Consider the following 54,165-nt stretch of genomic DNA (forward strand, 5'->3'; position numbering starts at 1 on the left):
AGTGCGGGGCAACGGGCCCCTGCTGGTCCTGCTGGACCTGAACCTGCCGGATATGCAGGGCACGGACATCTTGGCCAGGATCAAGGCCGACGAGCGCCTGCGCCGCGCGCCGGTGGTGGTGCTGACCACCACGGACGACAAGGTCGAGATCCAGCGCTGCTACGACCTGGGCTGCAACGTCTACATCACCAAGCCGGTCGACTATGAGGCCTTCGCCAGCGCCATTCGCCAGCTGGGCCTGTTCCTGTCGGTCATGCAGGCGCCGGAGATCTGATGCATCGGCCGATCCGGCTGCTCTATGTCGATGACGATCCGGGCCTCTCTCGCCTCGTCCAGAAAGACCTGCAGCGGCACAACTTCGTCGTCGAGATCGCCGCCGACGGCGAGGCGGGCCTGGAGCGCCTGAAGGCCGAGCCGCCGCGCGCCTTCGACGCCGTGGCCCTGGACCACTACATGCCGGGCCGCGAGGGCCTGGACGTGCTGCCCGAAATCCTGGCCCTGCCGGACGCCCCGCCGGTGGTCTATGTCACCGGCTCTCAGGAAAGCCGCATCGCCGTGGCGGCCCTGCGCGCCGGGGCGGCGGACTATGTGGTCAAGGACGCCGGGTCGGACTTTCCCGCCCTGCTGCGTTCGGCGCTTGAGGACGCGGTCATGCGCGACCGCCTGCGCCGCGCCAACGAACAGGCCCAGGAGGAAATCCGCCTGGCCAAGGACCGCGCCGAGGCCATGCTGCGCGAGGTCAATCACCGCGTCGGCAACTCGCTGCAGCTGGTGTCCAGCTTTATCGCCCTGCAGTCGCGCCACCTGTCCGACCCGGCGGCGCGCGAGGCGCTGAAGGACGCCCAGTCGCGCATCGAGGCCGTGGCCCATGTGCACCGGCGGCTCTACACCTCGGCCGATGTGGCCCGCGTGGCGCTGGACGGTTATCTGATGGGCCTTCTGGAGGAGCTGGAGCAGTCCGTGGCCGCCGGGGCCATCGACATCCGGCTTGAGGCCGAACCGTTGATGGTCTCGACCGACCAGGCCGTGTCGCTGGGCGTCATCGTCACCGAGCTGGTCACCAATGCCATCAAGTACGCCTATCCCGAGGCGGGCGGCGAAATCCGGGTGAGGCTGGAGGCGCGGGATGGCCGCGCCCTGCTGACCGTCGAGGACGACGGCCCCGGCATGGGCGACGCCACGCCCAAGGGCACGGGCCTGGGTCAAAAGATCATCACCGCCATGGCGGGCAGCCTGCGCTCGAAGCTGGACTTCGATCCTGAGCACCGGGGCGTGCGCGCCCAGCTGGCCTTCGACCTGTAGCGATCATGGATGCGCCCGCCGTCATTCTGGACCGGCCGCAACTGGCCGAGAACATCGGCTCGGCGGCGCGCATCATGGCCAACTTCGGCCTGACCGACCTGCGCCTGGTCAGCCCGCGCGACGGCTGGCCCCAGGAGCGGGCCTGGGCCACCGCTTCGGGAGCGAACTGGCCGCTGGATGGGGCGCGCGTGTTTGACACGGTGGCCGACGCCATAGCCGACCTGAAGGTGGTGCTGGCGACGACCGCCCGCCCGCGCGAGACCAACCTGCCTGTCGAGACGCCGCGCCAGGCCTCGGCCCGGCTGCGCGCCGCGATCGCCGACGGCCTGGCGTGCGGCCTGCTGTTCGGCGCGGAGCGCGCGGGCCTGGAGACCCAGGACATCGCCCTGTGCCAGGGCATCGTCACCATACCCATCGATCCGAAGTTCCACTCGCTGAACCTGGCCCAGGCCGTGGCCATCAACGGCTATGAGTGGTGGACGGGCCGCGCCGACGCGCCGCCGGACAAGTTCCGCGAGGGGCCGCCGCCGGCCGATCAGGCGTCCATGATGGGCCTATATGGGCATCTGGAGGATGAGCTGGAGGCCGCCGGCTTCTTCTTCCCGCCCGAGAACAAGCCGTCCATGGTCCGGAACCTGCGCGTGGCCTTGGGCCGGGCGGGCTTCACCGACCAGGAGGTGCGCACCCTGCGGGGGGTCGTCACAGCCCTGTCGAAGGGACGCGGCAAGGTGCTGGAGCGGCTGGCGCGCAAGAAGGCCGACCCCTCGGGCTGACCTCGATCTTGACGCCCAAGGCCCTAGCCGCCATAAGCGCGCCTTCGCGCCCGGGGCCCTGCCCGTCGGGGTGCGAAGCCATGACGGATGATGCGTGTACCGCCGTTGAGATCGCCGCTCCAATCGGGGAGCAGCCGGGCCGCATCGAGAAGAGAGTGACAGATGTCCAAGCGCCATAGCGCCAAGTACAAGCTCGACCGGGCCATGGGTGAAAACCTGTGGGGTCGCGCCAAGTCCCCCGTCAACAAGCGGTCCTACGGCCCCGGCCAGCACGGCCAGCGCCGCAAGTCCAAGGTCTCTGACTTCGGCCTGCAGCTGAAGGCCAAGCAGAAGCTGAAGGGCTACTACGGCAACATCACCGAGAAGCAGTTCGTCCGCGTCTATGCCGAGGCCTCGCGCCGCAAGGGCAACACCTCGGAGAACCTGATCGGCCTGCTGGAAAGCCGCCTGGACGCCGTCGTCTACCGCGCCAAGTTCGTGCCCACCCCCTGGGCCGCGCGCCAGTTCGTCAACCACGGCCACGTCACCGTGAACGGCAAGAAGGTCAACATCGCCTCCTACCGCGTAAAGCCCGGCGATGTGGTCGAGGTGAAGGAAAAGTCCCGCAACATGGCTCTGGTGCTGGAAGCCATGCAGTCGGGTGAGCGCGACGTGCCCGACTATCTGGAGCAGGGCGACCGCGGCTTCTCCGTGCGTTACGTGCGCATCCCGGAACTGGCCGAAGTGCCGTATCCGGTGAAGATGGAGCCGAACCTGGTCGTGGAATACTACGCCTCGTAAGCTGCGTTACCGCTCGCAACGCGGTTGCTCGCTGTTTGAGCGCCGAACTATCGAAGGCCCCGGAGCGATCCGGGGCCTTTTTTCTGCGTGCCGAAGCCCCCTCACCCCCACGCGGGGAGGACGAGGGATCACGCCTTCTTCTCCTCCCCTGCGAAGCGGGGGAGGGGCGCCACGCGTAGCGTGGTGGAGGGGGCGAGCGGCTGATCCACCTTTCCGAAGATTCACTTGAGCCTGTGTCAAGGACGCTTTCCATTGGCTGCTCCACTTCGGGGGCATCACATGGATCGACGGCAGGTTCTCATCGGCGGGCTCAGCGGCCTAGCCGTGGCGGCGACGGGCGGGGCAGGGGCCCGCGCCCAGGCGGAGGCCGGCTGGGTCAAGCTGCCGACCGAGCCCTATCGCGGCAAGCAGGACGACATCTTCTTCACCGATCGGCTGAACGGCTGGTACGGCAACGGGCTGGGCAAGCTGTTCCGCACCCGGGACGGGGGCGACAGCTGGACTCTGGCGGCCGAGCGGCCCGGGACCTTCATCCGCGCTCTGGGCTTTGTGGACGAGCACCTCGGCCTGATCGGCAACATCGGCACCGGCTATTTTCCCAATGTCCAGGATGAGACGCCGCTCTACCGCACCACGGACGGCGGCGTGACCTGGAGCCCGGTTCAGATCGAGGGCGAGCTGAAGGGGATCTGCGCTATCTGCGTCCAGCGCGTGCCCTTCATCAACGCGGGCAGCCTGGACCATCGCGTGGTGCTTTGGGCCGGCGGGCGCGTTGGCGGTCCGGCGCATCTGGCCGTGTCGCGCGACCTGGGGCTCACCTGGACGGCCCAGGACCTGTCGCCGCTGACGGCCATGATCCTCGATGTCCAGTTCGTCAGCGAGCGCGTGGGCTTCATCGCCGGCGCCACGGACGCCTCCGTCCAGGAGTCCCGCGCGACGATCCTGCGCACGGACGACGGGGGGCAGACCTGGAGCCGGGTCTATGAGGGCGGCCGTCCGTGGGAGCTGACCTGGAAAATGAGCTTCCCTTCGCCCCAGGTCGGCTACGTCACCGTGCAAAGCTATAATCAGGACCCCGCGAGCAGCGCCCGCTACGTGGCCAAGACGGCGGACGGCGGCCTGACCTGGACCGAGCTGCCGCTGATCGATGACCTGCGCGTGCGTCAGTTCGGCGTCGGCTTCATCGACGAGCAGCGCGGCTGGATCGGGGCTGCGCCCGGCGGCTTCGAGACCCGCGACGGCGGCCAGACGTGGGCGCCGGCCGACATGGGTCCGGCGGTGAACAAGGTCCGCGTCGTGCGAGATCAGGCCGGCGCCTCGGTCTTCGCCATTGGGGCGGAGGTGCGGCGGCTGCTCATCCCAGCTTAGCCGTTCATCGGCGGTTCAGCCGCCACGGCCCAGCTTAAGGCCACGCTTGTTCAACGAGGGGGACATACCCATGCGTAAACTGATCATCACCCTGCTTGCCGTTGCGGCCCTGCCGGTTCTGTCCGGCTGCATCGTCATCGCCACCGACGGCGACGAGCCCGAGCGTCACGCGACCCAGCATCACTGAGTGGGCTGAAACGCCGTCAGCATCTCGGCCGGGATCCGGTGCGGGCGCATGCTGGCGGCGTCCACCAGGCACCAGGTGCTGACCCCCTGGGCGCACAGGCGGCCCTGGTCGTCCTCGATGCGCACCATACGGTCGAAGCGCGGCCCCTGGGGCGTGCCAACCCAGGTGCGGGCCCGCGCCCTGGCGCCGGGTAAAAGCGGCCGGAAATAGTCCACCTCGTGCCGCAGCGCGACCCAGGACCAGTTCGCCCGCGTCGCCTCGTCAAAGCGCGCCAGCCAGTGCGCCGTGCCCGCGTCCTGCAGCCAGCGCACATAGACCACGTTGTTGACGTGGCCGTTCTCGTCGAAATCCGCCTCGAAAAGCGGCAGGTCCAGCTGGAAGACCTCGCGGTCCCCCGGCGGCTGAAGCTCGCGCCTCACGCCCCGGTCACGCCCTTTTCGGCCAGCAGCGTCTGCAGCTCGCCGGCCTGGAACATCTCGCGCACGATGTCGCAGCCGCCCACGAAATCGCCTTTCACATACAGCTGCGGGATGGTCGGCCAGTCCGAATAGGCCTTGATCCCCTCGCGCAGGGGCTCGCTTTGCAGCACGTCGACGCCGACGAACTCGGCGCCCAGGTGGTCAAGCACCTGAACCACGGTGGCCGAGAAGCCGCAGCGTGGCGCGTCCGGCGTGCCCTTCATGAACAGCACCACGTCGTGCTCCTTCACCGCCTTGTCGATGAAGTCGCGGATGGGGTCAGCGGCAGGTTGGTCGGTCACGGGCGGGCCTCGGACGGGGAGGGGGGATCAGCCCGTCAGCTAGGCGCGCCGGACCCGTAAATCAAGCCGAGGCGGCCTTGGGCTGGCCGGCCATGACGCGCGCCATCTCTATCTGGGCGGGCACGGCGGGCGGTATTTCGCGCTCCGGCACCGCGGCCATGGCCTCGATGCGGGCAGCGTCGTCGGCCGTCGCCAGGGCGCTGGACACGGCCGGCTCGGTCAGGGCGTAGGCCAGGCACAGATCCTCGGCGCTCCAGCCGTTGGTGCGGTGCAGGAAGGCGAAGGGCCCGAAGTCCTGCTCCGGCTCCACAGGCTGGGCCTTGGCGCCCAAGCCGAACAGCCCTCGCTTTGTCGGCGCGGCGGGCGCGCCCTTCTTCACCGGCCGCAGCTCCTCAGGGTACCAGCCATAGGCCAGAACGGCCATGTCGCGCTCCAGCGCCATTCGCATGCGGTGCTTGATGCGCCAGGACGAGTTCACGTGCAGCGGGGTGAACAGCACGTCGAAGGCGCCGGTCGAGACATAGGCGTCCATGGCCGGGCTCTCGCCCATGACACCAAGCATGGCCACGCGGCCCGCGGCGCGCTGGGCCTTCAGAGCCTCCAGCGTGGTCTGGGCCAGCTCCACCTCCGACGGATCGTTCAGCACGGCCATGTCTAGCTGGCCCAGGCCGGACACCGCCAGCACCCGGTCGATGCAGCCGGTCAGAGCCGGCGCCGAGAAGTCGCGCATGGCCTTGCCGCGCTCGCGCACCTCGCCCAGCGCGCAGGACACCACCACCAGCCGCCGATCCACGGACGACAGGGCCTGGCCCAGCAGCTCGGCCACCACCGGGTCCGGGCTGGCCATGTGAAAAGCGTTCACCCCCTGCTCCAGGGCGGCGTAGACCAGGTCCCGCCCAGCCTCGGGCCCGCGCAGGGTCAGGCGCTCGTCCAGGGTCAGGGTGACGGCCGAAATGGCCGAGCCGGAGCGGCCCAGCGGACGATAACGCATCAGTTCGCCTCCTTCGGCGGCGCGGCGGTCTCCAGCGCCAGGGCGTGCAGCTCGCCGCCCATGCGGCCCTCCAGCGCCCGATAGACCAGCTGGTGCTGGCGCACGCGCGGCAGGCCGGCGAAGGCCTCGTCGACGATGCGCGCGCGGTAGTGGTCGCCGTCGCCCGCCAGGTCCTCGACCACGATCTCGGCGCGCGGAAAGGCCTCGCGCAGCACGGCTTCAAGGTGGGCTTGGGCCATGGGCACGGGCAGCGGGCTCCTCAACACGGGGTACGGAAAAACCGTCCGGATCATGCGGCGTAAAGCTTAACGAGGGGCTTCCGCGAGGCCGGCTAGCCGCCTGTGCTTGGCCTTGGGTAGGCCGCTACACCCACGATCGCCCCGTTCAGGCTCTCGCGGTTGTTCCCCGGCGCCGCCAGTCGGCGCGGCGCCCGTCCCGGCTCCGTCAGCTCCACATAGACCGGGGTCCAGTCGTGGGGATGGGGCGGGGCGGGCTGGCGGCGCCGCGGCCGCAGCGGGGGATCCCACGGCCAGATGTCCGGCTCCCACGCACGGCAGGGATTGGCCAGCACCCGATCGAGGGTCGCCGCCATCTCGGCGTTCAGGCGGCCATGCTCGGGCGGCCAGCGCTCCTCGTCCGGCACGCGCCAGTTGCGCACGCTTTCAACATAGGCCTCCCAGGCCGGCGTACCCTCGGTCGCGCCCGGCGGCGGCGGAGGCGGCGGCGGGGGCGGCGTGTTGGTGCGGTTCTGCCGCCACATCCACCAGGTTCCGTCGGCCTCCTTCCAGACCCAGGCCCACATGGTGTTGGGGTGCATGCCGGCGGGCGGATGGATGGAGCGGATCATCACCACCGGCTCGGCCGGCGGACTGCGCCAGGCCCCTTCGGGCAGGCGCATCTCGTCGAACATGCCCGAGATGAAGGCCCGGCTTCGCAGTTGCTGCTCGGTCGGCGGCGCCGACTGCTCCTCCGCGATGGCGGCCAGGTCGATCCCGGCCACGTGAGGGCACTGGGCGATGGGCGGCGGGGTTGGGCCGTTCGCCGCCAGCCAGGCCTGAACCTGGGGCAGGCTTTGCGGGTCGGGCCCGGTGGCGCAGGCGCCCAGAAGGGCCGCCGCACCGATGACGGCCATAGGGGTTCGCATCTTCACTCTCGGTCCCGCGTTGCTCTGCGACCAAGCTAACCGCCTCGCCCGTGTCGTCCAGCCCTAGCCCTTCGCCCTCCGCTTCATTACCTTGACGTTCATGTCCCGTTCTCACGAGCCCGCCGGCGTTTCCGACGTCTCCGCCCGCTTCCTGCCGGCCGAGCCGGCCGCCATGCCCATGATGTGGACCCCGCATCGTCCCGCGCGTCCGGAGAAGTCCGAAGGCGGCAAGCGCTTCAAGCTGGCCAGCGCCTATGAGCCGGCCGGGGACCAGCCCACGGCCATCGCCGAGCTCGTCGAGGGCATCAAGGGCCGCGAGCGCGAGCAGGTGCTGCTGGGCGTCACGGGCTCTGGCAAGACCTTCACCATGGCCAAGATCATCGAGCAGACCCAGCGTCCGGCCCTGATCCTGGCCCACAACAAGACCCTGGCGGCCCAGCTGTTCAGCGAGTTCAAGGCGTTCTTCCCGGAGAACGCCGTCGAGTATTTCGTCTCGTACTACGACTACTACCAGCCTGAGGCATATGTACCTAGGACTGATACATATGTCGAGAAGGACAGCTCGATAAACGAGCAGATCGACCGCATGCGGCACTCGGCGACGCGGGCGATCCTGGAGCGCGACGACGTCATCGTGGTGGCCAGCGTCAGCTGCATCTACGGCATAGGCTCGGTCGAGACCTATACGGCCATGACCTTCCCGCTGAAGGTGGGCCAGCAGATCGACGAGGCCAAGCTGCGCGCCGACCTGGTGGCCCTGCAGTACAAGCGCAACGACCAGGCGTTCGAGCGCGGCACCTTCCGGAAGCGCGGCGACACCATCGAGATCTACCCCGTCCACCTGGAGGACCGGGCCTGGCGCATCAGCCTGTTCGGCGACGAGCTCGAGGCCATCCACGAGTTCGACCCGCTGACCGGCGCCAAGATGGCCGAGCTGGACCAGGTCACGGTCTACGCCGCCAGCCACTACGTGACGCCCCGCCCGACGCTGAACCAGGCCATCGAGGGCATCAAACGGGAACTGAAGGAACAGCTGGACTGGCTGGTGGAGAACGGCAAGCTGCTGGAGGCCCAGCGCCTGGAACAGCGCACCCGCTTCGACCTGGAAATGATGGAGGCCACCGGCTCCTGCGCCGGCATCGAGAACTACAGCCGCTACCTGACCGGCCGCGCGCCGGGCGAGCCGCCGCCCACCTTCTTCGAGTACATCCCGGACAACGCCCTGCTGTTCGTGGACGAGAGCCACGTCACCGTCGGCCAGATCGGCGCCATGTTCCGCGGCGACTACCGGAGGAAGTCGACCCTGGCCGAATACGGCTTCCGCCTGCCCAGCTGCATCGACAACCGCCCCCTGCGCTTCGAGGAATGGGACGCCATGCGCCCCCAGACCGTCTTCGTCAGCGCCACCCCCGGCCCGTGGGAGATGGAGCGCACCGGCGGCGTGTTCACCGAACAGGTCATCCGCCCCACCGGCCTGATCGACCCGCCGGTGGAGGTGCGCCCGGTCTCGAAGGGCGGGTTCTCACAGGTGGACGACGTCATCGCCGAGGTGAAGGACGTGGCCCGCCTCGGCTACCGCAGCCTCGTCACGGTCCTCACCAAGAAGATGGCCGAGGACCTGACCGAGTACATGCACGAACAGGGCGTGCGCGTGCGCTACATGCACTCCGACGTGGATACGCTGGAGCGCATCGAGATCATCCGCGACCTGCGCCTGGGCGCCTTCGACGTGCTGGTGGGCATCAACCTGCTGCGGGAAGGCCTCGACATCCCCGAATGCGGCCTGGTGGCCATTCTGGACGCGGACAAGGAGGGCTTCCTGCGCTCGGAGACCAGCCTCATCCAGACCATCGGCCGGGCCGCCCGCAACGTGGACGGCCGCGTCATCCTCTACGCCGACAGCGTCACCGGCTCGATGGAGCGGGCCATGGCCGAGACTCAGCGCCGGCGCGAAAAGCAGATGGCCTATAACCTGGAGCACGGCATCACGCCCGAGAGCGTGAAGTCCTCCATCAAGGAGATCCTCGACACCCCCTACGAGAAGGACCGCGTGCTGGTCAGCGCCGGCGTGGCCGAGGACGCCCGGCCCTTCGTGGGCAACAACTTCCAGGCCACGCTGCGCGATCTGGAGACCCGCATGCGCGAGGCGGCCTCCAACCTGGAGTTCGAGGAGGCGGCCCGCCTGCGCGACGAGGTCAAGCGCCTGAAGATGCTGGACCTGGAGTTCGCCGCAGATGCGCTGGCCAGCGACGGCCAGACCGGCGACCGCGAGGAGGTGAAGCGGATCCGGCGTCAGGCCGCGGCCGAGTCAGCCGAGCGCTTCAGGAAGGGGCGGAGGTAAGGGCGAGCCTCAAGGCTGCCGCACGACCCACTCGTCGCCCTGCCGCCGGGCGGTCCAGCGCACGCCGCGCCAGTCCTCATAGTTCAGGATGGTGTCAGGATGGCCCGCCCCGCCGGCGACCGGCGTGTGGAAGAAGGTCCGGGTCCGCGCGTCCCATGTGGCGTTCCAGCAGCCGCCGCCCCAGGTCAGGTAGCGGATGTTGCGCGACTGGTGGCGCTCGGCCTGGGTCTCGGGATCGCTCGGGAAATGCCAGAACCATTCGCCGTCCAGGGCCGCGCTCCATCGGGAGCCGTCGCAGGTGACATAGCGGATCTCGTCGACCGACCGCTCCTGGGCCGCCGCGCCCGTCGCCGCCAACACCAGGGCCAGCGCCGCCGCGCCCCCCGCCAACACGCCCGAACCCGTCATGCCGTCGCCTCCGTCGTCTTCCCCCGTCAGGCCAAGAGTTACCAGAACCCGCAAGCTTGGCCATAGGCGCCGCCGCCGCCGAGTCAGTCGAGCGCTTCAGGAAGGGGCGAGGTAAGGGCAGTTCGGCCGGATGGACCTAGGCAGCAAGACGCACCGGATGGACTGATGGCACCCTAGGCGCTTAGATAACCATTGGGGCATGCCAGGACCGGCCGTGGACAGAATTTCGCCAGTGTCCTGCGGTCGCAGCCGGTAGTGCGACCTTAGATTAGGGGAGCAAAGGATGCTCGAAACCATACGTGTCGACGGCTTTCGCTCGCTTGTTGGGTTCGCCCACGAGTTTCGCTCCGGATTAAACGTGATCGTAGGCCCCAATGGCGCTGGCAAGTCCAACCTGATTTCCTTTTTGGATTTTCTGGGAGAGTTTGTTGAAGATGGTTTAGACGGGGCAATATCCATAGCCAAAGGCGCAGGTTCTCTATTTAGCGTTGAAAAGAATAGTGCAAAGAACGCACGCCTTGAATTTTCTGTCCGTGGTCACTATACCGCCCAAGCCGGGGCTCGCATACGAGATCGCGAAGTTCCGATTAATCCGGGAGAGATGGTCGAATATCAATATCAGTGTCACATAAGATATAATAAGAGTATCTCGCAAATATTTATTGAGTCTGATTCCCTCCATTTACGCGTTGGAGATGGTCCAGTGCTATCTGTATGGCGTAGTACGCAGATGAACGAAATTGGCCACAGGACCAGTATCAGGGTCTCCCCTAAACGACACCCGCTAATGGCGTTTTTCTACTCACATTGGACCTCATACGGATACTCTTCATCCCCGGGGGAGCCCCTGGACGAAGTCATGGCCGGCGTTTCCGACATGCTGGCACAAAGCACGTCGCTGCTCAGAATACTGCCTATCCGGAATGAGTCGCTAGGTCAGATCTTTCGGGACCTCACGTCGTATCGATCAATTAATATTGAACCTTCGTTAGCCAGAAAGCCATCTCCAGTATCTCGAACAGGAGCGATCGAATACAACGGCGACAATTTGCCAGGCACGTTGTATCGGTTGCGCCGGGGAGAATATTTCCCAACAAATCGGTTCGGCTTTCTACGGGATCCTCTATTTGCTTCTCGAGGGGAACAACACAGCAGATTCTTAAGCATAGTCAGCTGGACGCGGGAGGTGAATCCTGCCATCGAGGAAATTGACGTTCGCCTTGACCTAGCTGAGGCCCTATTACGGGGATTCGTGAAGACATCCGAGGAGTGCGGTGGAAATGAATTTTCGTTTGCGCGATTAAGCGACGGCACAATCAAATGGATCACGCTTGTGACCATATTGTTTTCTCAGAATCATTTTAGAACCATAGAAGAGCCAGAGAATTTTTTGCATCCACGTATGCAGGAGGCTTTTGTTTCCTTATGCCGTGATATCTTAGAAACGTCTGAAGCGGACCGTCAAATACTAATATCTACGCACAGCCAAACATTGCTGAACTGCTGCTCGATAGACGAACTTACGATTTTCGACGGGCGCTTGGGTACCACTAGAGCTCGGCGGGCGGCGGACAGTGAAGGCGTTCGCGCCCTCATTGAAGAAAGTGGTTTTGGTGTGGGTGACCTCTACAGGATGGGTGCGCTTGATGCCTAAGATCGTTGCTATCGTTGAAGGTCAGACAGAAGAGCATTTCATAAGGAAGACCTACCCGTCCGCTCTGATTTTGCGGCCCTTCACGAACGGGCGAGACGTGGACCTTGCGCTAATCGCGAGGAAGATAGCCGCTCCGCTTGCGCGTATCGGTATGGGGTTCGATGATTTCATTATCCTCATCGATCGTGAGAGAAGAACAATGTCTGCAGCAGAGCTGGAAGAGCGGCTACGTTCGGAACTTGAAAAGCTCGAGCCGATGCGCCAATTTTCGATCGGTGTCCCGGACATACACATTGAGAACTGGATTCTCGCCGATGAAACGGAGATGCGTCGGCGCTACGGCGAGACCTTCACCTATGAGGGCGACGGAACGCCTGCTAAGGGCGCATTGCGGGCGCTCTCGGGAATAAGTCATTCTCCATTGGAGAAGGCGGAGCTCTTGAAGGCGTGTTCCGCGGACGAAATTGCGAACAAGTCGCCCAGTTTTGAGTGCTTTCGTACGCGGGTCCGCTGTGACTGGGTCTGGCTTAAAGGGAAGGCGGCCTAGCTGCGCTTTCGCCCTGGTGGGTTATGTCACAGGTGTTCGCTCCCAAGTAACGTGGCGCCAGACACCACTTTCCGCTCCCTACACCTCATGCCGAGGTTTCCTTTCGGCCCGCCGACGCGGGTCAAAGGACCACCCCCGTCAGGGCCGCCCGAGGCGCGAGCCGCTGGCGCGGCACGCGTCCTTTAACGCGCTCCCGGTCCGGCCCGGTTGAGGATCAGCTGAGGGGTTGGGGAGGGATCCCTTCTCCCCTGGTGGGAGAAGGTGGCCCTGCGAAGCAGGGTCGGATGAGGGGGCCTGCACCCGGGGCACCCTGCCCCTACTAGATCCGGTGTCACCCTCACCCCCGCCCCGTCGTCGCCGCGCAGTGCGCGTCTCCTCCACCCATCAAGGGAGAGGGGAGATTGCGGCCCACTTATCCCCGCTGTCGGCGGCGGGGGGATGATGGCCTCTTCGAGCAAGGAGGAGACCATGAGAACCTCATACGCGGAGTGGAAATATCGCACCGAGGACACCTGGCTGGCGGTGCGGCGGGCCTGGGAGGACGGGGAGACCGCCGCCAGCTGCGCCCGGCGTTTCGACGTGGGGCTGGCCAATCTGTGGCGGCGCCGGGCCGCCGAAAACTGGCGCCGGCGCCGGGAGCCGGACCCCGTTCCCGAACCAGTCGAGGGCTGGGACCGATGGGCGCGCGAGCGGCTGGAGGAATGGGAGGTCCACCGCGACGACGTGCGGCGCCTGGCGGTGGACCTGCTGACGGCGCTGGAGGCCGAGACGGTGGAGGACTGTTCCGCCTGGCACCTGGGCTGGATCTACCGCCAGCGGGCGCGGCGGCTGGGTCCCGAGGCGGCGGCGCGTGACCGCGAGGCGGCCAAGGGCAGGCCGTGGGCCGACGCCTTCTGGGACGAGGACGGGCGGCTGCACCATCTGAGCTGGCTGGACAACCAGACCCTCATGCTGTGGCGCGACGAATGCCGCAAGGCGCTGGGCCTGCCCGAGGGCGCCGCGCCGAGCGTGCCCATTCCCCCGGATCCCACCGAGGCCGAGTGGGAGCGGGCGCTGGAGCTGCGCGAGCGCTCGATGCTGCTGGAGGTGAGCAAGCGGGAAGGCTAGGCCGGGCGGTGGTGGGGCGTGGCGTCGTCCCGGTCGTCGGGGGCGCCGCCGTTCGGCCCGTCCGTCTCGGACTCGGGCGGGGCCTCGGACAGCACCTCGGCGGCGGCGTCGTTGGGGGCGGGCGTCGAGGGCTTTTCGGCGGGCTTTGAGGGGCCGGGCGTGTGCTGGGATTCGGCGCCCTTCTTCGGGCGGCCGGGCACGAGCAAGTCGAGCGCGTCGTCGCCCTCGCGGCCGAACAGGCTGCGCAGGCGCAGGTCGGTCTGGGGGAAGGGGATCTCGATCCCGGCCTGGTCCAGGGCCTCGGCGATCGCCCAGGTATAGGCCGCGTGCATGGCGGCCGGGCGCTTGACCGCCTCGGCCGTGGGCCAGACCAGAAGCTCGAAGTCCAGGCCGCTCTCGCCGAAGCCCACCAGCCAGACCTGGCTCTTGCGGGTCTCGGTCTCGGGCAGGGTGAAGGGGCTGGCCCGGGCGGCCGCCAGCACCGCCTCGCGCACCCGGGCGCGGTCGGCGCCGTAGGCCACGGCGAAGGGGATGTGGATGCGGCGGGTGTCGCCCTTGAGCGTCCAGTTGGTGACGACGCCCTCGATCAGCTGGCTGTTGGGGATGAGGATGTTGACGTTGTCGTTGGTGCGGATGCGCGTGGCGCGGGGGCCGATCTCCTGGATCATGCCGCGCTGGCCCGCGGCCAGCTCGACATAGTCGCCGACCGAGACCATGCGGTCGAAGATGAGGAAGACGCCCGAGACAAACTCCTTGACCACCCCTTGCAGGCCCAGGCCCACACCGATGCCCAGGGCGCCGGCGAAGACCGCCAGGGACGACAGGTTCAGCCCGGCGGCGGACAGGCCCAGCATCAGGCCCGCCACGATCAGGCCGTAGCCGACCAGCTTCTCCAGCAGATAAAGGGCGCCGGCCGTGCGCTGGGCCTTTCGGCGCGCCCGCCGGATGCCTCGCACCGCCAGGGCCGAAATGATCCAGAAGACCGTGATGATCAGCAGGGCCGACACCAGCCCGCCCACGGTCAGGGTGGCGCCGCCCAGCCGAAGGATGGCGGCGTCGTCCAGGCCTTCGAGGCCCCCCTGAATCTCATCCAGCTGCAATCCCACGGGGGGATAAGGCGAAGCTGGGGGAGAGGTTCCCGGTTTGAGGGCGCGATCAGGATGGCGCCGGGCGCTGCGGCGGCTAAGCTGTGCGGCATGCGCCTGAGCGTTTCCCGCATGACGAGTCCCATCGGCCTGCTGACCCTGGCCTGCGACGAGGCGGGGGCCTTGCGGGCCCTGTCCTTCGGCCAGGGGGCCCAGGCCGTGGCGCGCAGGCGCTATCCGCACGCCGAACAGTGGCAGGGCGAGACGCCCGGGCCGGTGCGCGAGGCGCTGGAGGCCTATTTCGGCGGCGACAGGGGGGCGCTGGCCCGCGCGCCCTGGGCGGTGGAGGGCGACGGCTTCTCGGAGCGGGTGTGGCGGCTGTTGACCCAGATCCCCGCCGGCCAGGTCTGGTCCTATGGCGAGATGGCGGCCCGGGCGGCCTCGTCCGAGGCCCGGCCGGACGGGCGGTTCGTGTCGGCGGCGCGGGCGGCGGGCGCGGCCCTGAACGCCAATCCCCTGCCGCTGGTGCTGCCCTGTCACCGGGTGGTGGGGGCGGATGGGGCCCTGACGGGCTTCGGCGGCGGCCTGGAGATCAAGCGCTGGCTGCTGATCCACGAAGGGGCGCTGCTGATCTGAGGCGGAGGCCTTGAACAGGGCGGGGCGGCGGCCATGCGCGGGTAAAGACCTGTTCTGGCTGACAGACTGAGGCGTCGCGCAGCATTTCCCGACTGAAATATTGCGGACATTCGCGGGCGACCTGACGCGGTCAGGGTGTGGCTGACCTGAACGGGAGACACCCATGCGCCTACTCTACGCCGCAGCCCTCGCCGCCATGCTCTCGGCGTCCGCCGACGCCGCGCCGATCCGCCTTGAAGGCGGGCACTACGTGACCCAGTTGCAGGTCAACGGGGGAGACGCCTTCGACTTCGTCATCGACACGGCCGCCAGCGCCTCGGCGTTTTCACCCGGGTTCGTCGAGCGGCTCGGTCTCCAGCCCGTGCCTGGCATGACCGCCCACGTGCACGGCGCGGCCGGGATCGAGACCGTGCCGTTGTACAGGCTGGACCGTCTCAGCGGTCCTGATCTGGAGCTGACCAGCGTCATCGCCGCGGTCATGCCAGGCGTCGCCAGCGACCGGCCCACGGCGGGCGTGCTGGGCGTCAACACGTTCCAGCAGAGCCGGATCGTCTTTGACTTCGAGGCTATGACCTTCGAAACGGGCGCCAGTGGCGCGGGCGCGCAGGGTTTCCAGGCGCTTGCGGCCACACGCCTGCGCGCCGGCCTCGTGGCCGTGGACGTTCAGGTCAACGGGGTACCTGTCAAGGCGGTGGTGGACACCGGCGCGCGCCGCACCATCGGCAACCCGGCCCTCATGGCGGCGCTGGGCGTAAGCGCTGACGATTCTCGCCTGGCGCCGGCGCCTGATGTGGGCGGCGCAACCAGCCACCGCATCCCCAGTCAGGTGATGGAGGGGGCGACGGTGGCCCTGGGCGGTCGCGACTTCGGCGACTTGCGCCTACATTTCTCGGATCTGCCGGTGTTCCGCGCCCTTGGGGCCGGCGACCAGCCCATGCTGATCCTGGGTACGGACGTGTGGTCCCAGCTGTCGGCCCTGGCCATCGACTATCCGCGCAACGAGGTTCAGGTCCGCTTCCGGTGAGCGCGCGGCTCCCGGCCCAGCCCGCCCCCTTTTAGGGTTAAGCTTCGCGTGCGGGTTGTTCGTTGGCGAACATAACGGCCGTCCGTGCGTTACTGAACCCATGTTGCGAATTGCGTTCAGTCTGCTGGCGGGCTTCGGCCTGGCCGCGTGCCAGGATCAATCCAGCCGCACCGACACGCCGGCTCACATGCCCCAGAGCCCCCCTGAAGACAGCCGGCCGGCGACCCCCGCAGTCCCCGCGGACGAGGCGGAGGGCCCAGCCTATGTCGGCGTCTGGGCCGCCTATGCGCGCTGGTGCGAACAGGCCTCGACCCGCACTGACCAGACGCCGATCCGCATCACGGCCGAACGCTTCGAAGGTTATGAGAACACCTGCGCGATCACGTCGTCGGAGCAGACCGCGGCGGACAGCTGGCGGCTGAACCTGTCGTGCGTCGCCGAAGGTCAGAGCTATGAGGAACGCCTCGAGGCGGTGGTGCAGGACAATGCGCTGACCCTGGCCTACCCCGATCGGCCGGGCGCCGGCGCCACTCAGCTGGTGCGCTGCGGCCCGGCGTCCTAGCCTGAAAGCGCCCGCACCGTCGGGCTGTGATCCAGCGCGTTCGGCTCCACCGGATCGGCGCGCAGCTTCAGATGGGCGAACAGACGCCGCCCGCCGATGATGTCCGCCTCGATCAGAGGGCGCAACGGCCCCGAACCCTCGCGCGTCGCGGGCAGTAGGGTCAGGGTCACCCCGTTCACCACATTGCCGCCGATGATGGCGATGCGCCCTGCCTCGGCGTCCACGCGCACGACGATGTCGCAGTGGGTGGGCGCGAACTCGCCCATGTCGGGCCGCCTGTCGGCGATGGTGCGATAAGCCTCGGACCCGCGCGCATTGCACAGCAGATCGCCGGGCTCGACCTCGGTCTCGCCGATGTCGTGGGCCGCATAGGCCGCCTCGGGCGCCTGGCCGTCGCGGGCGCGGATGGCCTGGTCGATATAGGTGCGGTGGGCGATGTCGCGCTGGAATTGGCCCATATCGCCCAGCCCCGCCTCGCACATGACCCAGCTGACGAAGGCGGCGGACCAGGGTTCGATCCAGTTGACCTCGCCCTCGCCGTCCTCCCAGGCGCGGTTCTGGCGGCGCAGGATGTCCGGCCCGTCCGGCGTGGCGCTCCAGTAACCGGCGATGGTCGCATCGGCGCCGCGTTCGCTCTCCCAGCGGCCCAGGCGCAGAAAGGTTCGGCCCTGGCGCGGCTGGGCCAGGTCTGGGTTCAACGCTTCGGGCACGATGCCGTCAGGCAGGGCGCGGGTCTCAACCACCGTCGCGTCCGCCGTCTGGAAGCCGAAGAAGGCCCACTCCTGGGCCGCCACGTCGACGATGCGCCGCCGGGCCCAGCTGGTGGGACCCGTGCGGCAGGCGCTCTGCACAACGCGCATGTCTCCGCGCGGACCGGTCACCCGCTCGGACGGCGGGATCACGTCAAAGGCCTCTCTCGGCAGGCGGGGCGCAGCCTGGGCCGCCCCCGCGATCGCAAGGAGGATCAGAGCGGCGCGCACGCCTTTTTCAGCCAGTCGCTGGTCTCGGCGGGCACGCCCGGTCCCACCTTTTCGAGCACCTGGGCGTGATAGGCGTCCAGCCATTGGCGCTCCTCCGGCGTCAGCAGGGTGGGGTCGATCAGCGTCCGGTCGATGGGCGCGAAGGTGATGGTCTCAAAGCCCATCATGGGCCGCTCGCCGCCCGGAAGCTCTTCGGGCGGGGTGACCACGATCAGGTTCTCGATGCGGATGCCCCAGTGGCCGGGTTTGTAAAAGCCGGGCTCGTTGGAGAGGATCATGCCGGGCAGCAGGGCCTGGGTGTTCGGCGCCTTGGATATGCGCTGCGGCCCCTCATGGACGCCGAGATAGACCCCGACGCCATGGCCCGTGCCGTGGTCATAGTCCAGCCCCGCCTCCCACAGGGGAACGCGGGCCAGGGCGTCCAGCTGGCTGCCCGTCGTGCCTTCGGGGAAGCGCGCGCGGGCCAGGGCGATATGCCCCTTCAGCACGCGGGTGAAGCGGTCGCGCATTTCGGCCGTGGGCTCGCCGATGGCGACGGTGCGCGTCACGTCGGTGGTGCCGTCCAGGTACTGGCCGCCCGAATCGACCAGCAGAAGGGTTCCGGTCTCGACCCGGCGGTTGGTGCTTTCGGTCGGGCGATAGTGGATGACGGCGCCGTTGGGCCCGGCGCCCGCGATGGTGTCGAAGCTGAGGTCCTGGAGCGCGCCGGTCTCTTCGCGAAAGCGCTCGAGCGTGCCGACCACGGTCTTTTCATCGGGCAGCAGGGTCTGGGCCTCGGTCGCCGCCCAGTGGAGGAAGCGGGACAGGGCCGCGCCGTCCCGAATGTGCGCCTGTCGCGAGCCCGCGAGCTCGGCCGGGTTCTTGGCCGCGCGGGGCAGGGCGCACGGATCTGGGCCGCGCACCACCCGGGCGCCGGCCTTTTCGAGCCGGTCGAAGTACCAGGCCGAAGACTGGGCCGGGTCGATCAGCACCGCCTTGCCCGACAGCTCGTCCAGCGCCGCCTCGAGGGCCGCCGGAGGCTGGATCGACACCTCGTTGCCCAGCCAGCCGCGCAGGTCGTCGCCGACCTTGGCCTGATCCACGAACAGCCGCGCCGAGCCATCCGCGTCAACGATGGCCTGGGCCAGGGGCAGGGGGGTCCGGGACACGTCGCCGCCCCTCACGTTGAAGAGCCAGGCGATGGAGGAGGGGGCCGTCACCACCGCGGCGTCGGCCCCGGCCTTGGCGATGACCTGGCCCACACGGGACCGCTTGGAGGCGCTCTCCTCGCCGGCATACTCCAGCGGATGGGGGGTGATACGCGCCTGGGGCTGGGGCGGCCGGTCCGCCCAGGCGGCGTCGATGGGATTGACCTCGACCGGCTTCAGCGAGGCGCCCGCGCGCTCGGCGGCGGCCTTCAGCTTGGCCAGGGCGTCGGGGCTGTGCAGGCGCGGGTCATAGCCGATGACCGAACCCTTGGCGGCCTCCTCGAGATAGGCGGCGACGCCGCCCTCGATCAGGTCGCGGATCTCGAACAGGTCGGGGTCCGTCTGGGCGCGCACCTGAATCGTGTAGCGCCCGTCGGTGAAGACGGCGGCGCGGTCCTGGAAGATCACCGCCGCGCCGGCCGAGCCGGTGAAGCCCGTCAGCCAGGCCAGGCGGTCGTTCGCCTCGGGCAGATATTCGTTCTGGTGCTCGTCCTCGTGGGGCACGAGCAGGCCGTCCAGGCCCTGGCGCCGCATTTCGGCGCGGACCAGCGGCAGATGACGCGCGCCGAAGGAGGGATCGGTGGTTTCGTTGAAGGTCTGTCTCATGGCCGCGAACCTAGACGCTGGCGCGGCCTCCGCAAGGCGCGGGACGACCTAAAATCCGCCGGACGCGGGCTCGGGCGTGGGCTCAGGCGTGGTGACCACGACCGTCGGCGGCTGGGCCGCGGCGCGCGCCTCGGCGGCGCGAGCCTCGCTGGCGGCGCGTTCAGCCTCGGCCTGGGCGCGGGCGGCGTCAGCCTGGGCCATGGCGGCGCCCTGCTGCGCGGCGGCCGTCTGGGCGCTCAAAGCCATGCGGTCGGCCTCGGCCTGGGACTGGATGGCGGCCACCTGGGCGGCGGCCAGGTCCGCTTCGTCGACCGTGTCGGCCCGTTCGCCCCGCGCGAACAGCAGCCACATGACGGTCAGCACGACCAGGACGCCGAGGATCCCGGCGATCCACCAGCCGAGATTGTCGTCGCGGACGACGACGGTTTCGGTGCGCTCCGTGAGGACGGGCTCCTCGACGATGACGGTGCGGTCGGGAGGCGGCAGGTCGGAATCGATGTGAGACATGGCTGAGCCTTTCGCGGTTCAGCCTCGAAACGGGGCCGGTTCGCGGCGGTTCCGCCGTTAACCCATCTTCTCCAGCACCAGGGCGCTCCAGGCGTCGCGGCGAATTCGCCTGTGCAGACGGAAGCCGCGCGACAGATAGGCCGCGGTGACCCGCCGCTCCTGACTGCGCAGCAGGCCCGACAGGATGGCCCAGCCCCCCGGCTTCAGCGCCGTGCGGATGTCCTGGGCCAGGGCCACCAGAGGCGGGGCCAGGATGTTGGCGAAGACCAGGTCGTAGGGGCCCTGGCCGCGCACCGCCGTGTGGTTGAGACCCGAGGCATGCACGAAGCGGGCGCGCGAGCCGTTGAGGGCCGCGTTCTCGTTGGCGATGCGGACGGACGGCCCGTCGATGTCGGTGCCGACGGCGACCTTCGAGCCGCTGAGGTCGGCGGCGATGGCCAGCAGCCCCGTGCCGGCCCCCACATCCAGCACCCGCTCGAAGCGCCGGCGCTTGAGCAGGTCGTCCAGCGCCAGCAGGCAACCGACCGTCGTCCCGTGGTGTCCGGTGCCGAAGGCGGCGCCCGCGTCGATGCGGAGGGGGATCGCGTTCGGCGGGACCCGGCCCTGGTCATGGGCGCCATAGACGAAGAAGCGGCCCGCCCGGACCGGCGGCAGGCCCGACAGGGACATGGCCAGCCAGTCCTCGTCGGCCAGGTCCTCCACCGCGACCGACAGGCCGCCCGCCTCGCGCAGGGTGGCGGCCACGCCGTCGGCCTCTTCTCGGCTGGTGGGGAAGGCGTCGATGCGCCAGACGCCGCGATCCTCATCTTCCTCGAGGATGGAGTAGGTGGCGCCCTCCAGGGCGGGATCGGCGTCCAGCCGCGCGGCGCCGGCCTCGGCCGCGGCGCGCGGGCCGCGTGCGATAATTTGAACGGCGGACTCTGACATTCGTAAAAGCTCGTTATGCTCCCGAATCGTCATCAGCGCGGGAGAGGGGGTAGTTCCGCCCGCATATACATCCGAGGGGTCGGCGAACACATGGCTAAGAGTCCGTCCAAGCCGAAGGCTGCGTCCACCACCGCCAAGCCGAAGGCCGCGTCCAAGTCCACCACCACCGCCAAGAAGCCTGCCGCCGCCAAGGCCGCAGCTCCGAAAGCCGCCGCCAAGCCGGCCGCCGCCCCCAAGGCGACGGCTGCGAAGGCCCCGGCTGTGAAGGCTGCGCCGAAGGCGACCGCCGCCAAGAAGCCGGCCGCGAAGGCGCCGGCCAAGGCCGCGGCGCCGAAGAAGGCTCCCGCCGCCAAGGCGGCTGCGCCCAAGGCCGCCGCGCCCAAGGCTGCGGCCCCCAAGGCTGCGGCGAAGAAGCCGGCGGTGAAGAAGGCCGCAGCGCCCAAGGCCGCGGCTCCCAAGGCCGCCAAGGCGCCGCTGTCGGGCTCGAACATTCCGCCGCGCCCCTCGGCTCCGTCCGCCGTGGCTCAGCCGACGGCCCAGGCCGCCCGCGCCGCCGCCACACCGCCGCCGCCGCCTGCGCCGCGCAAGAAGAGCTTCTTCGAGCGCCTGGGCGACGCCATCTTCGGCAAGCGCTAGTCGACCTCTCGCATCCGCGCGGCCAACAGCCGGTCGCGCGGATCGCCCGTGCCTTCCAGCCCCGCGATCGTGCCCGCGCGATCCGCGGGGCTTTTCTGTTGGGACAGTTTGCGCTTGGCCTCGACGTGTTCGAGCCGCACCTCGACGCCGACGATGCCGCGCATCAGCCGGTCGATGTAGTCGGCCGGCGCGTCGGACAGCCGCCACGGCTCGGCCTGGCCGGCCTCGTGCCGGTCCGACAGGCGCTCCAGCACCTCGGTCAGCCGATCCCGATCGTCGAACCATTCAATGCGGCCGCGCACATGGACGGCCTCGTAGTTCCAGGTGGGGACCTGGCGCCCGTCGACGGCCTTGGATGGGTACCAGTTGGGCGAGACGTAGGCCTCGGGCCCCGGCAGGACGACCAGCGCCTCGGTCGCGCCGTCGCGCCAGTGCGGGTTGGGCCGGGCGATGTGTCCCAAAAGCACGCCGCGCGCGCCGTCGCGCACCATGGGCAGATGCGTGGCGTTCAGCCCCTCGGCGCCCTGGGTAACCAGCAGAGCCAGCCGCGCCTGGTCGATGAGGGCGTCAATGATCTGGGGATCGTCTTCGCGGAAGAGGGGCGGCGTCCACATGCGCGAAAGGCCGCCCGCCCGTCAGGCCAGGTCTTCGCCGAGAATGGCCATCTCGAACAGGAAGGAGCCGTCCTCGTCCTCGTCCTCGTAGACGACGCCGATGAACTCGTCGTCGACGTACACCTCGGCGGAGTCCTTCTGCTTGGGGCGGGCCTTCAGCTGAATGCCGCCGGTGTTGAAGGTGCGCTTCAGGTGCGCCTCGATGCGCTTGATGTCGTCTTCGGTCACGGCGGGCCTCTTTCGTAAGTCGCGCGGACCCTAACGGCCCGAATGTCCGAGGGCAAACGCCTCAGATGACGAAATCGTACGCGCGCTCGTCCAGGGTGTGATCCATGGTCAGGGCCGGCGCGTCGCCGGCCGGGCAGTTGACCAGCCGCGCCGGCACGCCCGCGGCGGTGCAGCCGTCGGGCACCGGCTTCAGCACGACCGAGCCGGACGCGATCTTGGCGTGATCGCCGATGCGGATATTGCCCAGCACCTTGGCGCCCGCGCCCAGAAGCACGCCCTTGCCGATCTTGGGGTGGCGGTCGCCGCCCTTGGCGCCCGTGCCGCCCAGGGTGACGCCGTGCAGCATGGAGACGTCGTCGCCCACCTGGGCCGTCTCGCCGATGACGATGCCCGTGCCGTGGTCGAGCATCACGCCCGAGCCGATGCGCGCAGCCGGGTGAATATCCACCTGAAACAGCTCGGAGACCCGTGACTGGAAATGATAGGCGAGGGTGGCGCGGCCCTGACTCCACAGCAGGTGCGCCACGCGATGCGCCTGAAGGGCGAGGTAGCCCTTGAAGTAGAGGAAGGGCTGCAGCACGCCGTCGGTGGCCGGGTCGCGCGCCACGACCGCCTCCAGATCGCGCGCGGCCGAGGCGACGATCTCGGGCCGGTCCTTGTAGGCCGCGTCGCAGATCTCGCGCAGGGCCATCGGCCCCAGCTCCTCATCGGACAGCTTGCGCGCCAGCTGGAAGCTGAGGGCGCCGCTGAGATCGCGGTGCGACAGGATCACGGAGTGCAGCATCGAGGCCAGGCGCGGCTCGGACTGGGCGGCGGCCACGGCCTCGCGGCGGAGCCGATCCCAGACCGGATCCGCGCGCTCGACCAGCTCCAGGCGGTGAGACATGGCGAAGTGCTCCCTAGGCGGCGCGAAGGCCCGCCCCATCATATGGTCCCAGCGCGGCGATGCGCCACCCACGCTGGCGAAGACGGCGCTTCACCCCTAGGTGTAGGGCCGCGCCTGTTCGAGGTTTCTCTTGTCTGATCTTCTGCCCCGCACCGCCTTTGGCCAAGCCCTGCCGTCGCCGAAGGCCTCGGACGCCTGCATCCGGCGGCTGGCCCTGCGCCGCTCGGCCCCGGCCCAGGATCTGGCCCCGCCGGGGCCCAGCGCCGAACAGCTGGAGGCGATCCTGACCCTGGGCGCGCGCACGCCCGACCACGGCAAGCTGTTCCCCTGGCGGTTGGTGGTCCTGAGCCCCGAGCGCAAGGCCGACCTTGTCCAGAAGCTGGAGCCGCTGGCCGCGGATCAGGCGGATCCCACCAGGGCCCTGGCTGTGCTGGCCAAGTTCAGGAACCCGCCCTGCACGGTGCTTGTGATCTCCAGCCCGACCCCCGGCCACAAGGTGCCGGTATGGGAACAACAGCTGTCCGCCGGCGCCGTGTGCATGAACCTGCTGCACGCCGCCGACGCCTTTGGATTCTCGGCCAACTGGATCACCGACTGGTACGCCTATGACCCGCGCACGACACGCCTGTTCGGCGTTCGCGAAGGCGAGCAGGTGGCCGGCTTCATCCACGTGGGCACGGCGGCGAACCCATCGCTGGAACGGCCCCGGCCCGCTGTCGCCGACCTGGCGTCCGAAGCGAGTTAGTCCTGCCGCTGCCGGGGGCCGTAGACCTGGAGCATGGCCGGATAGCAGCGTGGGTTGCCGCGATAGGTCTCCAACTCGCCGCTACCGACGGCGTTACCCTGCGCGTCCAGGGATGGACCGGTGGTGGTCAGTCCGTCGTCACCTGAGAGGCCCACCGGGTTGCAGTGCCCCTGACGCATGATGGTGAGGGTCCAGTTGAACTGGCGGCCTTCCAGCGGCTGGTCGTCCACGCGGGTCACCCGGGCCTCTTCCATGGCCTGGCGGGCGGCGAAGGCGAACTCGGGCGTGGCGCCGCCGCCAAGCCGCTCAACGTCGCAGTTCAGACGCCCTCCCCTCAAGGTGGTGCAGCGAAGCTCGGCGCTGTAATCCTCCCCTGATCGCTGGCCGCGCATACTCCAGAGCTCCGCCATCTTTGGATTCCGAGTCCAGCGCAGCCCCGCTTCGGTCGGGTGGAAGCGCTCGGGCAGATCGCGCCCGTCCCAGTTGCCGAAGCTCACCCGAAAGCCGAATCGCCGCCCTTCCGGAGTTCCGCCATCGATCGTCCGGACCCGGGCGCGTTCGACCAGTTGCTCGGCCGCAGTGCTCCAGCGCGGATCAGCGTCGTCGGACTCCAGGGCCTGACAATCCAGAGCGCCTGCCGCATCGGGCTCGCAGGCCAGATCGACCCGAACCCGAGGCATCGGCTGAGACGTGGCGAACTCTCCTTGCACATTGCGTCCGTACAGGCGCTGCATTTGCCTCAGAGAGGGCATGCGCGCCCACGTCAGACCTACCTCGTCGTAAGTGGGCAGACCGTCAGCGGTCGGGGCCTGGGCAAGGGCGGCGGCGGCGATAAGCGCGAGCATGGCGTCCTCCTGAGTATCGGCTGTGGCGCCGAGATTTCAGGAGTCAGCAAGATCGGGCCACCCGGGCTGCGGCGAAGTTACGGTCTGCGGCGGTGAATTGGACCTGGGCGGGACAGGCGGTCCTAAGAGCGCGCCGGCTCCCACAGCTCGATGGGGTTGCCTTCGGGGTCGTAAATGCGGGCGAAACGGCCCACCTCCGGCGCGTCCCATTCCGCCTTGGTCAGAACCTCGATGCCCGCGGCTTTCAGGCTGGCCATGAGGCCGTCCAGATCATCCACACGCAGGTTGATCATGTGCTGCTTGTCGGCCGGAAAATAGTCGCTGTCGGCCTTGAAGGGCTGGAAGACGGTGGGTCCGGCCTGCTGGGTCCAGATCCACACGCCTTCGGGCGCGCCGACGCCGAGATGCTTCAGATACCACTCGCCCAGCGCCTTCGGGTCCTTTGCCCGAAAGAACAGGCCGCCGATGCCGGTGACCGCCATCCTCATCCCTCCCTCTCAGCCGCCGATCAGGGCCAGCCATTCGTCCTCGGTCAGCACCTTTACGCCATGCTTCTGGGCGTCGGCCAGCTTTGAGCCCGCGCCCGGTCCGGCCACCAGATAGTCAGTCTTCTTCGATACCGAGCCCGAGACCTTGGCGCCCAGGCTTTCGGCGCGAGCCTTGGCCTCGTCGCGGGTGAAGCGCTCCAGCGCGCCGGTGAAGACCACGGTCTTTCCGGCCACGGCGGTGTCGGTCTTGGGCCGCTCTGCGTCCTCGATCCTGTCGAGCTGGGCGACCAGGGCGTCGACCATGGCGCGGTTGTGCGGCTCCCGGAAAAAGAGGGCGAGCGCCCGGGCCGCCACGGGGCCGACACCGGACACGCCCGCGATCTGGTTCAGGGCGTCGGAGGGACCCTCCTCGCGGGCGACGCGGGCCAGTTCGACCAAGCCGGACCAGTCCTCGATCAGGCTCGCCAGCCCACGCCGGGATGGGGCGGCGAGGCCCGGCAGGCCCAGGGCGATCTTCTGATCCAACGGCGCCTCGGGCCAGGGATCGGCGGGCGACAGGTTCGCCTCGGCCAGCGCAGCCACGACGCGGGGCGAAACGGCGTGAGCGTCCGCCAGACGCTCCCAGGCCTCGGACGGCACGCCTTCCGACGCCGCGACGCAGGCGGTCTCGAAGGCGGTCCAGCTTTCGAAGGCGCGCGCCAGAACCAGAGAGGTCTGCTCGCCGATGTCGCGCACGCCCATGCCGTAGATGAAGCGATCCAGGCTGATGGTGCGGCGGGCGTCGATGCCCTCGACGAGGTTCTTCACGCTGGTCTCGCCGTAGCCTTCCTCCTGGCGAAGCTGGGCCAGCCGGTCCTCGTCGCGGGCCAGGCTGAAGATGTCGGCGGGCTCGTTGATCCAGCCGCGCTCCACGAAGGCGGCGATCTGCTTTTCCCCAAGACCTTCAATATCGAAGGCGCGGCGGCTGGCGAAGTGCTTGAGGTGTTCGATCTTCTGGAAGGGACAGGCCAGCTCGCCGGTGCAGCGGCGCACGACAGACTCGACGCCCGAGGCGGTGGTCTCCTTGACCAGGGCCGTCTTCAGCGGACAGGCGCAGGTCTGGGGGAATGCGTAGGGCGCGCTGCGGCCAGGCCGGTCGGCATCCACCACGCCCAGGATCTGGGGGATGACGTCGCCCGCGCGCTGCAGGGTGACGGTGTCGCCGATCCGCACGTCCAGCCGGGCGATCTCGTCGGCGTTGTGCAGGGTGGCGTTGCGGACCACGACGCCACCGACGGTGACGGGATGCAGGCGCGCCACGGGGGTGTGACTGCCGGTGCGGCCTACCTGGATGTCGATGCCCTCCAGCACCGTCTGGGCCTGCTGGGCCGGGAACTTGTGGGCGATGGCCCAGCGCGGGCTGCGCGCCACGAAGCCCAGCCGCTGCTGCCAGTCCAGGCGGTCCACCTTGTAGACGACGCCGTCGATGTCATAGCCGAGCCCCGCCCGGTCGGTCTGGAGCTGTTCGTACAGACCAAGCAGCCCGCCTGCGTCCTCGACCCGGCGCGACCGCTGATTGACCCGGAAACCCCATGCCTTCAGCGCCTGTAGCGCGCCCCACTGAGTGTCGGCGAAGTCGGTGCTGCGTTCGCCCCAGGCGTAGGCGAAAAAGCGCAAGGGACGTTTGGCCGTGATGGCAGGGTCCTTCTGGCGCAGGGAGCCGGCGGCGAAGTTGCGGGGATTGGCGTAGGTGCGCGTGCCCGTCGCCTCAGCCGCGCGGTTGAAGGCGTCGAAGGCGTCATTGGGCGCATAGACCTCGCCCCTTATCTCGATGACCTCGGGGCAATCCTCGCCCGCAAGCCGATTAGGAATATCGGCGATGGTGCGCAGGTTGGCGGTCACGTCCTCGCCGGTGCGGCCGTCGCCGCGCGTGGCGCCTTGAACAAAGACGCCCTTTTCGTACCGCAGGCTGGCGGACAGGCCGTCTATCTTGGGCTCGGCCACGAAGGCGACGGGCTCCGCCTCGTCCAGCTTTAGAAAGCGTCGGATGCGGGCGACGAAGTCGGCCACCTCGGCGGCGTCAAAGGCGTTGTCCAGGCTCAGCATCGGCACGCCGTGCTTGACCGGTGCGAACTGGCTGGAGACCTCGGCGCCCACCTTCAGGCTGGGGCTGTCCGGACGGATCAGATCGGGAAAGCGCGCCTCGATGGCGGCGTTGCGCGCCTTCAGCGCATCGTATTCGGCGTCCGAGACCTCGGGCGTGTCCTGCTGGTGATAGAGGACGTCGTGCCTGGCCAGCTCGTGGGCCAGGCGGGCCAGCTCCTCGCGGGCCTGATCTTCGGTCAGCGCATCAACGGGTGTCTCGGCCATGGCGACCGTCTAGCGCGGCGCGGTCAGCCCTTGAAGCCGTCCTCTTTCAGGAAGGCCGCTTCTTCCGGCGTGGTGGCCCGGCCCAGCACGGCGTTGCGGTGCGGAAAGCGGCCGAAGCGGGCGATGACGCCGTGGTGATGCTCGGCCCAACGGTCGGACGGGTCGCGGTCCATGGCCTGGAACAGCTTGAGGGACTGCTCCTGATCGGCCAGGTCCTCCGAGTGCTGGAAGGGCATGTAGCAGAAACGGCGGATGTCGCCCTCGATCTGCTGGTCATGACCGGCTTCAACCGCGCGGCGGGCGAACTGCAGCGCCAGGGGGTCGGTGGCGAACTGGTGCGCCGTGCCGCGATAGACGTTGCGCGGGATCTGATCGAGCAGGATCAGAAGCGCCAGCGAGCCCTCGGCCGTCTCGGCCCAGGCGTCGAGCTCGCGCGCGGCGGCGGCCAGGTGGGCGTCCAGCATGTGAGTGATGCAGGCGGCGTCAAAGGCGTCATTCTTGGCGTACCACTTGTCGGGGCCAGCCGCTTTCCAGAAGCCGACGACGTCGGATGGGTTAAGGTCGGTGGTCATGAGCGGAGACCTAAGCATGCCCCTGCCCGTTTTCCATGACCGCGACTGCGACCTGTCGATTATCCGCGGCAAGCGGGTGGCGGTGATCGGCTATGGCAGCCAGGGCCGGACTCATGCGCTGAACCTGCGCGACTCAGGCGTGGCCGACATCATGGTCGGGCTGAAGGCCGGGTCGAAGACGCGCGCCGTGGCCGAGGCTGACGGCTTTCAGGTGCTGACGGCGGGTCAGGCCGCAGCGGGGGCGGACGTCATCGCCGTGCTGACCTCTGACGAGGCGCATCGAGATTTGTGGCGCGACGAGCTTGAGCCCAATGCGAGGCCCGGCGCGGCCCTGATCTTCGCCCATGGCCTGTCGGTGAACTTCGGGCTGGTGGCGCCGGGGCCGGAACTGGACGTGATCCTGGCCTCACCGAAAGGAATCGGGCCGCGCATCCGCGATCTCTATGTGGAGGGGCAGGGGGTCTTCTGCCTGTTCGGCGTGCATCAGGACGCCACGGGCGGCGCCCATGCGCTAGGCCTGTCCTACGCCGCGGCCCTGGGCTGTGGGCGCAAGGGCATTCTGGAGACCAGCTTCAAGGCCGAGTGCGAGAGCGACCTGTTCGCCGAGCAGGTGGTGCTGTGCGGGGGCGTGCCCGAGATCGTCCGCGCCGCCTTCGACAAGCTGGTCGCGGCGGGATACCCGCCCGAGGTGGCCTGGTTCGAGACCTTCTACGAGCTGAAGCTGGTCACCGACCTGATGGTCGCGCGCGGCATGGCCGGGGCCTTCGAGCGCATTTCCAACACGGCGGAGTACGGCGCCTATCTGACCGGGCCGCGCGTGGTGGGCGATGAGGCCAGGGCCGCCATGGATCAGGTCATGGCCGAGGTGCGCAGCGGGGACTTCGTGCGCCGGCTGATGGCCGACTATGACGCGGGGTCGCCCGACCTGATGCGCCTGCGCCAGGCCTTTGCGGACCATCCCATCGAGGCAGCCACCAGGCGGCTGGAGGACGTGGCCAAGGACGCCGGCTGAAGTCCAAAAAGTTCGGATCACGCGGGTTGGCGATCCGCAGGCTGGTGAGCCCCGTAACAGGGAGGAAACCTGGGGGGCGGCATGGCGCAATTCTGGAAGAGACTGCTGGGGGCGTTCACCACCCTCCTGGGGGCGCCGCTCGCGGTCGCAGGTTGCGCAACCTTGGAGCCGGCCACCCCTGCAGACCTGGCGATCAGCGACGTCCACGTCGTCGATGTGCGCTCCGGCGAGGTGCGATACGGCCAGACCATCCTGATCCGCGATAGCCGCATCGTCTCGATCCGTCGCAATCAAGCGAGTCGGCCGGCCGCCGAGATCGTTGTGGACGGCGATGGAGCCTACGCCATCCCGGGTCTGTGGGACGCGCACGTTCACATCCTGCAGAATGACGGCGCGAACGAACTCCGACGAGTAGGGCCGGCCTTCCTGTCCTATGGCGTCACCCATGTGCGGGACATGGGCTCTTCACCCGCCGCGCGGGCGGCGCTGCGCGAGCTCCCAGAGGACGCGCCGCATGTGATTGGGGCGGGCCCGGCTTTCTGGACCTTCGAGCTACCCTATGGCGACAAGGCCCAGCAGCGCATCGTGCGCAACGCCGCCGAGACAGAGGCTGCCGTGGCCGAGGCGGCGGCGGCAGGCGCTGACTTCATCAAGGTCTATGCCGGGTTCGAACCTGGGCGTCTGCGAGAGCTGGCGACGGTCGCCCGGCGCCATGGCTTGCGGATCGCCGGTCACGCCCAGCCCGGCGCCCCGATCGACGAGCAGGCGCGGCTGGGGTTGTCCACGGTTGAGCACGTGGAGTTTGGGACCTTCCTGGGCTGCGGCCCCGACCCTGAAGCCTATTTCAACCGCACCATCGCTTCGCGCTATCAGAACTCAGGCGAGAGCGTGCCGGCCATCTACACGGCCTTCGCGGCCGCCGTGGATCGCGAGGCCTGCGTGGCCATGTGGCGCCGCGCCGCCGAAGCGGGCTTGGCCATGACGCCCACCTTGATCGCAACGGCCCTGCCTCCGGAGCGGGCGCGTCGCCTGCTGGCGGAGACGCCTGAGGGTTTGCAGGCGGACCTCTGTAACACCTATCTCCAGCCCTATGCCGCGCCAGACGCGGAGGCGGAGCAGGCCTACGTCCAGGCGGGCAGGTTCCTGTTCTCCATGGTGCATGAGGCGGGGGTCCCCCTGCTGGCGGGCACCGACACCCCCATCTTCTGTTCGGCGCCGGCCTCGTCCTACGCGGTCGAGTTGTCGCTTCTTTCGGAGTTCGGCCTGTCGAACCTGGAGGTCCTTCAGGCGGCGACTCTGACCCCGGCCCGTGTGTTCGGATTTGGAGACCGGCTTGGGGTGCTGGAGGCCGGCAAGGAGGCCGATCTGGTGCTTCTGAGCGCCAATCCGCTCGAGACCGTCGCCGCCTATGCTCGGCCGGTGGGGGTCTACACGCGGGGACGGTGGCGGGACGAGGCGGAATTGGTGCGGATGCGGCGCGTGCCGCCCCCGGCTTCTTCATCGAGCGCGACTTAGTCCCAGCCCAGCGCTGCCTCGCCGCGGAGGATCGCCTCGGCTTCGGGCGTGTGCTTGCCGCCAGAGCGATCGTGAAGGACCAGCGGCGGCAGCAGGCGCAGCGGCGCCTTGCCCGACTTGATCGCCAGCACCAGGACGCGTTTGGCAGGCTCATCAGCGTATGCGTGGACCGGTCGGACGGCGAAGGAGCCGCACTTTTCGGCCAGGCCCGACAGGATATCGCCCAGCCGGTCTGCGCGGTGGACGATGACCAGCCGGCCGTTCTGCTTCACCGCCTTGAGCATGAAGGCCAGCCAAGGGCGCAGGCCCTCATCGGCGATCCAGGCTGAGCGGCGCGCCGGGGCCGGGCCGCGAATGGCCGCCTCGCCGTCGAAGAAGGGCGGGTTGGTCAGCACCCAGTCGAAGGGCGCGCGCTCAAGCGCCGTGAAGGGGCGGAAGGCGTCGCCGGTCAGGGCCTCGAGGCGGCCCTCCATCCCGTTGAGGGCCGCATTGGCCTGGCTGAGAGCGGCCAGGGCCGGCTCGCGCTCCAGCCCCGTCAGCTGCACCTCGGGCCTGCGCGCCGCCAACTGGACCAGCACGGCTCCGGCGCCCGAGCCCACGTCGAGCACCCGCTCGCCGGGCGCGGCCGGACATGCGGCGGCCAGGAGGGCGGCGTCCATGCCGGCGCGATAGCCGCCCTTCGGCTGATCCAGCAGGACCCGGCCGCCCAGCAGCCGATCACGCGAGAACGCGTTAACGGATGGCGCTTGATCGGCTTGACCCATAAAAGGCGCCTAACCATTGTGCCGCCGTTCCGCAAGCGGCCCCCGATCCGGGGCTGTGCGCGTTCTGGAGTCTCCTCGCCTTGTCAGCCGTCGCCGCCCCGATCGCCAATCCAGCCGCCGACCTGGAGCCGGTGCTGGCGCTGACCGCCAAGGACATGGCGCGGGTCGACGCCCTGATCCTGGACCGGATGCAGAGCGAGGTGGAGATCATCCCGGCCCTGGCCCGGCACCTCATTTCGGCGGGCGGCAAGCGCCTGCGGCCCATGGTGACCGTGGCGGCCGCGCGGGCCTGCGGGACCGGCAACGACAATCACCTGAAGCTGGCGGCGGCGGTGGAGTTCATCCACGCGGCCACGCTGCTGCACGACGATATTGTGGACGGCTCGTCGCTTCGGCGCGGCAAGCCGGCGGCCCACCTGATCTGGGGGGCGGCCTCAAGCGTGCTGGTGGGCGATTTCCTGTTCACCCGCTCCTTTGAGCTGATGGTGGAGACCGGCAGCCTGAAGGCCCTGCGCAGCCTGGCCCGCGCCTCGTCGGTGATCGCCGAGGGCGAGGTGCTGCAGTTGACCCGAGCGCACGACATCGAGCTGCCGCGCGAGGTCTATCTGGAGATCATCGGCGCCAAGACGGCCGAGCTGTTCGCCGCCGCCGCCGAGTCCGGAGCCATCGCGGCCGTGGCCCCGCCGGAGCGGGTGCGGGCGCTGCGCGACTACGGCAGGCATCTGGGTCTGGCCTTCCAGCTGGTGGATGACGCCCTCGACTACGAGGCCGAGGCCGCAGCGCTCGGCAAGAACGCCGGGGACGACTTCCGCGAGGGCAAGGTGACCCTGCCGCTGTTGCTGGCCATCGCCGCCACGCCCGAGGAGGGCGAGTTCTGGCGGCGCACCATCCAGCGCCGGGAGCAGACGGAGGAGGACTTCGCGCGGGCCAAGGCGCTGTTGGATCAGACGGGCGCGGTCGCAGCCACCCTGGACGAGGCGCGCGCCCACGCCGAGGCGGCCAAGGCGGCGCTGCTCGGCTTCGACGGACCGTGGCGGTCGGCGCTGGAGCGGCTGGCGGATTTCTCCGTGGCCCGCGGGAGTTAGGCGGGCGCCAGTCTGCGCCGCGCGGCGAACCATCCTGCGGACAGGGCGGCGACCACGACGATCAGCGCGAGCAGGCTCCAGCCCGGCGCGAAACGGTCGACGGCGTAGCCCAGCAGGCCGCTGATCCCGCACAGGCCCCAGACGCGCCAGGCCAGGGCGCCGGCGGATCGGCCCGTATTGGTCAGCCACAGCTGGTACAGATGCTCACGGTGCGCCTGGGCCAGGTTGGCCCTGGCCTTAGCCCGCGCGAGTAGCGTCAGCAGCACGTCGGTCAGCAGGGGCGCGGCGGCGAACACCGCCAGATAGGGGCTGGCCACGGCCACCGGTGATCCGGTGATCAGCACCGCGCCGCCGCCGATCAGGAAGGCTGAGAACAGCGCGCCGGCATCGCCCTGAAACAGGCGGCGCCCCGGGTGGTTCAGCGGCAGGAAGGCCAGGTTGGCGACGAAACCGGCCAGCAGCAGGAAGGCGATCAGCGGCCAGGGCGCGCCCGCCAGGGCCAGGATGAACAGGGCGATGGCCTGGGCGCCCGGCGCCAGACCGTCCGAGCCGTCCATGAAGTTGTAGACGTTGACGATGGTCACCAGCCACAGAACCGTGCCCGCGCCGCCGATCCAGGGGCCCAGCTGGAGCTCGACGCCCGGCAGGATCGGCAGGGCCTCGACCCGGCCGACGAAGATCACGAACAGCACCGCGATCAGCAGCTGGACGCCCAGCTTGGCGGCGAAACCCAGATCGATGACGTCGTCCAGGGCGCCATAGACGCCAAGGGCGCCTGCGCAGGCCAGCAGCAGGGCCGCCTGATGCCAGCCGGGGGCCCACGGCTCGGTCAGCCCAAAGGTGAGCAGGCCGATCGCCGTCGCCGTCATCACGGCCAGTCCGCCGGAGGTGGGTGTGGGATGCAGGTGAAGACCCCGCGCCCGCGGCGCGTCCACGGGCCCGCAGACGCTGAGCACCCCGGCCAGGGCGGCCGAGACGAGCGCGGTCAGAACGGCGGCGAAGACCACTGGCGAAGCGCCTCAGGCCAGGCCGGCGCAGAAGCGCTGGATGCGCTCGCAGGCGTCCTCCAGCACTTCGGTCGAGGTGGCGTAGGAGACCCGGAAGAAGGGCGACAACCCAAAGGCGGCGCCATGGACCACGGCGACGCCCTCCTTCTCGAGCAGCTGCTCGACGAAGACCTGATCGTTCTCGATCACCACGCCGTCTTGCGTCTTGCGCCCGATCAGGTCCTCGATGGACGGATAGACATAGAAGGCCCCCTGGGGCGTGGCGCATTTCAGGCCGCGCGCCTGGTTGAGCATTGAGACCACGAGGTCGCGCCGCTGGCGGAACACCTCGGCGCGCTCGGCGATGAAGTCCTGCGGGCCGGTGAGGGCCTCGACCGCCGCCCATTGGGCGATGGAGCAGGGGTTGGAGGTGGTCTGACCCTCCGCCTTGCGCATCAGGTCGATCAGCGCCTTGGGCCCGCCGGCGTAGCCGATGCGCCAACCGGTCATGGCGTAGGCCTTGGAGACGCCGTTCACCGTCAGCGTGCGGTCGTAGAGCTGGGGCGCGGCCTGGACCAGGGTCGTGAACTCGAAGCCGTCGTAGACCAGGTGCTCGTACATGTCGTCGGTCATCACCCAGACGTGGGGGTGACGCTCCAGCACGGCGCCCAGAGCGGCCAGCTCCTGCCGCGAATAGGCGGCGCCGGTGGGGTTGGACGGCGAGTTGAGGATCAGCCAACGCGTGCGAGGCGTGATCGCCGCCTCCAGCACCTCGGGACGCAGCTTGAAGCCGTCCTCGGCCTTGCCCACGATCTCGACCGGCTCGCCGCCGGCCAGCAGCACCATGTCCGGATAGGACACCCAGTAGGGCGCGGGCACGATCACCTGGTCGCCCGGCGACAGGGTGGCCAGCAGGGCGTTGAACAGCACGGCCTTGCCGCCCGGCGCCACGTGGATCTGGTTGGTGGCGTAGTCCAGGCCGTTTTCGCGTTTGAACTTGGCCGAGACGGCGGCCTTCAGCTCGGGGATGCCGTCCACGTCGGTGTACTTGGTCTCGCCCCGGCGGATGGCGGCGATGGCCGCTTCCTTGACGTTGTCGGGCGTGTCGAAGTCCGGCTCGCCCGATCCCAAGGAGATGATGTCGCGTCCCTGGCGGGCCAGCTCGCGCGCCTTGGCCGAGGCGGCCAGGGTGGGCGAGGGCTTCACCCGCGAGAGGGCGGCGGATTGGAGACTCATGGGCGTGTCCCGGAAACTGCGCGGCGAGGTTTACGCAAGCGGACGGGTTGAGGCAACGAAGCGGCGCCTCCCCAATCCGCACGTCGGCGTGTAAGGGCGGGGGCGATGCTGTATCGCTTTCGCGCCTTCTTCCACGAGATGGACACCCGCCGCTGGCGCGCCGCAGCGGCGACGGCGGTCATCCTGATCGGCCTGACCGCCGTGTTCCTGGTGGGCAAGGCGGGGATCGGCCCGGACGTGGAGGCGCGGGTCGAGGGCTGGCTGGCCGGGTTCGCCGGCAGTCCCTGGGCCCTGGTGGTGACGATCCTGCTGTTCACCCTGACCGCCTTCATAGGCGCGCCCCAGTTCCTGCTGATCGCGGCCTGCGTGGTGGCGTTCGGGCCCTGGCTGGGCTTCACCTATGCCTGGGTGGCGACCATCGTCTCGGCGGCCGTGACCTATTATGTGGGGCGGCTGGCTGGCGGGCGGTTCCTCGACCGGCTGGGAGGGCGCACCGTGGGGCGCCTGCGCGGATTCGTCAGCGATAACGCCTTCTCCTCCAGCTTCATCATCCGCAATGTGCCGAGCGCGCCGTTCATCGTCGTGAACATGGCTTTCGGCGCGGCCCGTGCGCCCCTGCTGGCCTTTCTGGCCGGGTGCGCCCTGGGGTCGATCCCGAAGACGGCCCTGATCGCCTTTTTCGGCGGCTCGGTCATGACGGCGGTCGAGGGCGACGGCGTCTGGAGCTCGGCCATTCTGGCCGGCATCGGTTTCCTGGCGCTGGCGGTCTCGCTCGGCTTCCGCGAATGGATGAAGCGGCGCCGTCAGCGCTACGGCGACTTCGACCCAAATACTGAAACCTGATCGGTTGCGGTTGGAAAACCTCTCCCCATCTGAGCGTTCCCACGCCAGCCAAAGGAGACCTTTCCGATGCCCACGCTCTACTACTCGCCCGGCGCCTGCGCCCTCGCCTCGCATATCGCCATGGAGGAGGCGGGCGCGCCCTACGACCTGAAGAAGATCGATCTGCGCGCCGGCGAGCAGCGGACGCCCGAGTATCTGGCCGTCAATCCGAAGGGGTCGACGCCCGCCCTTGCCACGGCCGAAGGCAATTTGTCCGAGAACGTGGCCATTCTGGCCTACATCGCGCGCAGTCATCCCGGGAAAGACCTGGCGCCGGAAGATCCGTGGGGCTTCGCCCAGTTCGTGTCCTTCAACGCCTATCTGGGAGGCTCGGTGCACCCGGCGCTGGGCAAGGTGCTGTTCTCGCGCCCGCCCCTGGAGGGCCAGGCCAAGACCGACGCCACCGAGCTGGCGCTCTCCAAGCTGGACATGGTCGAGACCCATCTGATGAAGGAGCCGTGGGCGCTGGGCGACTGGAGCCTGTCCGACGGCTATCTCTACGTCTTTGAACGCTGGGCCTTTTCGGCCGGCCTGCTGGACAAGGCGCGCTTCCCCAAGCTGAACGCTCACCTGAAGGCGGTGCAGGCGCGCCCGGCTGTCCAGCGCGTGCTGAAGGTCGAAGGGCTGGAGCCCCTTTAACCGCCCCTTTCCCGCCATAAAGGGCGGCCCCTGCGGCGCATGGACCGCAGGGGCTCCATGCCCCTTGAAATCCTAAGCCGGGACGGGCAAACCGCGTCATCCGTCTGCGAGCGAGCGGCGGCCTGAAGATTCCCCTCCAAAGGCCTGATCGATCATCGCGGCTCGGCCCTCAGGCCCCAAGACCCCACGGTTCCCGCCCCCATGCTCGGTTCTCTCTTCGGCGCCATCTCGAACGATATCGCCATCGACCTCGGCACCGCCAACACGCTCATCTACATGAAGGGCAAAGGCATTGTGCTCAACGAACCGTCGGTGGTGGCGCTGAGAAACGTCGGCGGCCGCAAGGTCGTCCACGCCGTGGGCATCGAGGCCAAGCAGATGCTGGGCCGCACGCCGGGCCACATGGAAGCCATCCGCCCCATGCGCGACGGGGTCATCGCCGACTTCGAAGTCGCCGAGGAGATGATCAAGCACTTCATCCGCAAGGTCCATAACCGCAAGGGTTTCGTGAACCCCAAGGTGATCGTGTGCGTGCCGTCGGGCGCCACGGCGGTGGAGCGCCGCGCCATCAACGATTCGTGCCTGAACGCCTCGGCCCGTCGCGTCGGCCTGATCGACGAGCCCATGGCGGCCGCCATCGGCGCAGGCTTGCCGATCCATGAGCCGACCGGTTCGATGGTGGTGGATATCGGCGGCGGCACCACCGAGGTGGCCGTGCTGTCCCTGTCGGGCATCGTCTATTCGCGCAGCGTCCGCGTCGGCGGCGACAAGATGGACGACAGCATCATCAGCTACATGCGCCGCAACCATAACCTGCTGATCGGCGAGACCACCGCCGAGCGCATCAAGAAGGACATCGGCACCGCCCGCGTCCCGCCGGATGGCGAGGGCCTGTCCATCGAGGTCAAGGGCCGTGATCTGATGCAGGGCGTGCCCCGCGAGGTGCGCATCTCCGAGCGTCAGGCCGCCGAGGCCCTGGCCGAGCCGGTGTCGCAGATCATAGAAGCGGTGAAGGTCGCCCTGGAGGCGACGCCGCCGGAACTGGCCGCCGACATCGCCGACAAGGGCATCATGCTGACGGGCGGCGGCGCGTTGCTGCGCGGCCTGGACGCCGAGATCCGCGACCAGACGGGCCTGCCGGTCTCGGTCGCCGACGATCCGCTGTCCTGCGTGGCCATCGGCTGCGGCCGCGTGCTGGAGCACCCGCGCTGGATGAAGGGCGTGCTGGACGCCACCCTGCCCTAGGGCGGCGACTCAGGGCCTTATGCGTCATCGGTGGCCGGGCCGCGCCTGGCGTAAGGGTTCGCGGCGGGTCGACATTCTTCGGGGAGGGGCGCCTTGGCGTTCCGCGACGGTCCGTTCGAGAAACTGAGAGTGCCGCTGACCTGGGCGGCGGCGCTGGCGCTGATCGTCGCCATCGTGGGAGCCATCGTGCTCCTGATCGCCGACCGCCGCGCCGGCGAGGACGGCGACGGATATGGCGCCGTGCGCGAGAGCTTTGACCGCGTGGCCGCGCCGGTGGGCGGGGTCTTCGCCGCGCCCGTGCGCTGGATCGGGCAGGGCGCAGACTTTGTCGACGACTACTTCTTCGCCGTGTCGGAGAACCGCCGGCTGAAGGCGCGCCTGGCCGAGCTGGAAGCCACGCGCGACGCCAACATCGCTCTGCTAAACGTCAATCGGCGCTATCAGGCCATGCTGGGCATTCGGGTCGAGCCCCCCGTGCCGGCGGTGCATGCCCGTTCCGTCTCCGAAAGCCGGGGCGCCTTCGTCAACGCCCGGCTGATCGACGTGGGATCGCGCCGGGGCGTGAAGATCGGAAATCCCGTCATCAACGAGCACGGCCTCGTCGGCCGGGTCGTCGGAACCACGCCCTCTGTCAGTCGTGTGCTTCTACTGACGGATGTGGCCAGCCGCACGCCGGTTCTCGTAGACCGCACTGACGCCCGCGCCATCCTGACCGGCGACGGCAGCGGCAATCCACGCCTGGAGTTCATTCGCGGCCAGGACGCCGTGCGCGTGGGGGACCGCATCCTCAGTTCGGGCGACGGCGGCAGCTTCCCGCGCGGCCTGCCCATCGGCGTTGCTGCGCGGGGCATCGACGGGACCTGGCGGGTGAAACTGTTCTCCGACCGGGGCGCCATGGATTTCGTGCGCGTCCTGCTGTTCGAGGACTTCTCGCAGCTGGTGGACCGCCGTGCGCTCGACGCCGCGCCCCTGGCCGGAGCGGACACGGCGCCGCCGCCGAACGCGCCGGCCGCTCCGACCCAGCCGGCGCCGCAAACCGCGGCCCGGCCAGAGGCCTCGCCCGCCCAGCCTGCCTCGCCCCAGCCTCCGCCTCAGCCCCAAGAGGGGGCCGGCTGATGCCGCGGCCCGCGCCCGTCCGCGTGGTGGGACCGCTCAGCTGGATCGTCTGGCCCACCCTGATCGCCCTGGCGGTCACGATTGTCCTGGGCACGCCGATCAAACTGTTCCGCCTGTCTCCGCCAGAGCCGGTGATCCCGCTGGTGCTGGCCTTCGCTTGGCCCCTCATCCGTCCGTCGGTGCTGGCGCCCCTGGCCCTGTTCGCGGCCGGGCTGTTCCTGGACCTGTTCTGGGGCGGACCAACGGGGCTGTGGCCGTTGGCCCTGCTGGCCGTCTATGGGCTGACCCTGTTCGCACGCAACTTCATCGTCGGCCAGGAAAGACGGGTCCTGTTCGCGTGGTACGTCGGCGGCGTGCTGCTGGCCTATCTGATCGTTTATGTCGCAGTCGCGGTGCAGGCCCAGAACGCCCCCAGCGTGATAGCCTTGGTCTTCGGCATCCTGCCGACGATACTGTTGTTTCCGGCCGCCAACTGGATGATCGAGACCTTCGACGACGGCGACATGCGCTTCCGATGAGCAGCGAACCCTCGATCTTCTTCTCGGATGTAAACGAGCGCCAGGGCTCGTTCCTGCGGCGGACCTTCCTGCTGGGCGGGGCCACGGTGCTGGGCCTGGCCGCCCTGTCGACGCGTCTGGGCCAGCTGCAGATCGTTCAGGCGCGCGAGTACTCGACCCTCTCCAGCAACAACCAGTTCAACTTCCGCCTGACGCCGCCCCCGCGCGGGCGAATCGTCGACCGCAACGGTGTCACCCTGGCCGGCAACCGGCCCAGCTTCCGCGTGCTGGTCGTGCGCGACGAGACCCGCGACCTGGACGAGACCCTCGACCTGCTGGGCCGGCTGTTGCCCGACACGCTGGAGCGGCGCCGCTCCATCATCCGTGAAGTGAACGCGGCCCCCCGGTTCGTGCCGGTGCCGGTGAAGTCCGACCTGTCCTGGGAGGAGTTCGCCCGCGTCAACGTCTATGCGCCCGAACTGCCCGGCGTCATGGCCGACATGAACGAGGCGCGGTTCTATCCCTTCGGCGGCGCCTTCGCCCACGTCATCGGCTATGTGGCCAAGCCCAACGACCGCGACATCCAGGCCTATCGCGATCGGGGCGAGGAGATCGATCCGATCCTCTATCACCCCGGTTTCCGCGTGGGCCGCCAGGGGGTGGAGCGGACCTTCGACGAGCAGCTGCGGGGCGAGCCCGGCGGTCAGCGGGTCGAGGTCGATGCGCGCGGCCGCGTCGTGGGCGAGGACGTGGGCGGGTCGCGTCCCGCCGTGCCCGGCCAGGATGTAGTGCTGACCCTGGACGCCGACATCCAGAACCGCGCGCTGGAGGTCTTCGGCGAGGAGGCGGGCGGCGCCGTCGTCATGGACATCCGCAACGGCGACGTCCTGGCCATGGTTTCGGCGCCTTCGTTCGATCCCAACCTGTTCGTCAGCGGCGTGCCGTCCCGGATCTATCGCGCGCTGGCGGACTACGAGCGCAAGCCGCTGCTGGACAAGGCGATCTACGGCACCTTCCCGCCGGGTTCGACCTTCAAGATGACCACGGCCCTGGCCCTGCTGGACGCCGGCATCGACCCCAGCGAACGCGTCGTCTGCACGGGCGGCTATCGGTACGGCAATCGCACCTTCCGCTGCTGGAAGGCCGGCGGGCACGGTCCGCAGGACATGCACAACGCCATCAAGAACTCGTGCGACACGTACTTCTACCACCTGTGCAACCGCGCCGGCGTCGATCGCATCGCGCGCGTCGCCGAAAGCCTGGGGTTCGGCCACACCTACGAGATCGGCATCGCCGGCCAGTCGGCGGGCATCGTGCCGTCGACCCGCTGGAAGCGCGAATACACGGAGGCGACCCGTTGGGAGGATGATCCCAACTGGTATCCCGGCGAGACGCTGTCCGTGGCCATCGGTCAGGGCGCGCTGGCGGTGAACGCCCTGCAACTGGCGGTCATGACCTCGCGCCTGGCCAACGGCCGCAAGGCGATCATGCCGCGCCTGGTGAAGTCCGTAGGCGGGGTCGAGCGGCCGTCCGGCGCCGCCGTGCCCGACCTGCCCTTCAGCCGCGAGCACCTGGACATTGTGCGCAACGGCATGGCGGCCGTGGCCAATGACGTGACGGGCACCGCCTATCGCAACAGCCAGCTTGGCCTGGGCGACATCCTGATGGCCGGCAAGACCGGCACGGCCCAGTCGCGCGACTATCGGGCGGGCGAGTCCCGTGGCCCGCGCAACGCAATCTGGAACCGCCGCGACCACGCCCTGTTCGTGGCCTTCGCGCCGCACGACGCGCCGCGCTACGCCGTGGCTCTGATCATTCAGCATGCGCCCGTGGGCGGCTCGGCCGACGCAGCGCCTCGCGCGCGTGAGATCATGAAGGTGGCGCTGCTCAAGGATCCCGACATGCGTTCGCGCATCGAGCGGCCCCTGCCGCCCCCGCCGGCCGCGGAGGCCACGGGCGAAGAGCCGGACAACTTCGGCGCCGCGTCCACGCCGCCCGCCGCAACCCAGTCGGCGGCGCCGGCCCAAACCGCAGCGCCGCAACCCGCCGCCCCGTCGCAGGAGGGCCCACAGTGACCGCCTCGGCCCTGACCCGTCCCGGCGAACGCGACCGGCTGCCTGTCAAGATCGCCCAGCTGGACTGGCGCCTGGCGGGCCTGGTGGCCGTCATCGCCCTGGTCGGCGCGGCCATGCTGTGGTCCGTGGCCGGCGGCTCGTGGGAGCCGTGGGCCGGCAATCACCTGACGCGCTTCAGCGTCTTCTTCGTGATGATGATGGTGTTGGCCCTGGTCGATCTGCGCTGGTGGTACGCCATGGCCTATCCGGTCTACGGGGCGGGCCTGCTGCTGCTCGTTGCGGTGGAGCTGGTCGGTGAGACGCGCATGGGCGCGACGCGCTGGCTGGACCTGGGCTTCACCAGCCTGCAGCCCTCCGAGATCATGAAGCTGGGTATCGTGCTGGCCCTGGCGCGCTGGTACCACGGCGCCTCGGCCCAGGAGGCGCGCTTCCACTGGAAGCTGATCGTGCCGGCCCTGATGCTGGCGCTGCCCGTCGTGCTGGTGGCGCACCAGCCGGACCTGGGGACTAGCCTCCTGATCCTCTTCACCGGGGTGGCCATCATGTTCGTGGCCGGGCTCAGCTGGAAGATCGTCGTGGCCGGCATAGGGTCCGTCCTGGCCATCGCGCCCATGATGTATTTCTTCGTCCTGCACGAATATCAGCGCCGGCGGGTGGATGTGCTGTTCAACCCGGAGGCGGACCCCTCGGGCTCGGGGTATCACATCGCCCAGGCCAAGATCGCCATCGGATCGGGCGGTTTCCTCGGCAAGGGCTTCGGGCTGGGCAGCCAGAGCCAGCTGAACTTCCTGCCGGAGAAGCACACCGATTTCATCTTCCCGACCGTGGCGGAGGAGTTCGGCTTTATCGGCGCCTTCCTCGTGCTGGTGGTTTACGGACTGATCGTGGCTGCGGCCCTGCGCATCGCCTCAGTGTCACACAACCACTTCGGACGGCTGGCGGCGGCGGGGGTGACGGCGACCTTCGCCCTCTACGTGCTCATCAACGGCGCCATGGTCATGGGACTGGCGCCCGTGGTGGGCGTGCCGATGCCGCTGCTGTCCTATGGCGGCACGGTGATGATGACGGTGATGATCGGCTTCGGCCTGGTCATGGCGGTCAAGGTCCACCGTTATCTCGAGCTGCCGAAGGGCCCGGGGCTGCTCTAACGGAGTAGGGACTGGACGGAACGGCGCCGCCGCCCCCACATTCTGTCGCTATGACCGCCAAGACCGACGCGCCGGAAGAAGCTGAGCTCCCGCCCGCCTGCGAAGAGTGCCCCATGCCCATCACCGCCTGGACCTCGTCCGACGAGGGGCGGTCCCTGGCCGAGGGCCTGAACCCCAACGCCAGTCCGGCGGAGTGGGCCTTCGCCCGCATCTCGCGTCTGATCGAGGACATGGAGAAACAGATCGATCCGGAGCAGGAGGTGGCCGCCAACCTGGTCGGCGCGCCCGGCGGGGTCGCCCTGCGGATCGACGACGTGGGCTACTGGGCCCCGGATCTGGTGATGTTCTACTGCGAAACGGGCGATGGTCGGCGGGTGCGCATCGTCCAGCACTACACCCAATTGTCGGTGGCGCTGTCGGCCCAGCCCAAGCCGCCGGAAGCGCCCGAGCCGCGCCGTATCGGCTTTCAGCTGCGCGAGCGTCTGGAAAAGGCGGCGGCCGAAGGCGCGGAGGCGCCCAAGGCTGAGAAGGTCAAGGCCGCCACCTAGAACCCGATCGGTCGAGGTGGATTCGCCTGCGCGACGAATTCCCGTCTAGAGCCGCGCCGCCGCGTCGGTGGCGCGCACCAGACCGTCGATGATGCCGGGCTCGCTCGAGGCGTGGCCGGCGTCCGGCACCATCTCGAAATTCGCCTCGGGCCAAGCGCGATGCAGGCTCCAGGCGCTGGTGCAGGGGGTCACCACGTCGAATCGACCCTGGACGATCCAGGTGGGGATGCGCCGCATGCGGTCGACATTCTTCAGGATCCAGTCGCTCTCGGGGAAGAAGCCGAGATTGCGGAAGTAGTGGTTCTCGATGCGGGCGAAGGCCACGGCGAATTCCGGTTCGGCGAACTTCTCGGGGCGCCCCTGCGGGCCCTTCACGCTGACCGTGTCGCCTTCCCAGCTGGCCCAGGCGATCGCGGCTTCGGTGCGCACGGCGGGGTCGTCGCTGGAGAGGCGGCGCCAATAGGCCTCCATCAGCTGGCCGCGCTCGGCCTCGGGAATGGGGGCCAGAAAGCCTTCCCAGGCGTCCGGGAAGATATGGCTGGCGCCGTCCTGGTAGAACCAGTGAAGTTCGCTGGGGGCCATCAGGAAGATGCCCCGCAGGACAAGGGCCTCGACCCGCTCGGGGTGGGTGATGGCGTAGGCCATGGCCAGGGTCGAGCCCCAGGAGCCGCCGAACACCGTCCAGCGTTCGAAGCCCAGGCGCTCGCGAATGGCCTCAAGGTCCTCGATCAGCTTCCAGGTATCGTTGTCCTCAAGGACGGCGTTGGGCGTGCTCTTTCCGCAGCCGCGCTGGTCCGGCAGGACCACGCGCCAGAGGGCGGGGTCAAAATAGCGGCGCAGCGCCGGATTGATGCCGCCGCCGGGTCCGCCGTGCAGCACGACGGCGGGCTTGCCCGCAGGATTTCCGACCTGTTCGTAGTGGACCCTGTGAATGCCGCCGGTGTCGAGGAAGGCCGTCTCAAACGGCTCGATCTCGGGATAAAGCTCGCGGCGCGCTGTGTGGGTCACTGAGAAATCCGCATTACTCGGTTAATGAGCCTCGTTAGCTGGTCAATCCTTGACGCTTTGTGACCGCAAAGCTTGCCACGTCAGCAGCAGCCAGGCGCCGATCATCAGAAGCCCGCCCAAAGGCGCGACGGCTCCAAACCCTCGCAGGCCCCAGGCCACGAGGGCCAGACTGAGGGCGAAGACGCCGCCCCCGCTGAGAGCCAGCCAGCCGGCCGCCCGCCGGCCCCAGTGGGCGCAGGCGAGGGCCAGCAGGGCGTGCAGGCCCAGATAGTGGGCGCCTGTGGTCAGAAGCGGCTTCACCTGGGGCCCTGCGCCGTGGGCGGCGAAGGCGCCCAGCATGACGGCGACGGCCCCGCCGAGGGCGGCGCAGGCGAACAAAGCGCGAGCGGAGAGCGGCGTCATGGTCTCATCCTATCGCGCGATCCGTCCGCGTGTCTGCTATGGGCGGCGCATGAGTCCCGCCGCGCGCCTTGGCATCCAATACGTCTGGCTGTTCGGCGGCCTGGGCGTCAGCCTGCCCTTCGCAGGGCTGTGGATGGAGAGCCGGGGGCTTTCGGCCGCCGCCATCGGGGTGATCCTGGCCGCGCCGCAACTGGCCCGGCTGCTGACCGGGCCGCTGATCGCCGTGTGGGCGGATGGGTTTCGCCTGAGGCGCTCAGCCATCGCGGTCGTGTTCCTGGCCGCAGGGGCGGCCTATGCGGTGGCGGCGCTGGGCAACGGCCAGCTGTGGCTGGGCGTCTTCTGGTTCGTGGCGGCGACTGCGGCTGCGGCGGCCGTGCCGTTGACGGATACGTTGGGGCTGAACCTGGCCCGGCGGGGCGGTTTCGCCTTCTCCTGGCCGAGGGGCATGGGGTCGGCGGCCTTTGTGGCGGCCAACATCGGCGCGGGCGCCCTGATCGCGCGGTGGGGCGCCGAGGTGGTTCCGATCTGGATCAGCGCCGTGGCCGTGGCCGGAGCGCTGACGGCGCTGTGGCTGTTGCCGCCGTCGCCCGTGGGGGCGTCGCAGCGCAAGGCCTCATCTCGCGACCGCTATCGCGGCATGGGCCGGTTGATGTCCGATCCCATCTTCCTGGGCGCGGTGGTGGCGGTGGGCCTGATCCAAGCGTCGCACGCTGTCTATTACGCCTTCTCGGCCATCGTCTGGCAGGGGCAGGGCTACAGCGCCCAGACCAGCGGCCTGCTGTGGGGGTTCAGCGTCGCGGTGGAGATCGCCTTCCTGTGGCTGATCGATCCATGGCGCAAGCGGCGGGGGATCGGTCCCTGGACGCTGCTGGTCGTGGGCGCGGCGGCGGGCCTGGTCAGGTGGGGCGCGCTCGCGCTTGAGCCGTCATTGCTGTGGCTGTGGCCCTTGCAGGCGCTGCACGCCCTGACCTTCGCGGCCACCTTCATGGCCAGCCTCGAACTGGCCCAGACCTTGGCGCCGAAGGGGGCGGCCACCGCCGCCCAGATGCTGAACTCAACCCTGTCGTCGGGCGTGCTGATGGGTCTGGCGACCGTGTTCGCGGGCGCATTGTTCGAGGCGGCAGGCACGCTGGCCTATTTCGGTTCGGCCGCGCTCTGCGGGCTGGGTCTGCTGCTGGCGATGGCGGTGGCGAGAAAGGCGGCTAGGCCAGGTCTCCCACCGCCGCATCGATGAGCAGGAAGCCTCGCCCCGTTTGCGAGGCCAGAAGCGCGCCCACGTCGTGGCCCGTGGCGTCGCGCTCTGCGGCCTGGTCCAGCATGCGCGAGTAGGCGCGCACGAAGCGTTCGGCGTCACTGCGCAGGGCCGGGTCGGACAGCACCCGCCGCGAGACGCTGCGCACGGCGGCCGGAGCGATCTTGCGCACGATCTGACGGGCGCGGTCCGGTTCGCCCGTCTGCACCGCGCTGGCGGCTTCAGCCACGCGCGAGCGGGGCAGCAGCGCGTTCGGATCGACGCCCATGGCCTGCACGGCTGCGATCAGCTTGTCCGCAAGGACGTCGGTCTCGTCGGCGGTGGGCGAGGGGCCGGCGCCGGGACCCGCGTCAGCGAGCACGTCATGCCAGGACAGGCCCTGACCCTGCTGGGGCTCAGGTTCGCTCCGCGGCTGGAAGGCGTCGCGCAGGGCTTCGTCCTGTTCGGCGGGCTTCAAACGCAGCGGTCCGCGCAGGCCCATGCCCTGGGAAGGCCCGCGAGCCGCGTCCGGCTCGGGCGCCGGCGCGGGGGTCGGCGCCGCAGGCGGGGCGGGGCGGCGGGGGGCGGGCGCCGCGCCGCCGCCAGAGACGACATTCATCAGCCGCACCGCCTCGGACAGCATGTCGTAGTTGCGCCGGATGCGCTCCTGGAAGGCGGCGTCGGCGGCCTCGGCCTCGGCGGCGGTCCGTCGCGAGGCGTCCGCGAACGCCTTCAGGCCCTGTTCGACCGTAGCCTTGATGTCCTCGATCTGACCCTGGGCGCGCTCGGGCAGTTCTCGGGCGCGCTCGTCCAGCCCGGCGATGGCGCCCTCGATCTCGGAGAGGGTCCGGCGTACGCCGTCAAGGCTGTTCTCCAGGCGCTCGATGGATGAGCGGGCCGAGGCGTCGACCAGCTCGGCGGACTCATTGATGAGCCGCCGCGCGTCGGCCAGACGCGCCTCGACGGCGTCGTCGGCGGCCTTGCCGGCCTCGGCGGCGGCCTCGCCGATGGCGTTGGCGCGGGCGCGGGCGTGATCGACGGCGGCCTGGGCGGCGGCGCGGCTCTCGTCGGCGGCCGAGCGCAACGAGTCGAGGGCCTGAGCTGTCTCGTCGAGGAAGGCCGCGCGCACCTCGGCGGCCAGGGCCCCCACCTGCTCGAGCGCGTCGCGCGTGCGGGTCTCGAAGGCTCCGGCCTCCTGTTCGGACAGGGCGGCGAGAGCCTGGAAGCGTTGGGCGGCGGCTTCGGCGGCGGTCTCCAGCGTCCTGGCGGCGTCGCCCGAGGTCTCGGTCAGTTCGTTGGCGGCGGTGCGGGTGGTCTCCAGGGCCTCCATCAGCTGGGCGCGCTGGGTCTCGACCTGGGCCGAGAAGTCCTCCTGATCAGTGCGCAGGCTGAAGGCGGCGGTCACCAAGGCGGCGCGTTGCTGCGACAGTCCTTCCTCGACGACGCGGATCTGGTCGGCGACGCCCGAGCCGGCGGTCTCGAGCCGCATAGTCTGGCGGGCCAGGTCGTCGGCGGCGGCGCGAGCGGCGGCCTGGGCCTCCCCGGCGGCGGCGGCCAGATCGGCGGCGCGGGCGGCCAGGGCCGCTTCGGCCTCAGTCAGCTGGACCTGGGCCAGGTCAGAGGCCTGGGCCACCATCTGGGACTGGCGCTCGACGGCGGCGACGACGGCCTCGGCCTGGGCGTCCAGCGCTCGAGCCACCTCGGCCAGGTTCATGCGCTCCTTGGACAAGGCCTCGACCAGATGCTGGGCGGCGTTGCGCGCCGACAGGGCTGCGTCGTTGAGGTGCGCGACCTCCTCGGCCAGGGCGTGGCGTAGGGCGACCAGCTCGGTGCGTGCGTTGGCGGCGGACTGGGTAGCGTCCTCGATATCGGTACGCAGCACGACCAGAGCCCTGCCGGTATCCCTGGCGGCCAGAGCCGTGGGGGCCGTCATGGCCTCGGACAGGTCCCGCGCGCGGCTGGTTTCGGCCGCCAAGCGCGAAGCCTGGCGCAGGGCCTGGCCCGCGAAAAGGAAGACGCCGGCGGGGGCGAGCGCCATCAGGGCAAATAGGGCCAGGGTCAGCGGCTCCTGCGCCATCAGGCCGGTGGAGCCGAACTGCCAGGCGGCGAAGGCGGCGATGCCGCCCGCCCAGACGATTGCGGCGATCCAGGCCAGCCAGACCGGCAGCGCTCCGCCATCGCGCGCGGGCCGCGCCCGAGCGACGTCCGGAGAGACGGCTGGCTCGGCGACGAGCGGCTTGGCGCTCTCTGAGGCGGTGACCGGCTCTGCGGTCGGCTCAGGCTGCGGCGCGGCGGGGGGAGCGGGCGGCGCGTCCGCCTCCTGAGAGGTCTCAGGCGTCGCCTCGGTTTTGGACAGGCGGCGGCTGCGCGGCTTCATCTCGTCTCGGCTCCCCTGGCGCGGGCGCGCTTACCATCGCGCCTCAGGCTCTGAGACCCTTACCGATTGTGCGGCGTCAAGCCAACGCGCCAACGCTCGATCAGGCGAGGCGGCGTGCGGGATGGTCAGCCGAGTTCGGCCCGACGTTCAGCAGTCGCGCGTTTTCGGGGGCGTGAGGGAGGTCTTGGCGGAGGACGCCTCGGCCTGGGCAGGCTGGTGCGACACGCGGCGCACCTCGTGCTGGGCGGCGTCGTCCTGGGGCATGGCTTGGCTGAAGACAGCCAACGCCGCCGCCATAAGGGCGCCGACCAGGCCGGTCACGAACTCGAAAAGGCCGCCCATGTCCGGTCCCTCTTCCAGCATAACGCTGTGAGCACTATGCCTGCAACGGCCGCCGGCCGCAACGAATACGGCGGCGGTTCATTATGCGGAGCTGAACCGTTCCAGGAGCGCGCGTGCAGACGGCCCTGAAGACCTGCTGGCGTGTTGAGACGGCGGACCGCGTCGCCTTCCTGATGGAGAACGCCCACTATTTTGAAGTGCTGGCCCAGGCGCTGCGCAATGCGCGCAAGTCGGTGCTGTGGGTGGGATGGCAGTTCGATCCCCGCACCCGGCTGGAGCCGTTCGACCAGCGGCACAGCCGCTCGGACGAGGTGGGCATGATGCTGCGCCGGCTGAGCCATGCGCGGCCCGACCTCGACATTCGCATGCTCATCTGGAAGTCGCCGCTGCTCATCGCGGCGTCGCAGGGCTTCTTTCCGCACAAGGCCCAGCGATGGTTCAGGCGCTGGAACGGCGAGTTCCAGCTGGATCGGCCCAGGCCCTTCGGCGCCTGCCACCACCAGAAGGTCATCGTCATCGACGACAGCATCGCCTTCTGCGGCGGCGGCGATGTGGGCGTGGATCGCTGGGACACGGCCGCTCACCGTGACGACGACCCGCGGCGAGCCATGCCCAGCGGCCTTCTGTCCAAGCCGCGCCATGAGGTGATGAGCCTGGTTTCGGGGCCGGCCGCGCGAGCGCTGGGCGACCTGATCCGCGACCGCTGGGAAGGCGCGACGGGCGAGCGGCCGGCGACCGTCGAGGTCGCGGATGATCCCTGGCCCGAAAGCGTCACGCCCGATCTTTATGACTGTCCGATGGGGATCGTCCGCACCGAGCCCGCCTGGAAGGGCCGCGCCGGCGTGCGCGAAAGCGAAGCCCTTCATCTGGAGGCGATCGCACGGGCCAGGAAGCTGATCTACCTGGAGAACCAGTACTTCACCTCGCCTCTGATCGGCGCGGCCCTGGCCAATCGGCTCGATGAGCCAGACGGGCCCGAGATCGTGGTCATCTCCACCGGCAAGAGCCCCAGCTGGTTCGATCAGGCCACTATGGACGGTGCGCGAAGGGTCATGCTTGAGCGCCTGCGCGCGGCGGACCGCTACGGTCGTTTCAGCGCCTGGCGGCCGCTGACCCCGGGACGCAAGAACATCATCGTCCACTCCAAGGTGACGGTGATCGACGACCGCATGATCCGTGTCGGCTCGACCAATCTGAACAACCGCTCCTTCGGTTTCGACACCGAGTGCGACGTGGCCTTCGTGCCCGAGGGGGAGGGGCCGAACCCGACGATCACCGCCTTCCGCCGTCGCCTGATCGGTCACTTCCTGGGGGTCGAGCAGGCCTATTACGACGACGTGGAGGCGGTAACGCCCAGTATCCGTGAGGCCATCGAGGCGCTGAACACCGGCCGCCTGGTCGACCTGGACGCACGGGCGCCGCTGGACCGCGACTATCTTCTGGCCGAGTGGGGCATCGGCGATCCGGCGACGGCGTTCGACTCGTGGCGGCCCTGGCGGCGAAGGCGGCTGTCCGAGATCTTCAAGCGCGAGATCGCCGAGGCTCAGGCCGCGCCCGTGATCTCGAAGTCCACAACCAGCGGCAGGTGATCCGAGGCCATCCGCGCCAGGGGCGAGAACGGCGCGAAGACCTGGGTCACGCGGATGTCCGGCGTGTGAAAGCAGTGGTCGATGCGGATGGCGGGAAAGGCAGAGGGGAAGGTCTTGACGGTGCGGCCGTTCAACCCGCCGTGCGGACGCTGGGCGTCGATCAGTTCGCGCCGGATGCGCTGGTAGGGGCGCGTCATGGAGGTGGCGTTGAAGTCCCCGACAAGGAGGGTCGGCCCCCTGCAGTCCGGATGGCCCAGCCACTCGCGCCCGCACAGGGCGGCGGCCTGGAGCCTCTGTTCGCGCGGCACGAGGCCGAAGTGGGTGTTCAGGACCTGCACCTCGACCCCGTCGAAGTCGATGGCGGCCCAAAGGGCTCCGCGCGGCTCGATGCCGGGTAGGCCGTCGATGGTCGGCAGGGCCGCGGCGCGCATCAGCCGCTCGGGCCGCCAGGTCAGAATGGCGTCGCCGTAGAGCTCCTGCTCCACGCGCATGGCGGGGTGGAAGTGGTGCGCCATCCCCAGCAGCCGGGCGATGTCGCCCGCCTGATCGGCGTGCTCGGTGCGGGCGCGGCCCACGTCCAGTTCCTGCAGGCAGACCACATCGGCGTCCAGATCGCCCAGGACGGCGGCGATCCGCTCCACGTCCAGGCGGCGGTCCTGGCCCACGCAGCGATGCACGTTGTAGGTGACGATCCGAGGCATCGGTCTCAGCCTAACGCGTGAGGGCGCGGAATCGAACCCACGGGACCTCCGCGGAGTCTGAGCGCCAGCCTCAGGCGCCCAGGATCCAGCCTTCCTCGTCCTCGACCTGACGGATCAGAGCGGGGGCGGCCTCCTTCGGCGGAGCGAACAGGGCCGACAGTTCGCCCTTCTCATCCAGGCGTGCGAAATGCTCGGCCGAACCGCGCACCTGGGCGGCGTCCCTGGGCTCCCCGGCCTCGGCCTTGAAGGGGTAGAGGGTCGGCCAGATCTCGACCGCCAGCACCGACAGCGGGGCCACGTCTTCAGGGCCGAGGGTCCGCCAGCCCGTCCCGAAGGGCCAGACGGCGGTGGTCTCGCCCATCTCTTCCATGAGGGCGCCCACCACGGGAATGCCTAGGATGGTCTGACCCCCCACGGCGCCGGCGCCCATCAGCTGCCAGACACTGGCGGGGCGACGCTTGCCTGAGATGGCGGCGGTTTCGGTGGCGCGGAATTCGGGGACGTCGCCATAGCCGCCCGCTGGCTTGGTGGCGGTCAGCCAGCGCTGGGCGTAGCGCGGCGGGGCGCCCCAGAACGGTCTGCCCTCGTCCGTCATCAGCCGGTTCATCTTGGCGGCGACGGCGAAGCGGTTGTTGGTGTTGTCGGGCTTGTCGACCACGTTTTTGGCCAGGAACGACCAGGTGGCGGACCAGGGCGCGCCGGTGAGGCCCAGGCGCTGAGCCGTGCCTGCCGGATAGCCGAGGGCGAAGTCGAAGCCGAGCAGGATGCGGTCGCCCCGCCGGCGCAGGTCGGCGATGATCTTGCGCAACAGCGCGGCCGCCTCGGCGCGCGTGGCCGGGTTGTGGACCTCGCTGCGCAGATGGAAGCGCGCGTCGCGCTTGGCCACGCCGATCCAGACCGACTGCTCGCCGGTCTTCTTGGCCTCGGAGGCGGACCAATCAACGGTGACGTAGGCGTCGAACAGGCGCGCCATGCTTCGGCCTCCAGAGACCTCGACCTAAAGTGGACTGGCCGCCTTCCTAGAGGCTTTCTCATGCGCCGCAAGGGCGCGGCCGGACGCCCGGCGCATCAACCGTCGTTGCGGTCGTCCAGTTCCTCGTCATCCGAACGCGGCGATGCCCCCACATCGGTGCGCGGCCGGCGGATGATGGCCTCCACGTGGGACAGCCAGCGGCGGCCCAGCCGCACCGCCTCGGCGGGCGAAGCGACGACCGGCCGGATCAGCGGACTCCACAGGTCCTGCTCGAACTCGGGCTGTCTCACATCGTCGAAGAGGAGGCGCAGAGACACCCGTTCGGCCTCGGCGCCTACATCATCGAGTTCGCGCCGCGCCTCGCCCCGCCGGACGCGCGCCGAGACGTGGCCATCGACGATCAGCTCGGCGCCTTCCAGTTCGTCAAAGGTGAAGACCAGGCCGCTGCGGCCGCCGTTCCAGAGCACGGCGATGCTCTCGCTGTCGAAGTCGAGGCCGGCGGCCTGGCCCATGCCGGGCGAGAGGGCCTCGGCCTCCGGCAGGCCGCCCAGGATGTGACGCAACGCCCGGCGCAGGCGGCGCTCCTCCTCCATCCACCAGGAGAAGAACGAGGCGGCGAAGGTCAGGGCCGCCGCCAGGAGCGCGATCAGCAGAAGGACGCGGACCGCTTCGGCCATGTCAGTCGGCCAGCTCCACCACGACCGGCACGTGGTCGGACGGGCGGTCCATGTCGCGCGCCTCACGGTGGGTGTCGAACCCGACGAAACGGTCCGCGGCCTGGGGCGAGAGCAGGGCGAAGTCGATGCGGATGCCGTGGTCCCGCTGCCAGGCGCCGGCGGTGTAGTCCCAGAAGGTCCACTGGCCAGGCGGCGAGCCCGCCAGGGCGTGGGCGTCGTAAAGCCCGATGTTCAGCAGGGACCGAAACGCCGCCTGGCTCTCGGGCCGGAAGAGGGCGTCGCCGACCCACCGGTCCGGGTTGCGCGCGTCGTCAGGCGTCGGGATGACGTTCAGGTCGCCCGCCAGCAGCAGGCTTTCTTCCAGCTTCAGCAGCCCCTGGGCGTGGGCGCGCAGGCGCTCGAACCAGTCCAGCTTGTAGGCGAACTTGGGGCTGTCGACGGGGTTGCCGTTGGGCAGGTAGATGGCCCCCACACGAACGGGGCGGGGCGCCTCGACCACCGCCTCTATGTAGCGGGCCTGCTGGTCATCCTCGGGGCCCGGAAAGCTGCGCCGCAGGTCTGAAAGCGGATGCTTCGAAAGGATGGCGACGCCGTTGTAGGTCTTCTGGCCGAAGGTCTCGATGTTGTAGCCCATGGCCTCGAAGGGCTCGCGCGGGAACTTCTCGTCCACGCACTTGAGCTCCTGCAGGCAGGCCACGTCGGGCTGGTGCGCCTGGAACCAGGCCGTGGCCGTCTCCAGCCGGGCGTTGATCGAGTTCACGTTCCAGGTGGCGATGCGCATGGCCAAGGCTTAGGCCGCGTCGTCCCTGGCCTCAATAGCGCGCGCGCAGGATGAACTCGCCGACGGCCTCGGCCAGCCCGGGCGCCAGCGGCAGGTCTGGATTCGAATAGGTGGCCAGGTTGGCGGTCCGCTCGGCGGGCGCGACCTTGAGCACGTGGTTCACGCCCTCGAACAGGCGAAGTTCGATCCCTTCGCGAGCGGCGGTCAGGCGCTGGGCGTCGGCGACGCTGGTCTGGAGGTCGGTCGTTCCTTGAACCACGAGGATAGGAACTTCCAGCTGCGCGACGTCGGCGGCTGGGTCGAGCGCCAGCCAGGAGCGCATGTAGGGCTGGACCGACGGGCGGCAGAGAGTGGCAAAGGCGGGGGGACATTCGACGGGACGATCCGCGGCCAACTCGGCCATCAGTTCGTTCAGTTGAGTCTGGGCAGGTTCGGGCACGGAAGCGAACTGCTCGCGCAGGAGCTCGACCGCCGGACGGCCCGCCCCGGAAATCAGCACCAGGCCGCAGACCTTGTCAGGCGCGCGGCGGGCGGCGCTGAGCGCGATCTGGGCGCCCTCGGAGTGGCCGATGACCCAGACGCAAGGGCGCCGGGTCTGCGCGCGCTGCCAGTCAATCCAGGCGAGGGCGTCATTGACGCTGACGTCCCAGGTCAGGTCCTCCTCGCGGACAGCGGCCGCGGCGCTGCCGCCGACGCCGCGCTTGTCATAGCGAAGCGTGCCGATCCCCTGGGCGGCCAGCGCCTCGGCCAGCAGGCGGTAGGTCGCCGCGCGGATGCCGAGCGGGCTGTCGCCGTCGCGGTTCGTGGGGCCAGAGCCGGGGATGATGACGGCGTAGGCGCGGGTGTCGGCGGCGCCGGCGGATGTGCCCTTGAGACCGTTGGCGTCGGTCAGCTCGACCTCCGTCGAATGAGACGGGCCGGGGTCAGGCGCGGGGCAATCGGGCGCGCAGGGCGACGGCGTCGCTGACAGGGTCATGGCGGAGAGAAGCGCGATGATCATGGCCGGAGCTCCCGGTCAGATGGTGAAGCTGACCCCACAGCCGCAGCTGGCCTGGGCGTTCGGATTGTTCACCACAAAGCGCGCGCCGACCAGTTCG

At 69.3% G+C, this 54,165-nt stretch carries 58 protein-coding genes (2 of these 58 running past the window's edge); 27 read left to right on the plus strand and 31 right to left on the minus strand.

The genetic code is table 11. From position 1 onward, the window contains the following. The 5 genes from Q0812_RS01915 to Q0812_RS01935 form a co-directional block, all read left to right on the plus strand. Window positions 1-274, plus strand: the 3' portion of a protein-coding gene (locus Q0812_RS01915; RefSeq protein WP_302108607.1) for a response regulator. It extends 149 nt beyond the left edge of the window; 274 of the gene's 423 nt are visible here — the last part of the coding sequence; the start codon falls outside the window, past its left edge; the stop codon is at window positions 272-274. Next, window positions 274-1,302, plus strand: a complete 1,029-nt coding sequence (locus Q0812_RS01920) for a sensor histidine kinase (protein ID WP_302108608.1) — start codon at window positions 274-276, stop codon at window positions 1,300-1,302. The genes Q0812_RS01915 and Q0812_RS01920 overlap by 1 nt, the downstream gene beginning before the upstream one ends. Before the next feature lie 5 nt (window positions 1,303-1,307). Continuing rightward, the gene (locus Q0812_RS01925) at window positions 1,308-2,075 is read left to right on the plus strand and encodes an RNA methyltransferase (RefSeq protein WP_302108609.1); all 768 of its coding nucleotides are present in this window, start codon (window positions 1,308-1,310) and stop codon (window positions 2,073-2,075) included. A gap of 162 nt (window positions 2,076-2,237) precedes the next feature. Continuing rightward, entirely contained in the window at window positions 2,238-2,855 is a 618-nt protein-coding gene (gene rpsD / locus Q0812_RS01930) for a 30S ribosomal protein S4 (protein ID WP_302108610.1), read from the plus strand. Window positions 2,856-3,134: 279 nt separating this feature from the next. Beyond that, window positions 3,135-4,223 (plus strand): WD40/YVTN/BNR-like repeat-containing protein, encoded by a 1,089-nt coding sequence (locus Q0812_RS01935; protein ID WP_302108611.1) that lies wholly within the window; start codon window positions 3,135-3,137, stop codon window positions 4,221-4,223. A gap of 180 nt (window positions 4,224-4,403) precedes the next feature. Here the strand turns inward: Q0812_RS01935 and Q0812_RS01940 are convergent, their stop codons facing one another. The 5 genes from Q0812_RS01940 to Q0812_RS01960 form a co-directional block, all read right to left on the minus strand. Beyond that, window positions 4,404-4,829, minus strand: a complete 426-nt coding sequence (locus Q0812_RS01940) for an acyl-CoA thioesterase (protein ID WP_302108612.1) — start codon at window positions 4,827-4,829, stop codon at window positions 4,404-4,406. Next, window positions 4,826-5,170, minus strand: a complete 345-nt coding sequence (gene grxD, locus Q0812_RS01945; RefSeq protein ID WP_302108613.1) for a Grx4 family monothiol glutaredoxin — start codon at window positions 5,168-5,170, stop codon at window positions 4,826-4,828. The genes Q0812_RS01940 and grxD overlap by 4 nt, the downstream gene beginning before the upstream one ends. Before the next feature lie 61 nt (window positions 5,171-5,231). Further along, complete coding sequence (locus Q0812_RS01950; protein ID WP_302108614.1) at window positions 5,232-6,161, minus strand: aldo/keto reductase; 930 nt, start codon at window positions 6,159-6,161, stop codon at window positions 5,232-5,234. Then, window positions 6,161-6,406, minus strand: coding sequence for a BolA/IbaG family iron-sulfur metabolism protein (locus Q0812_RS01955; RefSeq protein ID WP_482817134.1), 246 nt, complete (start codon window positions 6,404-6,406; stop codon window positions 6,161-6,163). The genes Q0812_RS01950 and Q0812_RS01955 overlap by 1 nt, the downstream gene beginning before the upstream one ends. An 86-nt stretch (window positions 6,407-6,492) precedes the next feature. Then, complete coding sequence (locus Q0812_RS01960) at window positions 6,493-7,305, minus strand: hypothetical protein (protein ID WP_302108616.1); 813 nt, start codon at window positions 7,303-7,305, stop codon at window positions 6,493-6,495. 100 nt (window positions 7,306-7,405) lie between these two features. Between Q0812_RS01960 and uvrB the strand changes: the two genes are divergently transcribed. Further along, window positions 7,406-9,646, plus strand: coding sequence for an excinuclease ABC subunit UvrB (gene uvrB, locus Q0812_RS01965; protein ID WP_302108617.1), 2,241 nt, complete (start codon window positions 7,406-7,408; stop codon window positions 9,644-9,646). Window positions 9,647-9,655: 9 nt separating this feature from the next. Here the strand turns inward: uvrB and Q0812_RS01970 are convergent, their stop codons facing one another. Next, complete coding sequence (locus Q0812_RS01970; protein ID WP_302108618.1) at window positions 9,656-10,054, minus strand: hypothetical protein; 399 nt, start codon at window positions 10,052-10,054, stop codon at window positions 9,656-9,658. Between the two features lie 283 nt (window positions 10,055-10,337). On the opposite strand from Q0812_RS01970, the gene Q0812_RS01975 reads away from it, so the two are divergent. The 3 genes from Q0812_RS01975 (at window position 10,338) to Q0812_RS01985 (ending at window position 13,362) form a co-directional block, all read left to right on the plus strand. Next, window positions 10,338-11,708: an AAA family ATPase gene (locus Q0812_RS01975; RefSeq protein WP_302108619.1), complete on the plus strand. Its 1,371-nt coding sequence runs from the start codon at window positions 10,338-10,340 to the stop codon at window positions 11,706-11,708. Next, a complete protein-coding gene (locus tag Q0812_RS01980; RefSeq protein WP_302108620.1) occupies window positions 11,701-12,255 on the plus strand; it encodes a hypothetical protein in 555 nt (184 codons plus the stop codon). The genes Q0812_RS01975 and Q0812_RS01980 overlap by 8 nt, the downstream gene beginning before the upstream one ends. A gap of 468 nt (window positions 12,256-12,723) precedes the next feature. Continuing rightward, the gene (locus tag Q0812_RS01985; RefSeq protein WP_302108621.1) at window positions 12,724-13,362 is read left to right on the plus strand and encodes a hypothetical protein; all 639 of its coding nucleotides are present in this window, start codon (window positions 12,724-12,726) and stop codon (window positions 13,360-13,362) included. Here Q0812_RS01985 and Q0812_RS01990 read toward each other — a convergent pair. Further along, window positions 13,359-14,468: a mechanosensitive ion channel family protein gene (locus Q0812_RS01990; RefSeq protein WP_341923465.1), complete on the minus strand. Its 1,110-nt coding sequence runs from the start codon at window positions 14,466-14,468 to the stop codon at window positions 13,359-13,361. The genes Q0812_RS01985 and Q0812_RS01990 overlap by 4 nt on opposite strands. Before the next feature lie 111 nt (window positions 14,469-14,579). Between Q0812_RS01990 and Q0812_RS01995 the strand changes: the two genes are divergently transcribed. From Q0812_RS01995 to Q0812_RS02005, 3 genes are all read left to right on the plus strand, one after another. Further along, window positions 14,580-15,083 (plus strand): methylated-DNA--[protein]-cysteine S-methyltransferase, encoded by a 504-nt coding sequence (locus Q0812_RS01995; protein ID WP_302108622.1) that lies wholly within the window; start codon window positions 14,580-14,582, stop codon window positions 15,081-15,083. A gap of 163 nt (window positions 15,084-15,246) precedes the next feature. Further along, a complete protein-coding gene (locus tag Q0812_RS02000) occupies window positions 15,247-16,107 on the plus strand; it encodes an aspartyl protease family protein (protein WP_302108623.1) in 861 nt (286 codons plus the stop codon). A gap of 100 nt (window positions 16,108-16,207) precedes the next feature. Continuing rightward, a complete protein-coding gene (locus Q0812_RS02005) occupies window positions 16,208-16,669 on the plus strand; it encodes a hypothetical protein (RefSeq protein WP_302108624.1) in 462 nt (153 codons plus the stop codon). Here the strand turns inward: Q0812_RS02005 and Q0812_RS02010 are convergent. The 4 genes from Q0812_RS02010 to Q0812_RS02025 are packed head-to-tail and all read right to left on the minus strand — an operon-like array spanning window position 16,666 to window position 20,876. Further along, window positions 16,666-17,649 (minus strand): DUF2272 domain-containing protein, encoded by a 984-nt coding sequence (locus tag Q0812_RS02010; RefSeq protein WP_302108625.1) that lies wholly within the window; start codon window positions 17,647-17,649, stop codon window positions 16,666-16,668. The two genes, Q0812_RS02005 and Q0812_RS02010, sit on opposite strands and share 4 nt — an antisense overlap. Next, the gene (locus tag Q0812_RS02015; protein ID WP_302108626.1) at window positions 17,634-19,442 is read right to left on the minus strand and encodes an aminopeptidase P family protein; all 1,809 of its coding nucleotides are present in this window, start codon (window positions 19,440-19,442) and stop codon (window positions 17,634-17,636) included. The genes Q0812_RS02010 and Q0812_RS02015 overlap by 16 nt, the downstream gene beginning before the upstream one ends. A 48-nt stretch (window positions 19,443-19,490) precedes the next feature. After that, entirely contained in the window at window positions 19,491-19,949 is a 459-nt protein-coding gene (locus Q0812_RS02020) for a hypothetical protein (RefSeq protein ID WP_302108627.1), read from the minus strand. Window positions 19,950-20,006: 57 nt separating this feature from the next. Continuing rightward, on the minus strand, window positions 20,007-20,876 hold the full coding sequence (locus Q0812_RS02025) for a 50S ribosomal protein L11 methyltransferase (protein WP_302108628.1): 870 nt from the start codon (window positions 20,874-20,876) through the stop codon (window positions 20,007-20,009). Window positions 20,877-20,966: 90 nt separating this feature from the next. Here Q0812_RS02025 and Q0812_RS02030 point away from each other — a divergent pair, with 90 nt between their 5' ends. Next, a complete protein-coding gene (locus tag Q0812_RS02030; RefSeq protein ID WP_302108629.1) occupies window positions 20,967-21,512 on the plus strand; it encodes a hypothetical protein in 546 nt (181 codons plus the stop codon). Here Q0812_RS02030 and Q0812_RS02035 read toward each other — a convergent pair. The 3 genes from Q0812_RS02035 to cysE all read right to left on the minus strand — a co-directional run bounded on the left by Q0812_RS02035 (window position 21,509) and on the right by cysE (window position 23,240). Beyond that, on the minus strand, window positions 21,509-22,126 hold the full coding sequence (locus Q0812_RS02035; protein ID WP_302108630.1) for an FMN-binding negative transcriptional regulator: 618 nt from the start codon (window positions 22,124-22,126) through the stop codon (window positions 21,509-21,511). The genes Q0812_RS02030 and Q0812_RS02035 overlap by 4 nt on opposite strands. A gap of 21 nt (window positions 22,127-22,147) precedes the next feature. Further along, complete coding sequence (locus tag Q0812_RS02040; RefSeq protein WP_302108631.1) at window positions 22,148-22,354, minus strand: DUF3126 family protein; 207 nt, start codon at window positions 22,352-22,354, stop codon at window positions 22,148-22,150. Window positions 22,355-22,415: 61 nt separating this feature from the next. Beyond that, a complete protein-coding gene (gene cysE, locus Q0812_RS02045; RefSeq protein WP_302108632.1) occupies window positions 22,416-23,240 on the minus strand; it encodes a serine O-acetyltransferase in 825 nt (274 codons plus the stop codon). Window positions 23,241-23,370: 130 nt separating this feature from the next. Between cysE and Q0812_RS02050 the strand changes: the two genes are divergently transcribed. Continuing rightward, window positions 23,371-23,985: a nitroreductase family protein gene (locus Q0812_RS02050; RefSeq protein ID WP_302108633.1), complete on the plus strand. Its 615-nt coding sequence runs from the start codon at window positions 23,371-23,373 to the stop codon at window positions 23,983-23,985. Here Q0812_RS02050 and Q0812_RS02055 read toward each other — a convergent pair. The 4 genes from Q0812_RS02055 to Q0812_RS02070 form a co-directional block, all read right to left on the minus strand. Continuing rightward, window positions 23,982-24,830, minus strand: coding sequence for a hypothetical protein (locus tag Q0812_RS02055; RefSeq protein ID WP_302108634.1), 849 nt, complete (start codon window positions 24,828-24,830; stop codon window positions 23,982-23,984). The genes Q0812_RS02050 and Q0812_RS02055 overlap by 4 nt on opposite strands. Before the next feature lie 122 nt (window positions 24,831-24,952). Continuing rightward, window positions 24,953-25,312, minus strand: coding sequence for a VOC family protein (locus tag Q0812_RS02060; RefSeq protein ID WP_302108635.1), 360 nt, complete (start codon window positions 25,310-25,312; stop codon window positions 24,953-24,955). A gap of 15 nt (window positions 25,313-25,327) precedes the next feature. Continuing rightward, window positions 25,328-27,667, minus strand: coding sequence for an NAD-dependent DNA ligase LigA (ligA, locus tag Q0812_RS02065; RefSeq protein ID WP_302108636.1), 2,340 nt, complete (start codon window positions 27,665-27,667; stop codon window positions 25,328-25,330). Between the two features lie 23 nt (window positions 27,668-27,690). Beyond that, window positions 27,691-28,239 carry a DUF924 family protein gene (locus Q0812_RS02070; RefSeq protein WP_302108637.1) on the minus strand — a complete coding sequence of 183 codons (549 nt, stop codon included), beginning with the start codon at window positions 28,237-28,239 and terminating at the stop codon, window positions 27,691-27,693. 16 nt (window positions 28,240-28,255) lie between these two features. On the opposite strand from Q0812_RS02070, the gene ilvC reads away from it, so the two are divergent. Both ilvC and Q0812_RS02080 read left to right on the plus strand, forming a co-directional pair. After that, window positions 28,256-29,251, plus strand: a complete 996-nt coding sequence (ilvC, locus tag Q0812_RS02075; RefSeq protein ID WP_302108638.1) for a ketol-acid reductoisomerase — start codon at window positions 28,256-28,258, stop codon at window positions 29,249-29,251. Between the two features lie 81 nt (window positions 29,252-29,332). Further along, the gene (locus Q0812_RS02080) at window positions 29,333-30,766 is read left to right on the plus strand and encodes an amidohydrolase family protein (RefSeq protein ID WP_302108639.1); all 1,434 of its coding nucleotides are present in this window, start codon (window positions 29,333-29,335) and stop codon (window positions 30,764-30,766) included. Here Q0812_RS02080 and Q0812_RS02085 read toward each other — a convergent pair. Next, window positions 30,763-31,530 carry a tRNA1(Val) (adenine(37)-N6)-methyltransferase gene (locus Q0812_RS02085; protein ID WP_302108640.1) on the minus strand — a complete coding sequence of 256 codons (768 nt, stop codon included), beginning with the start codon at window positions 31,528-31,530 and terminating at the stop codon, window positions 30,763-30,765. The two genes, Q0812_RS02080 and Q0812_RS02085, sit on opposite strands and share 4 nt — an antisense overlap. A gap of 80 nt (window positions 31,531-31,610) precedes the next feature. On the opposite strand from Q0812_RS02085, the gene Q0812_RS02090 reads away from it, so the two are divergent. Continuing rightward, window positions 31,611-32,615 (plus strand): polyprenyl synthetase family protein, encoded by a 1,005-nt coding sequence (locus Q0812_RS02090; RefSeq protein ID WP_302108641.1) that lies wholly within the window; start codon window positions 31,611-31,613, stop codon window positions 32,613-32,615. Here Q0812_RS02090 and Q0812_RS02095 read toward each other — a convergent pair. Beyond that, window positions 32,612-33,622, minus strand: coding sequence for an MraY family glycosyltransferase (locus Q0812_RS02095; RefSeq protein WP_302108642.1), 1,011 nt, complete (start codon window positions 33,620-33,622; stop codon window positions 32,612-32,614). The two genes, Q0812_RS02090 and Q0812_RS02095, sit on opposite strands and share 4 nt — an antisense overlap. A 12-nt stretch (window positions 33,623-33,634) precedes the next feature. Beyond that, window positions 33,635-34,837 (minus strand): pyridoxal phosphate-dependent aminotransferase, encoded by a 1,203-nt coding sequence (locus tag Q0812_RS02100; protein WP_302108643.1) that lies wholly within the window; start codon window positions 34,835-34,837, stop codon window positions 33,635-33,637. 105 nt (window positions 34,838-34,942) lie between these two features. On the opposite strand from Q0812_RS02100, the gene Q0812_RS02105 reads away from it, so the two are divergent. The 8 genes from Q0812_RS02105 to Q0812_RS02140 all read left to right on the plus strand — a co-directional run bounded on the left by Q0812_RS02105 (window position 34,943) and on the right by Q0812_RS02140 (window position 42,987). Then, window positions 34,943-35,680, plus strand: coding sequence for a TVP38/TMEM64 family protein (locus Q0812_RS02105; RefSeq protein ID WP_302108644.1), 738 nt, complete (start codon window positions 34,943-34,945; stop codon window positions 35,678-35,680). A 66-nt stretch (window positions 35,681-35,746) separates the two neighbouring features. Beyond that, entirely contained in the window at window positions 35,747-36,358 is a 612-nt protein-coding gene (locus Q0812_RS02110; protein ID WP_302108645.1) for a glutathione S-transferase family protein, read from the plus strand. Between the two features lie 201 nt (window positions 36,359-36,559). Next, on the plus strand, window positions 36,560-37,603 hold the full coding sequence (locus tag Q0812_RS02115; RefSeq protein WP_302108646.1) for a rod shape-determining protein: 1,044 nt from the start codon (window positions 36,560-36,562) through the stop codon (window positions 37,601-37,603). Window positions 37,604-37,696: 93 nt separating this feature from the next. Next, window positions 37,697-38,719 (plus strand): rod shape-determining protein MreC, encoded by a 1,023-nt coding sequence (gene mreC, locus Q0812_RS02120; RefSeq protein ID WP_302108647.1) that lies wholly within the window; start codon window positions 37,697-37,699, stop codon window positions 38,717-38,719. Further along, on the plus strand, window positions 38,719-39,237 hold the full coding sequence (locus Q0812_RS02125; protein ID WP_302108648.1) for a hypothetical protein: 519 nt from the start codon (window positions 38,719-38,721) through the stop codon (window positions 39,235-39,237). The genes mreC and Q0812_RS02125 overlap by 1 nt, the downstream gene beginning before the upstream one ends. Then, a complete protein-coding gene (gene mrdA, locus Q0812_RS02130) occupies window positions 39,234-41,291 on the plus strand; it encodes a penicillin-binding protein 2 (protein ID WP_302108649.1) in 2,058 nt (685 codons plus the stop codon). Before Q0812_RS02125 ends, mrdA begins: the two co-directional genes overlap by 4 nt. Then, window positions 41,288-42,439 carry a rod shape-determining protein RodA gene (rodA, locus tag Q0812_RS02135; protein ID WP_302108650.1) on the plus strand — a complete coding sequence of 384 codons (1,152 nt, stop codon included), beginning with the start codon at window positions 41,288-41,290 and terminating at the stop codon, window positions 42,437-42,439. The genes mrdA and rodA overlap by 4 nt, the downstream gene beginning before the upstream one ends. A 50-nt stretch (window positions 42,440-42,489) precedes the next feature. Next, complete coding sequence (locus tag Q0812_RS02140; RefSeq protein WP_302108651.1) at window positions 42,490-42,987, plus strand: hypothetical protein; 498 nt, start codon at window positions 42,490-42,492, stop codon at window positions 42,985-42,987. Between the two features lie 45 nt (window positions 42,988-43,032). Here Q0812_RS02140 and pip read toward each other — a convergent pair whose 3' ends face one another. Both pip and Q0812_RS02150 read right to left on the minus strand, forming a co-directional pair. Continuing rightward, complete coding sequence (pip, locus tag Q0812_RS02145; protein ID WP_302108652.1) at window positions 43,033-43,995, minus strand: prolyl aminopeptidase; 963 nt, start codon at window positions 43,993-43,995, stop codon at window positions 43,033-43,035. 42 nt (window positions 43,996-44,037) lie between these two features. Then, on the minus strand, window positions 44,038-44,397 hold the full coding sequence (locus Q0812_RS02150) for a DUF423 domain-containing protein (protein WP_302108653.1): 360 nt from the start codon (window positions 44,395-44,397) through the stop codon (window positions 44,038-44,040). Between Q0812_RS02150 and Q0812_RS02155 the strand changes: the two genes are divergently transcribed. After that, complete coding sequence (locus Q0812_RS02155; RefSeq protein WP_302108654.1) at window positions 44,396-45,631, plus strand: MFS transporter; 1,236 nt, start codon at window positions 44,396-44,398, stop codon at window positions 45,629-45,631. The two genes, Q0812_RS02150 and Q0812_RS02155, sit on opposite strands and share 2 nt — an antisense overlap. Here the strand turns inward: Q0812_RS02155 and Q0812_RS02160 are convergent. Beyond that, entirely contained in the window at window positions 45,600-48,005 is a 2,406-nt protein-coding gene (locus tag Q0812_RS02160; protein ID WP_302108655.1) for a coiled-coil domain-containing protein, read from the minus strand. The two genes, Q0812_RS02155 and Q0812_RS02160, sit on opposite strands and share 32 nt — an antisense overlap. Before the next feature lie 147 nt (window positions 48,006-48,152). Beyond that, complete coding sequence (locus Q0812_RS02165; RefSeq protein ID WP_302108656.1) at window positions 48,153-48,347, minus strand: hypothetical protein; 195 nt, start codon at window positions 48,345-48,347, stop codon at window positions 48,153-48,155. Window positions 48,348-48,460: 113 nt separating this feature from the next. Between Q0812_RS02165 and Q0812_RS02170 the strand changes: the two genes are divergently transcribed. Continuing rightward, a complete protein-coding gene (locus Q0812_RS02170) occupies window positions 48,461-49,936 on the plus strand; it encodes a phospholipase D-like domain-containing protein (RefSeq protein ID WP_302108657.1) in 1,476 nt (491 codons plus the stop codon). On the opposite strand, the gene Q0812_RS02175 is transcribed toward Q0812_RS02170, so the two are convergent. The 6 genes from Q0812_RS02175 to erpA form a co-directional block, all read right to left on the minus strand. Next, complete coding sequence (locus Q0812_RS02175) at window positions 49,891-50,637, minus strand: endonuclease/exonuclease/phosphatase family protein (protein WP_302108658.1); 747 nt, start codon at window positions 50,635-50,637, stop codon at window positions 49,891-49,893. The genes Q0812_RS02170 and Q0812_RS02175 overlap by 46 nt on opposite strands. Before the next feature lie 70 nt (window positions 50,638-50,707). Beyond that, on the minus strand, window positions 50,708-51,610 hold the full coding sequence (locus tag Q0812_RS02180) for a cobalamin biosynthesis protein CbiG (RefSeq protein WP_302108659.1): 903 nt from the start codon (window positions 51,608-51,610) through the stop codon (window positions 50,708-50,710). Window positions 51,611-51,705: 95 nt separating this feature from the next. After that, on the minus strand, window positions 51,706-52,287 hold the full coding sequence (locus Q0812_RS02185) for a hypothetical protein (protein ID WP_302108660.1): 582 nt from the start codon (window positions 52,285-52,287) through the stop codon (window positions 51,706-51,708). A 1-nt stretch (window position 52,288) separates the two neighbouring features. Beyond that, window positions 52,289-53,068 (minus strand): exodeoxyribonuclease III, encoded by a 780-nt coding sequence (locus Q0812_RS02190; protein WP_302108661.1) that lies wholly within the window; start codon window positions 53,066-53,068, stop codon window positions 52,289-52,291. A gap of 31 nt (window positions 53,069-53,099) precedes the next feature. Next, on the minus strand, window positions 53,100-54,068 hold the full coding sequence (locus Q0812_RS02195) for an alpha/beta hydrolase (protein ID WP_302108662.1): 969 nt from the start codon (window positions 54,066-54,068) through the stop codon (window positions 53,100-53,102). Between the two features lie 15 nt (window positions 54,069-54,083). Further along, window positions 54,084-54,165, minus strand: partial view of an iron-sulfur cluster insertion protein ErpA gene (gene erpA / locus Q0812_RS02200; RefSeq protein ID WP_302108663.1) — the final stretch only. Its footprint extends 242 nt past the window's final position; the window shows 82 of its 324 coding nt (coding positions 243-324); the start codon falls outside the window, past its right edge — the gene reads right to left on this strand; the stop codon is at window positions 54,084-54,086.

Source organism: Peiella sedimenti, assembly GCF_030504955.1.
GTDB lineage: Bacteria > Pseudomonadota > Alphaproteobacteria > Caulobacterales > Caulobacteraceae > Brevundimonas > Brevundimonas sedimenti.

Bases quoted from the DNA above. Each gene is read 5' to 3' on its own strand.
- Q0812_RS02060 (WP_302108635.1), bottom strand. From the start codon at position 25,312: ATGGCGGTCACCGGCATCGGCGGCCTGTTCTTTCGGGCAAAGGACCCG.
- Q0812_RS01980 (WP_302108620.1), top strand. From the start codon at position 11,701: ATGCCTAAGATCGTTGCTATCGTTGAAGGTCAGACAGAAGAGCATTTC.
- Q0812_RS02035 (WP_302108630.1), bottom strand. From the start codon at position 22,126: ATGTGGACGCCGCCCCTCTTCCGCGAAGACGATCCCCAGATCATTGAC.
- Q0812_RS02080 (WP_302108639.1), top strand. From the start codon at position 29,333: ATGGCGCAATTCTGGAAGAGACTGCTGGGGGCGTTCACCACCCTCCTG.
- Q0812_RS01925 (WP_302108609.1), top strand. From the start codon at position 1,308: ATGGATGCGCCCGCCGTCATTCTGGACCGGCCGCAACTGGCCGAGAAC.
- Q0812_RS02155 (WP_302108654.1), top strand. From the start codon at position 44,396: ATGGTCTCATCCTATCGCGCGATCCGTCCGCGTGTCTGCTATGGGCGG.
- ilvC (WP_302108638.1), top strand. From the start codon at position 28,256: ATGCCCCTGCCCGTTTTCCATGACCGCGACTGCGACCTGTCGATTATC.
- Q0812_RS02005 (WP_302108624.1), top strand. From the start codon at position 16,208: ATGTTGCGAATTGCGTTCAGTCTGCTGGCGGGCTTCGGCCTGGCCGCG.
- Q0812_RS02140 (WP_302108651.1), top strand. From the start codon at position 42,490: ATGACCGCCAAGACCGACGCGCCGGAAGAAGCTGAGCTCCCGCCCGCC.
- Q0812_RS02190 (WP_302108661.1), bottom strand. From the start codon at position 53,068: ATGCGCATCGCCACCTGGAACGTGAACTCGATCAACGCCCGGCTGGAG.
- Q0812_RS02115 (WP_302108646.1), top strand. From the start codon at position 36,560: ATGCTCGGTTCTCTCTTCGGCGCCATCTCGAACGATATCGCCATCGAC.
- Q0812_RS02030 (WP_302108629.1), top strand. From the start codon at position 20,967: ATGGCTAAGAGTCCGTCCAAGCCGAAGGCTGCGTCCACCACCGCCAAG.
- rpsD (WP_302108610.1), top strand. From the start codon at position 2,238: ATGTCCAAGCGCCATAGCGCCAAGTACAAGCTCGACCGGGCCATGGGT.
- Q0812_RS02100 (WP_302108643.1), bottom strand. From the start codon at position 34,837: ATGAGTCTCCAATCCGCCGCCCTCTCGCGGGTGAAGCCCTCGCCCACC.
- Q0812_RS02125 (WP_302108648.1), top strand. From the start codon at position 38,719: ATGCCGCGGCCCGCGCCCGTCCGCGTGGTGGGACCGCTCAGCTGGATC.
- Q0812_RS02020 (WP_302108627.1), bottom strand. From the start codon at position 19,949: ATGTCTCACATCGATTCCGACCTGCCGCCTCCCGACCGCACCGTCATC.
- uvrB (WP_302108617.1), top strand. From the start codon at position 7,406: ATGTCCCGTTCTCACGAGCCCGCCGGCGTTTCCGACGTCTCCGCCCGC.
- Q0812_RS01970 (WP_302108618.1), bottom strand. From the start codon at position 10,054: ATGACGGGTTCGGGCGTGTTGGCGGGGGGCGCGGCGGCGCTGGCCCTG.
- Q0812_RS02195 (WP_302108662.1), bottom strand. From the start codon at position 54,068: ATGATCATCGCGCTTCTCTCCGCCATGACCCTGTCAGCGACGCCGTCG.
- Q0812_RS01960 (WP_302108616.1), bottom strand. From the start codon at position 7,305: ATGCGAACCCCTATGGCCGTCATCGGTGCGGCGGCCCTTCTGGGCGCC.
- Q0812_RS01920 (WP_302108608.1), top strand. From the start codon at position 274: ATGCATCGGCCGATCCGGCTGCTCTATGTCGATGACGATCCGGGCCTC.
- Q0812_RS02185 (WP_302108660.1), bottom strand. From the start codon at position 52,287: ATGGCCGAAGCGGTCCGCGTCCTTCTGCTGATCGCGCTCCTGGCGGCG.
- Q0812_RS02015 (WP_302108626.1), bottom strand. From the start codon at position 19,442: ATGAGACAGACCTTCAACGAAACCACCGATCCCTCCTTCGGCGCGCGT.
- Q0812_RS02160 (WP_302108655.1), bottom strand. From the start codon at position 48,005: ATGAAGCCGCGCAGCCGCCGCCTGTCCAAAACCGAGGCGACGCCTGAG.
- Q0812_RS01935 (WP_302108611.1), top strand. From the start codon at position 3,135: ATGGATCGACGGCAGGTTCTCATCGGCGGGCTCAGCGGCCTAGCCGTG.
- Q0812_RS01995 (WP_302108622.1), top strand. From the start codon at position 14,580: ATGACGAGTCCCATCGGCCTGCTGACCCTGGCCTGCGACGAGGCGGGG.
- Q0812_RS02070 (WP_302108637.1), bottom strand. From the start codon at position 28,239: ATGACCACCGACCTTAACCCATCCGACGTCGTCGGCTTCTGGAAAGCG.
- Q0812_RS02150 (WP_302108653.1), bottom strand. From the start codon at position 44,397: ATGACGCCGCTCTCCGCTCGCGCTTTGTTCGCCTGCGCCGCCCTCGGC.
- Q0812_RS02165 (WP_302108656.1), bottom strand. From the start codon at position 48,347: ATGGGCGGCCTTTTCGAGTTCGTGACCGGCCTGGTCGGCGCCCTTATG.
- Q0812_RS01950 (WP_302108614.1), bottom strand. From the start codon at position 6,161: ATGCGTTATCGTCCGCTGGGCCGCTCCGGCTCGGCCATTTCGGCCGTC.
- Q0812_RS02085 (WP_302108640.1), bottom strand. From the start codon at position 31,530: ATGGGTCAAGCCGATCAAGCGCCATCCGTTAACGCGTTCTCGCGTGAT.
- Q0812_RS02110 (WP_302108645.1), top strand. From the start codon at position 35,747: ATGCCCACGCTCTACTACTCGCCCGGCGCCTGCGCCCTCGCCTCGCAT.
- Q0812_RS01985 (WP_302108621.1), top strand. From the start codon at position 12,724: ATGAGAACCTCATACGCGGAGTGGAAATATCGCACCGAGGACACCTGG.
- Q0812_RS02055 (WP_302108634.1), bottom strand. From the start codon at position 24,830: ATGCTCGCGCTTATCGCCGCCGCCGCCCTTGCCCAGGCCCCGACCGCT.
- Q0812_RS02025 (WP_302108628.1), bottom strand. From the start codon at position 20,876: ATGTCAGAGTCCGCCGTTCAAATTATCGCACGCGGCCCGCGCGCCGCG.
- mrdA (WP_302108649.1), top strand. From the start codon at position 39,234: ATGAGCAGCGAACCCTCGATCTTCTTCTCGGATGTAAACGAGCGCCAG.
- ligA (WP_302108636.1), bottom strand. From the start codon at position 27,667: ATGGCCGAGACACCCGTTGATGCGCTGACCGAAGATCAGGCCCGCGAG.
- Q0812_RS02175 (WP_302108658.1), bottom strand. From the start codon at position 50,637: ATGCCTCGGATCGTCACCTACAACGTGCATCGCTGCGTGGGCCAGGAC.
- Q0812_RS02180 (WP_302108659.1), bottom strand. From the start codon at position 51,610: ATGGCGCGCCTGTTCGACGCCTACGTCACCGTTGATTGGTCCGCCTCC.
- cysE (WP_302108632.1), bottom strand. From the start codon at position 23,240: ATGTCTCACCGCCTGGAGCTGGTCGAGCGCGCGGATCCGGTCTGGGAT.
- Q0812_RS01975 (WP_302108619.1), top strand. From the start codon at position 10,338: ATGCTCGAAACCATACGTGTCGACGGCTTTCGCTCGCTTGTTGGGTTC.
- Q0812_RS02105 (WP_302108644.1), top strand. From the start codon at position 34,943: ATGCTGTATCGCTTTCGCGCCTTCTTCCACGAGATGGACACCCGCCGC.
- Q0812_RS02000 (WP_302108623.1), top strand. From the start codon at position 15,247: ATGCGCCTACTCTACGCCGCAGCCCTCGCCGCCATGCTCTCGGCGTCC.